Source organism: Treponema sp. OMZ 788, assembly GCF_024181245.1.
Lineage (GTDB): Bacteria > Spirochaetota > Spirochaetia > Treponematales > Treponemataceae > Treponema_B.
This window is the reverse complement of sequence record NZ_CP051199.1, coordinates 1-57,671: the sequence shown is the minus strand read 5'-3', so window position 1 is coordinate 57,671 and position 57,671 is coordinate 1. Positions and strand designations below refer to the sequence as shown.

41 protein-coding genes, 3 tRNA genes and 3 pseudogenes (1 of these 47 running past the window's edge) are annotated in these 57,671 nt (G+C 38.6%); 26 read left to right on the top strand and 21 right to left on the bottom strand.

Annotated elements, in window-relative coordinates:
• Positions 1–2,166: the 5' portion of a type I restriction endonuclease subunit R gene (locus E4O00_RS00235; protein ID WP_253677984.1), read on the bottom strand. It extends 639 nt beyond the left edge of the window; 2,166 of the gene's 2,805 nt are visible here — the first part of the coding sequence; its start codon is at positions 2,164–2,166; the stop codon falls past the left edge of the window.
• A gap of 217 nt (positions 2,167–2,383) precedes the next feature.
• Between E4O00_RS00235 and E4O00_RS00230 the strand changes: the two genes are divergently transcribed.
• From E4O00_RS00230 to E4O00_RS00200, 7 genes and pseudogenes are all read left to right on the top strand, one after another.
• Positions 2,384–2,842: a GNAT family N-acetyltransferase gene (locus E4O00_RS00230; protein WP_002691734.1), complete on the top strand. Its 459-nt coding sequence runs from the start codon at positions 2,384–2,386 to the stop codon at positions 2,840–2,842.
• A 96-nt stretch (positions 2,843–2,938) separates the two neighbouring features.
• Positions 2,939–3,250: a type II toxin-antitoxin system RelB/DinJ family antitoxin gene (locus E4O00_RS00225; RefSeq protein WP_002673438.1), complete on the top strand. Its 312-nt coding sequence runs from the start codon at positions 2,939–2,941 to the stop codon at positions 3,248–3,250.
• Positions 3,219–3,473, top strand: a complete 255-nt coding sequence (locus E4O00_RS00220) for a PIN domain-containing protein (RefSeq protein ID WP_253677982.1) — start codon at positions 3,219–3,221, stop codon at positions 3,471–3,473. The genes E4O00_RS00225 and E4O00_RS00220 overlap by 32 nt, the downstream gene beginning before the upstream one ends.
• Positions 3,474–3,490: 17 nt before the next feature.
• Positions 3,491–4,664 (top strand): annotated as a pseudogene (gene hflX, locus E4O00_RS00215) (GTPase HflX).
• 65 nt (positions 4,665–4,729) lie between these two features.
• Positions 4,730–4,802, top strand: a tRNA-Ala gene (locus E4O00_RS00210).
• Positions 4,803–4,855: 53 nt separating this feature from the next.
• On the top strand, positions 4,856–6,568 hold the full coding sequence (locus E4O00_RS00205) for a hypothetical protein (protein ID WP_253677981.1): 1,713 nt from the start codon (positions 4,856–4,858) through the stop codon (positions 6,566–6,568).
• A gap of 3 nt (positions 6,569–6,571) precedes the next feature.
• Positions 6,572–6,844, top strand: a complete 273-nt coding sequence (locus tag E4O00_RS00200; protein ID WP_253677980.1) for a glutaredoxin domain-containing protein — start codon at positions 6,572–6,574, stop codon at positions 6,842–6,844.
• Between the two features lie 122 nt (positions 6,845–6,966).
• Here E4O00_RS00200 and E4O00_RS00195 read toward each other — a convergent pair whose 3' ends face one another.
• Both E4O00_RS00195 and E4O00_RS00190 read right to left on the bottom strand, forming a co-directional pair.
• Positions 6,967–8,058: a M23 family metallopeptidase gene (locus E4O00_RS00195; protein WP_253677979.1), complete on the bottom strand. Its 1,092-nt coding sequence runs from the start codon at positions 8,056–8,058 to the stop codon at positions 6,967–6,969.
• Between the two features lie 45 nt (positions 8,059–8,103).
• Entirely contained in the window at positions 8,104–9,723 is a 1,620-nt protein-coding gene (locus tag E4O00_RS00190; protein WP_253677978.1) for a peptide ABC transporter substrate-binding protein, read from the bottom strand.
• 108 nt (positions 9,724–9,831) lie between these two features.
• Here E4O00_RS00190 and E4O00_RS00185 point away from each other — a divergent pair, with 108 nt between their 5' ends.
• The gene (locus E4O00_RS00185; protein ID WP_253677977.1) at positions 9,832–10,734 is read left to right on the top strand and encodes an Rpn family recombination-promoting nuclease/putative transposase; all 903 of its coding nucleotides are present in this window, start codon (positions 9,832–9,834) and stop codon (positions 10,732–10,734) included.
• Between the two features lie 255 nt (positions 10,735–10,989).
• Here the strand turns inward: E4O00_RS00185 and E4O00_RS00180 are convergent, their stop codons facing one another.
• Together E4O00_RS00180 and E4O00_RS00175 are read right to left on the bottom strand one after the other, a co-directional pair.
• Positions 10,990–17,637 (bottom strand): Ig-like domain-containing protein, encoded by a 6,648-nt coding sequence (locus tag E4O00_RS00180; protein ID WP_253677976.1) that lies wholly within the window; start codon positions 17,635–17,637, stop codon positions 10,990–10,992.
• Between the two features lie 15 nt (positions 17,638–17,652).
• A complete protein-coding gene (locus E4O00_RS00175) occupies positions 17,653–22,323 on the bottom strand; it encodes an Ig-like domain-containing protein (RefSeq protein WP_253677975.1) in 4,671 nt (1,556 codons plus the stop codon).
• A gap of 231 nt (positions 22,324–22,554) precedes the next feature.
• On the opposite strand from E4O00_RS00175, the gene E4O00_RS00170 reads away from it, so the two are divergent.
• A complete protein-coding gene (locus E4O00_RS00170) occupies positions 22,555–23,919 on the top strand; it encodes an MATE family efflux transporter (RefSeq protein WP_253677974.1) in 1,365 nt (454 codons plus the stop codon).
• Positions 23,920–24,018: 99 nt separating this feature from the next.
• Positions 24,019–24,168 (top strand): hypothetical protein, encoded by a 150-nt coding sequence (locus E4O00_RS14015; RefSeq protein ID WP_305880170.1) that lies wholly within the window; start codon positions 24,019–24,021, stop codon positions 24,166–24,168.
• 25 nt (positions 24,169–24,193) lie between these two features.
• Here E4O00_RS14015 and E4O00_RS00160 read toward each other — a convergent pair whose 3' ends face one another.
• Positions 24,194–25,264 carry a DUF2871 family protein gene (locus E4O00_RS00160; RefSeq protein ID WP_253677973.1) on the bottom strand — a complete coding sequence of 357 codons (1,071 nt, stop codon included), beginning with the start codon at positions 25,262–25,264 and terminating at the stop codon, positions 24,194–24,196.
• 242 nt (positions 25,265–25,506) lie between these two features.
• Between E4O00_RS00160 and E4O00_RS00155 the strand changes: the two genes are divergently transcribed.
• From E4O00_RS00155 to E4O00_RS00110, 10 genes are all read left to right on the top strand, one after another.
• On the top strand, positions 25,507–25,812 hold the full coding sequence (locus E4O00_RS00155; protein ID WP_253679754.1) for a nuclear transport factor 2 family protein: 306 nt from the start codon (positions 25,507–25,509) through the stop codon (positions 25,810–25,812).
• A 17-nt stretch (positions 25,813–25,829) separates the two neighbouring features.
• On the top strand, positions 25,830–26,636 hold the full coding sequence (locus E4O00_RS00150) for a DUF4300 family protein (protein ID WP_253677972.1): 807 nt from the start codon (positions 25,830–25,832) through the stop codon (positions 26,634–26,636).
• 167 nt (positions 26,637–26,803) lie between these two features.
• On the top strand, positions 26,804–28,300 hold the full coding sequence (hutH, locus tag E4O00_RS00145) for an HAL/PAL/TAL family ammonia-lyase (protein WP_253677971.1): 1,497 nt from the start codon (positions 26,804–26,806) through the stop codon (positions 28,298–28,300).
• A 10-nt stretch (positions 28,301–28,310) separates the two neighbouring features.
• Positions 28,311–29,855 carry a BCCT family transporter gene (locus E4O00_RS00140; protein WP_253677970.1) on the top strand — a complete coding sequence of 515 codons (1,545 nt, stop codon included), beginning with the start codon at positions 28,311–28,313 and terminating at the stop codon, positions 29,853–29,855.
• Between the two features lie 36 nt (positions 29,856–29,891).
• Positions 29,892–30,851 (top strand): XdhC family protein, encoded by a 960-nt coding sequence (locus E4O00_RS00135; protein WP_253677969.1) that lies wholly within the window; start codon positions 29,892–29,894, stop codon positions 30,849–30,851.
• A 42-nt stretch (positions 30,852–30,893) separates the two neighbouring features.
• Entirely contained in the window at positions 30,894–31,148 is a 255-nt protein-coding gene (locus tag E4O00_RS00130; protein WP_253677968.1) for an NTP transferase domain-containing protein, read from the top strand.
• A 25-nt stretch (positions 31,149–31,173) separates the two neighbouring features.
• A complete protein-coding gene (locus E4O00_RS00125; protein ID WP_253677967.1) occupies positions 31,174–31,470 on the top strand; it encodes an NTP transferase domain-containing protein in 297 nt (98 codons plus the stop codon).
• A gap of 78 nt (positions 31,471–31,548) precedes the next feature.
• A complete protein-coding gene (locus E4O00_RS00120; RefSeq protein ID WP_253677966.1) occupies positions 31,549–32,010 on the top strand; it encodes a (2Fe-2S)-binding protein in 462 nt (153 codons plus the stop codon).
• Positions 32,010–32,864, top strand: coding sequence for an FAD binding domain-containing protein (locus E4O00_RS00115; protein ID WP_253677965.1), 855 nt, complete (start codon positions 32,010–32,012; stop codon positions 32,862–32,864). Before E4O00_RS00120 ends, E4O00_RS00115 begins: the two co-directional genes overlap by 1 nt.
• Positions 32,857–35,109, top strand: coding sequence for a xanthine dehydrogenase family protein molybdopterin-binding subunit (locus tag E4O00_RS00110; protein ID WP_253677964.1), 2,253 nt, complete (start codon positions 32,857–32,859; stop codon positions 35,107–35,109). The genes E4O00_RS00115 and E4O00_RS00110 overlap by 8 nt, the downstream gene beginning before the upstream one ends.
• Here E4O00_RS00110 and E4O00_RS00105 read toward each other — a convergent pair.
• From E4O00_RS00105 to E4O00_RS00085, 5 genes are read right to left on the bottom strand one after another with little or no spacing between them, the layout of a single operon-like run.
• Entirely contained in the window at positions 35,101–35,910 is an 810-nt protein-coding gene (locus tag E4O00_RS00105; protein ID WP_253677963.1) for an ABC transporter ATP-binding protein, read from the bottom strand. The two genes, E4O00_RS00110 and E4O00_RS00105, sit on opposite strands and share 9 nt — an antisense overlap.
• Positions 35,894–36,898: a FecCD family ABC transporter permease gene (locus E4O00_RS00100; RefSeq protein WP_253677962.1), complete on the bottom strand. Its 1,005-nt coding sequence runs from the start codon at positions 36,896–36,898 to the stop codon at positions 35,894–35,896. Before E4O00_RS00100 ends, E4O00_RS00105 begins: the two co-directional genes overlap by 17 nt.
• Positions 36,895–37,101: a hypothetical protein gene (locus E4O00_RS00095; RefSeq protein ID WP_253677961.1), complete on the bottom strand. Its 207-nt coding sequence runs from the start codon at positions 37,099–37,101 to the stop codon at positions 36,895–36,897. The genes E4O00_RS00100 and E4O00_RS00095 overlap by 4 nt, the downstream gene beginning before the upstream one ends.
• A gap of 25 nt (positions 37,102–37,126) precedes the next feature.
• A complete protein-coding gene (locus E4O00_RS00090; protein ID WP_253677960.1) occupies positions 37,127–37,918 on the bottom strand; it encodes an ABC transporter substrate-binding protein in 792 nt (263 codons plus the stop codon).
• Positions 37,919–37,971: 53 nt separating this feature from the next.
• Positions 37,972–38,601, bottom strand: coding sequence for a TetR/AcrR family transcriptional regulator (locus E4O00_RS00085; RefSeq protein WP_253677959.1), 630 nt, complete (start codon positions 38,599–38,601; stop codon positions 37,972–37,974).
• A gap of 124 nt (positions 38,602–38,725) precedes the next feature.
• Between E4O00_RS00085 and pip the strand changes: the two genes are divergently transcribed.
• Positions 38,726–39,667, top strand: a complete 942-nt coding sequence (gene pip, locus E4O00_RS00080; protein WP_253677958.1) for a prolyl aminopeptidase — start codon at positions 38,726–38,728, stop codon at positions 39,665–39,667.
• A 60-nt stretch (positions 39,668–39,727) separates the two neighbouring features.
• On the opposite strand, the gene E4O00_RS00075 is transcribed toward pip, so the two are convergent.
• The 6 genes from E4O00_RS00075 to E4O00_RS00050 form a co-directional block, all read right to left on the bottom strand.
• A complete protein-coding gene (locus E4O00_RS00075; RefSeq protein ID WP_253677957.1) occupies positions 39,728–39,964 on the bottom strand; it encodes a PspC domain-containing protein in 237 nt (78 codons plus the stop codon).
• A 23-nt stretch (positions 39,965–39,987) separates the two neighbouring features.
• Positions 39,988–40,932, bottom strand: coding sequence for a hypothetical protein (locus E4O00_RS00070; protein WP_253677956.1), 945 nt, complete (start codon positions 40,930–40,932; stop codon positions 39,988–39,990).
• Positions 40,933–41,000: 68 nt separating this feature from the next.
• Positions 41,001–42,830 carry an ABC transporter ATP-binding protein gene (locus tag E4O00_RS00065; RefSeq protein WP_253677955.1) on the bottom strand — a complete coding sequence of 610 codons (1,830 nt, stop codon included), beginning with the start codon at positions 42,828–42,830 and terminating at the stop codon, positions 41,001–41,003.
• 45 nt (positions 42,831–42,875) lie between these two features.
• Positions 42,876–43,265, bottom strand: a complete 390-nt coding sequence (locus E4O00_RS00060; RefSeq protein ID WP_253679752.1) for a type II toxin-antitoxin system VapC family toxin — start codon at positions 43,263–43,265, stop codon at positions 42,876–42,878.
• A complete protein-coding gene (locus E4O00_RS00055; protein WP_253677954.1) occupies positions 43,265–43,477 on the bottom strand; it encodes a DUF2281 domain-containing protein in 213 nt (70 codons plus the stop codon). The genes E4O00_RS00060 and E4O00_RS00055 overlap by 1 nt, the downstream gene beginning before the upstream one ends.
• A gap of 86 nt (positions 43,478–43,563) precedes the next feature.
• Entirely contained in the window at positions 43,564–45,354 is a 1,791-nt protein-coding gene (locus E4O00_RS00050) for an ABC transporter ATP-binding protein (protein WP_253677953.1), read from the bottom strand.
• A gap of 176 nt (positions 45,355–45,530) precedes the next feature.
• On the opposite strand from E4O00_RS00050, the gene E4O00_RS00045 reads away from it, so the two are divergent.
• The 4 genes from E4O00_RS00045 to E4O00_RS00030 all read left to right on the top strand — a co-directional run bounded on the left by E4O00_RS00045 (position 45,531) and on the right by E4O00_RS00030 (position 49,652).
• On the top strand, positions 45,531–47,639 hold the full coding sequence (locus E4O00_RS00045; RefSeq protein ID WP_253677952.1) for a methyl-accepting chemotaxis protein: 2,109 nt from the start codon (positions 45,531–45,533) through the stop codon (positions 47,637–47,639).
• A 64-nt stretch (positions 47,640–47,703) separates the two neighbouring features.
• Positions 47,704–47,774 (top strand) — tRNA-Gln (locus tag E4O00_RS00040).
• Between the two features lie 16 nt (positions 47,775–47,790).
• Positions 47,791–47,862, top strand: a tRNA-Glu gene (locus E4O00_RS00035).
• Positions 47,863–47,942: 80 nt separating this feature from the next.
• On the top strand, positions 47,943–49,652 hold the full coding sequence (locus E4O00_RS00030; protein ID WP_253677951.1) for a DUF5312 domain-containing protein: 1,710 nt from the start codon (positions 47,943–47,945) through the stop codon (positions 49,650–49,652).
• Positions 49,653–49,655: 3 nt separating this feature from the next.
• Here E4O00_RS00030 and E4O00_RS00025 read toward each other — a convergent pair whose 3' ends face one another.
• Both E4O00_RS00025 and dnaE read right to left on the bottom strand, forming a co-directional pair.
• On the bottom strand, positions 49,656–50,237 hold the full coding sequence (locus tag E4O00_RS00025; RefSeq protein ID WP_253677950.1) for a YggT family protein: 582 nt from the start codon (positions 50,235–50,237) through the stop codon (positions 49,656–49,658).
• Positions 50,238–50,273: 36 nt separating this feature from the next.
• Positions 50,274–53,724 (bottom strand): annotated as a pseudogene (gene dnaE, locus E4O00_RS00020) (DNA polymerase III subunit alpha).
• A gap of 96 nt (positions 53,725–53,820) precedes the next feature.
• Here dnaE and E4O00_RS00015 point away from each other — a divergent pair.
• Positions 53,821–55,429: pseudogene (locus E4O00_RS00015) on the top strand (ATP-binding protein).
• Positions 55,430–55,524: 95 nt separating this feature from the next.
• Here E4O00_RS00015 and E4O00_RS00010 read toward each other — a convergent pair.
• Entirely contained in the window at positions 55,525–56,181 is a 657-nt protein-coding gene (locus tag E4O00_RS00010) for an ABC transporter transmembrane domain-containing protein (protein WP_253677949.1), read from the bottom strand.
• 80 nt (positions 56,182–56,261) lie between these two features.
• Positions 56,262–57,671 carry a chromosomal replication initiator protein DnaA gene (gene dnaA, locus E4O00_RS00005; RefSeq protein ID WP_253677948.1) on the bottom strand — a complete coding sequence of 470 codons (1,410 nt, stop codon included), beginning with the start codon at positions 57,669–57,671 and terminating at the stop codon, positions 56,262–56,264.

The following is a 57,671-nucleotide window of genomic DNA, read 5'->3' as shown; positions in this document are numbered from 1 at the left end:
AAGTTTTTTGCGGGCTTTTACGTTGTTTATGAGCGGGGAAATCAAAATCTTTCTTTCTGTGTTCGGCTCGTTAATATCTCTGTAGGGGGGTAAACTGCAAGACTCGGGTGCGATTGATTCAAAAATATTTACAGCCAATTGTTTTACGGTAATAGTACCGAGTAAGTCATTAAGTTCGATAATATCTTCCGATTCGGCTTTTTTATTTACGCGTGAAAGATAGTCTGCTAAAAGTTCCAAATTATTATCGGATAATTCTCCGTGTGCAAGATGTTCAAGAAGGTCCTTGAGCGGCAAGACTTTTTTTACATCGCCGTTTCCGCCCGGAGCCGGCATTGATTTTTCATGCTCCGTTACGCCTACAGCATCCACAAGATAGTAAAAATCTTTTGAGATCGCATTTGAGGTTACGTTTCTTAGTTTATCGTCGGCAAATGTTCTGCATCCGCGTCCTTTCATCTGAGTGTAGAGAACTTCGGAATGTATATCGCGCATAAAAACAAGAATTTCCAAAGGTCTGATATCGGTGCCTGTTGCAACAAGGGTAACGGTAATTGCAATCCGAAAATCTTTGTTATTTCTAAAATCGCTGATCAGTTGATTTGAATTTCCGGATTTACACGTAATCAACTGGGCATAATGTTCGGGTATTTCTCCGTTAGGAAATTCGTTTTTGAAAACCTTTTTGATTGCTTTCAATATGTCTTCTGCATGGTTTTCTGTTTTTGCAAAGAAAAGCGTTTTTGGAATCATTGTCCAATCTTTTTTTCTGTCCGGGTACAGAGACTCATAGATGGAATCTTTATATGCTTGAACAACCGTTTCGATTTGTGCTGGAATCACGACACTTCTGTCTATGTCCGTTTTGGTGAATTGGTGGTCTTCATGCTGCTTTTGCGTTTTTCTTTTACCGCTCCAGTTGGAAACTTTTTTGATTTTTTCACCGTCTTTAATGGTGCCGCCGCTTTCCGAGATTTCGGTTTTAATTCTATACACACGCGGAGGAATATTAACACCGTCGGCAATAGATTTTTCCAAAGTGTAATTTACTACTCGGTTTTTATTAAAAAACGCTTCAGCTTCCGGTGTCGGAGTTGCCGTCAGTCCGATGATTTTTGCATTATTAAAATAGGTAAGAACCTGCCGCCAATCTCCGTAAATCGAACGATGACATTCATCAATTATAATTACGTCAAAGAAATCCGGCGGTAAAAGTATGTTTCCGGTAAACTGAATTCGTTTTCCCGGTGCGTTTTCATCATTATCCGTTTCTTCGTCATCGTCGGCATCGTTTATTTCTTGCCCCGTGAGTACTGCAAAAAGCCGTTGGATCGTTGAAATGACGACACTTGCGTTTCCTATTTTTTCAACACTTTTAAGACGATGAACAATGTATTCATCTGAAAAAGGATTACCTGTTTCCGTAAGTTTATAGGTGCCGAACTCGCCTTCGGCTTGCTTCCCAAGATTGTTACGGTCTACAAGGAAAAGGACCCGCTTTGCGGATGTATAATTCAAAAGACGATATGCTGCGGTACAAGCAGTAAATGTTTTTCCGGCACCCGTAGCTAAAACGATAAGAGCCTTTTTGAATCCCTGCTTAAATGAAAGTTCCAGCTTCGTAATTGCTTCAAATTGACATTCTCTTAAACCTTTTGACCCTACAGACGGGACGGAAGGAAGTTTTGCATATTCCGAATCAATGTCGTCGCCGGCCAAATTAACAATATCTTTCGGGGTTAGCATTTTTTTTAGAACTTTATAACTCGGTTTTTCGTCGTGCATATCCTTAAAGAGCAAGGTCTCGCCGTTTGAAAGAAAAATAAACGGAAGCGGAGTTTTCCATGCCCGTATCCAATCGGGCAGAATATTTCCGTAATTTTGCGCTTGTTCTGCAACTTCAAGACCTAAATTATTCTCTTTTCTTTTTGCTTCAAGAACCCCTATAGCCTTTCCGTCAAGATAAAGAATGTAATCGGCTTCTTTATTGCCTTTTAAGATATTTTCACGGACGGCTTGCGCATTTATCGCTTCGGGAACAAACTCATCCCGGTTGACTACCGTCCAGCCGGCATCTTCAAGATATGCATCTATATAAACACGCGCTTTTTGCTCAGGCAATAGGCTGTCATATCTGAAATTATGATTGTTCTTGTATTCCGTCATAAATATATCCTAATGTGCTCATATCCCAAAACTATAGGAACAATTATAACACTATTTTAGTTATTTTAATAGTACCTTATAATGCTTAAAAGGCAACCGCTGAATGGCCGTAGCGTATTTTAGTTTTGGGGATATTTCAAAAGTTTGTTACTTTTTTACCACCTATTGCATAAACTGCACTTTAAGTAATATACTGGTAAAAAAATAGGAGTTGTTTATAATAAACATTATAAAAATAGAAAACAAAGACGAAAAAGCAAAAATTGTCGAAGAAGTTTTGACGGATTTACCGGAATGGTTCGGCTTGCCTGAAAGCACAAAAGAGTATATCAATGATTCAAAAGAATTGGATTTATGGGCAGCAAAGGAAAATGATAAAATTATCGGGTTTATAACATTAACCGAATCAAGCCCAGATTGTGCTGATGTGCATTGCATGGGAGTAAAAAAAATATATCACAATAAGGGAATCGGCACATTATTATTTAATGAGCTGAAAAAATTTGCTTCAACTAAATATGATTATATACAGGTAAAAACGGTAGATGAAGGACATTATAAAGAATATGACCAAACAATAGCCTTTTATAAAAAACAAGGATTTAAAAAATTAGAAGTTTTTCCCACACTCTGGGATGAATGGAATCCTTGCTTGGTAATGATCCAAAAATTATAAAACATCAAAAGTATTATCGGATAATTTTAGTATTTTATCATTACATTGTACTTGCAAAAAAATTATTTTATATTATAATATTATTAGGGGGTAAGTATGGCAAGTACATTAGTTCAAATTAGGGTTGATGAGAAACTGAAAGATGATGTGACTGCTGTTTATGAGCAGTTAGGATTAGACTTATCCACAGCTGTACGTATATTTTTTAAGCGTAGTGTTGCTGAAAATGGGATTCCTTTTAATATGAAACTGGAAAATACCAAACAAACTTTAATAAAAAAAGAAATCCCTCCGGACATTCTTTCAGCAATGCAATCTATGTCTAAAAGTGCAGCAATTTATGGCGTTTCCGAAATGAGCATTGAGGAAATTAATAATGAAATCGATGCAGCACGAAAAGGAAAATAGAGTGCCGCTGTACGCCGTAATTGATACAAATGTTCTTGTTTCTGCATTTTTAAAAGAAAATTCTATTCCTCGTTTTGTGATTAACTATATGTATGCAGGCAAAATCATCCCAATTTATGTTGAGACTTATTTGATCACAGGTAATACCAAGCACTTCCCTGCCAAAACCTTTGTTCTAACACCGCGTCAAATTTTAGATATAGTTGAACGGCTAAATTTATAAAAAAGGAGCTTCACGGCGTGTACATAACCGATAACGAAACAAAAAAGGCCTTGCTTATTTTTACGGATATCTTATCAAGTCCGGCAAAAAACAATATAAGCCGCTCATATTTACAGGAAAAGAGTGCAGAAGCTCTAAAAGAAATAGAAGAAAAAGAACTCGAAAGCCTTGTTAAGACCATCTTTTTAAAGCCCCTATCTTCTCTCCGCTTTAGAGTCGCAAGAGAAAATCCTGCAAGCCTTGTAGGTTCGGGGCAGCTTGAAAAAATTGCTCAAGCTATCGAAGATGAAGGTGCCGATCTTGTTGTCTTTAACAGTGCTATAAGCCCCCGCATTCAGCGGAACCTTGAAGCCGCTTTAAATACCTGCGTTATAGACCGCTCCGAAGTTATCATTCAAATATTTGCAGACAGAGCTCAAACGCGGGAAGCGGTATTGCAGGCGGATCTTGCCCGCTTGGAGTACTCTATGCCGCGCCTTACCAGAAGATGGACCAGCTTAGCCCAGCAAAGGGGCGGAGCAAAGGGAACAAGGGGAGCTTCCAGAGGTGCGGGCGAAAAAAAGCTTGAACTTGACAAAAGACGGCTAAAAACCGAAATTGCAAAACTCAAAAAAGAGGTCGAAAGAGTCAGGCTTCAAAGAAAAGAGCAAAGAAAAACCCGTTTACAGGGGGATAAAAAAATAGGGGCGATTGTAGGCTACACAAACGCCGGAAAATCCTCCCTTTTAAAAAAAACTTTCGGGAACCGAAATTTTTACCGAAGATAAGCTTTTTGCAACCCTTGATGCCGAAACCAGAAAAGTTTTTTTACAAACGGATGAAAAAAATATTCAAGTTTTGTTGACAGATACCGTAGGCTTTGTAAGCAATCTTCCCCATCAACTGATTGATGCCTTCCGCTCAACTCTTGAAGAAGCGGCCCTTGCAGATTTTTTGATAATAGTCTGCGATGCATCCCATCCCGCAATGGCCGAATGCCTTGAAGTAACAAAACAAGTTTTAGATGAGCTTGGCTCAACTAATAAACCGGCCATAATTGCGATAAACAAAATAGATGAAATTTTTGATGAAGGCGAGGTCTTGAAATTAAAGGAACGCCATCCCCAGGCCGTAGAAATTTCGGTTAAAACAGGCAGGGGGATTGAAATATTAAAGGAAAAAATGACCGAGATAATTATTTTTAATAAATAACAAGATAATGCGTAAAATACACTTGACACAGTATTATGTTACTGATATAATCAGTTCATATTTATGGGGATATAGCTCAATTGGTAGAGCGCTTGCATGGCATGCAAGAGGTCAGGGGTTCAATTCCCCTTATCTCCAATATTAAAAGTTGGTACATTTCTGACATATTGATTTGATAAGGCGGCTAATCGGTGGATTCGACAACTGAAATAGATCTTGATGAGCTTCTCAAAGATGTAGTAATGCCTTCCGGAGGCAGCACGGCACAAGCACCGCCGCCCCATGCTAATTTCGATTTCGACATAAATCAACCAAATCCTTTTCCAAACATAAAAGCCGGAGGCTTAAGCAGGGAGACTATGCTTTCGATAGCTCCTGAAGCCAGAGGAGAAGCAAAACGCGATCCCAGCGAACCGGATCTTACACTAACACATTTTGAAAAAGTTGAAAAATTTTTCGCAGATACAGCACACACATTATTTGACACAGCAGAATTTTACAAGATAGTTTTAAAGGGAGAAGGAGAAAATGCCCAACGTCTTCATGCATCTTTAACCAAATTTTTAACGGCTACAGATCCAAAAGATAGAAGCGTATTCAGGCAGCAGGTTGAGTCTTCATATTGGAACCTTGTTGCCGATATGGTCATGAAAATTGCATCCGGAAAATCATCAAAAGAAAAGCAATATGCAATCAGATACGGCCTTGTTCTACCTACTCTTTTAACTACCGCACAAAAAGATATGTTTGCAAAAATAATAGACGAAAACACATATTGCGAGGCCGTCTATTATTTGGATGAGTGGTTTAGAGAAATAGGGGCAGGAAAAATCAATCCTTCTGCTACGGATGAAGTCAGAGTTACAAAAAAAGACGATAATTCACGATTTAATCAGCTTTTAGAAAAAGCAAAAGGAAAACTTCAAACAGCAGATAATTTATTAAGAGCAAAATCAGAAGAAATCAGCAGATTTGAAGACTCTATAAGACAGCAAATCGATAATATGTTCTCCCATGATATGCTGGCTAATTTTTCAAATGTCAAATCTCCTTATACCGAATCACAAAAACAGCAAATCTTGCAAATAAACGACAGATTAAAAAAACTCCTCAATTTTGATAAAGAACTGCAAAACTGCATTTCAGACTATAAAGAGGCTGATGCAGATGTACGCAGTCTGAGAGAAAAGGCAGATGCTTCAGGCGGAGTTACGGCAAATATGTCGGGAGCCGAGGGCGAATTCGATACCGTAAAACAGATGGCAAAAATGACTTGCGGAAGGAAGGGAAATCATTTTCCTATTCTATCAAGAGAGTATTTTAGAAGCTCATCAAAAGAGTTGGGCACACGCGAAAACATTCTACGCGAAATGAAGTGGCTTGAAGACATAGATGTTCAGGCTTACTGCCGTCAATATAAAAATCAGCTAAACCGTATACCTCCCTTTGTTATTTTAGTTCCGACTTATGGAGATATAGGCTTTTGTTGGGAGCCATTTGACAGATACAACCGCGTAACAAGCCGAGGAAGAATCGTAATTCCCATGTACCCAAAAAGCTTAAGGGTGTCGCTCCTAATGGCCACAGCCGACTTACGCTGGCAGGTTGCTAAGGAAAAAGCTTCTTACTATTGGATGGAGGAAGGATTAACTGGTAACTATTACCAATGGTTCCAAAACCAAAAACTAAAAGGCGACATAAAAGAATATTTTATACAGGATTATATAACTTGGATGATCAAAGAAAGTGAAGGCATCCAAAAATTGGATAAGGAAGTCAGGGAAGTATTTTGGAGATACATGCCTTTTTCCGATTCAATTAAGGCAAAACTTAAAGACAGAGCCTTAGTATATCAAGAGCTTTGCCAAAGAGATATAAACCGGCAGATGTCGGATGGGTATTAGACTATGAAAAAACAATTATTTTTATTTGCCAGTAAATTATGCCCCGATTGCGGGCCTGCAAAGGAATATTTAGAAAGAAAAGGAGTAAACTTCCGTTATTTTGACATTACTGAAGACTTAGGTTATTTAAAGTTTTTGTTAAAATATCGGGATGAAAGAGCTGAATTTGCTCAGTTCAAAAAGGAGGGGAAAATCGGCATCCCATGCTTGATGATTGGAGACGGTGAAGAGTTTGTATTCGACATTGAAGGAGCAGACCTATCAAAATGGTCTTAGCTCTAACGCAATCTTTTTGCCCTAAGTCAGGTATTTTTAGGCCGATTGGTATTTAGGCGAACCCTAGATACAATCCAGCAGGATGTGAGAGGACACATCCTGCTTTTTTTATGCAAAATTGCTTACTTTAACACAGTTAAAGGATTAATGAGCTTTCCGTTTTTATATATGGAAAAATGAACATGAGGCCCTGTAGATCTTCCAGTATTACCTACAGTTCCGATGATACCGCCCTGATTTAAAACTTGCCCCCGCCTTACCTTTATTGTATGCATATGCCCGTACATTGACTGATAGCCGCCTGAATGGGTTACAATTACATAATTACCGTAAACGGCAGAATATCCAGTATAAGAAACCTTACCGTCGAGGGTCAATTTAATCGGTGTACCTGTGGGTGCCGCAATATCTATCCCAGTGTGAAAACTTTTTCTTCCGGTAAAAGGATCTCTTCTATAACCGAAAGGCGAAGTAAGCCTTCCAATTATAGGATAAATAAAAAGCTCTCCCAAGGCCTTTTTAAGCTCAAAAGAGCTCATCGCAGCACCTGGAATAAAAAGTTTTTGTCCTATACTTACCGTTTGATTTTCAAGGTCATTGGCATCCAAGATCGCATTGATAGGCAGATTAAATTTACCGGCGATTGAAGCAAGGGAATCTCCTTTTACGGCCGTATAAATAAGCCCGTCAATCGAAGGTATAAGAAGCTTTTGCCCTATCCTCAACTTTTTTGCACTGCTTATCTCGTTTACGGAAAGCAAGGTTCCCATATTTTTAAGGCCGAATTTTTGAATAATACCGCTTACGGTATCCCCTTTTGAAACCATATAATCTTCAAAATCAACTGCTGCGATAAAATCAGGAACATCAGCAAGAGAAGATGAAGCCCCTTCCACCGTCTCCGAATTGATAGGAGCCTCACCTTTTACGCCCTCTGAAGGAGACATGGTATATTGCCGCATTGCATTTACCGCAGAAGGTTCTTCCCAAAATGATATAGACCTTATCGATGAAAGCCCCAAATTCAGCCTTAAAATCGGAAAATAAAAAAATATAAATCCGAAAGTTATCATCAATAATGGGCCTAAAACAATGAAAGGTTCATATTTAGACCAAATAGCGGCTTTGTTTACATTTACCGCCTTTCTATATCTATTTCGATCATATAATCTATTGTTATGATGCAGAACATCAGCATAAGTTATAATATCCATATCTCCTATATCGGCATAAAAAAATAGCTTTTTAGGCTAAATTAATCAATCCGATATGAAGGCATACTTTAGGTTGTAAGTTCCAGGATAAAACTGTTTAACTCCTTTTAATTTCGGCTGCATAAAGATATTATAGGTCTGGTTTGCGTAAGGAGAAATACCGCATTCTTCAGCCAATAAAATCATTTCAGCTTTTTTAAAAAGTTCAAGTTTTTCGTTAAAATCGGAGCTTTTTTTTGCTCTTTGCACCAAGCCGGTGTACTCCTTATTTTCCCAGCCGATAGGAACAATTTTGTTCCCCGGTAAAAAAAGATCCAGATATCTGGCAGGCGTATCAATGCCGCCGCCCCATGATTTAAAGCCGACTTGATAATCCAAGCTCTTATTCCGCTTTTTAAAGACAGTTCCCTCGATTTTGTCAAGCTCTACATTTACACCCAAAACATTTGAAAGCCTGTTTTGCAAGTATTCGTCAAATTTGGAGCTTTCATTTGAAGGAAACATTATCGAAATCGTTATCTTTGACGGGTCATCCCCAAGTCCGAGCTCTTTTAAACCTTCAATAAAATGAGATTTAGGATCGGGAACTTTTTTTATCAGCTCCTGAATCGGATCGCCTGCAAGGGTTCGGTAATTTTTACCTTCAAGCTCGGTTGCAATCGAAACAAAGCCGTAGGCTGGTTTATAAATATCGTCAAACAAGTCCGTGCAAATTTCTTTGCGGTCAAGGCTTGCAGAAAGAGCCTGACGAATTTTTTTATTTGAAAAAAGCTTATCTTTTTGGTTCATAAAGATATATTGAACACGGCTGTCAACTCCGTTCATTTCGGCAAAGCGGTTTTCTTTTTTTAGCTTGTTTATCCAGCTGATGGAATACGCATTCGCAATATCGATGCTGCCGTTTAAAAGTTCTCCAAGGGCAGCATTTTCTTCATTTATTATTTTAAATGTAAGAGCATCTATTTTTACCTTTTCGGCATTCCAAAATTTTTCGTTTTTAACAAGTTCAATTTTGCTGTTATGTACCCAGCTTTTGACCTTAAAGGCTCCGCTGCAAATTATTTTTTCGGCATCACTTCCGTATGATAGGCCGAATTGGCTTATAACATCTTCCCTTTGCGGCGGAATTTTTGCTGCAAATTCATGAAGATTTTTTATGGGATTTTCGGTTACAATTTGCAGTGTTCTTTCGTCAAGGGCCTTGATACCTATCTCGGAATAATCCAATTTTCCTTTCAAAATTGCTTGAGCATTTTTAATATAGTCGTAGTACATTGCCATGGGAGAGGCAGATTCGGCATTGATGATACGGCGAATACTGTATACAAAGTCTTCAGCCCTTATCTTTACGCCGTCAGACCAGTAGGCTTCACGCAATTTGAAGGTCCATTCGGTATAATCGTCATTATGAGTCCATGACTCGGCAATGGCCGGAAGGATTTTTCTTTCCCCATTATCTTCGGTCAAAATATCGGTTAAATTCTCGTTTATATAGTCCAGCACTATAAAAGAATACCTATCCGAAGCCTTTGCAGCATCCAAAATACTCGGTTCTGCCCCCAATGAGGCCGTAACGGTTTTAGGCCCCTCAATATTTTTATTGCCTCCGCAGGCAAAAAAAAGCAGCACTAGTGCTGCAATAAAAAGAATTTTTATAGTTTTCATATAAACCTCGGCTTGTACTATAACAAATTTCAGACTATTCTTCCACCGGTCCATACCCTTTAAAATTTCTCTAATCTATGTTATAATATAAAAGATGGAGGTATGGTCATGAGTTCGGCTAACAGAAAATACAAGGATTCGGTCTTCGTCGACCTTTTCAGTGAAGATGAAAAGGCAAAAGAAAATTTCTTATCTCTATATAATGCTTTGCATGGTACGGAGCTGAAAGATACAGCTCAGCTGAAAAACATCAGGCTTGATCAGGTTTTATATATGTCATTTTACAATGATGTATCTTATCTCGTAGATAATAAAATTATAGTCCTTGCAGAACATCAATCGACAATAAACCCGAATATGCCTTTACGCTGTCTTGAATATGTCAGCCGCCTTTATGAAGCTCTCTTTGAATCAAAAGAAAAATACAGCCGTAAACTATTAAATATTCCGACACCTGAGTTCTATGTCTTTTACAATGGCGAAGAAACCTATCCTTCAAATAAAACTCTTAGACTCTCTGATGCTTTTATAGAAAAGACAGAGGTATCATCTCTTGAATTGACTGTTAAGGTAATAAATATAAATAAGCAAAACGGTCATCCGATACTTGAAAACTGCAAAATGATGTATGAATATACTGTCTTTGTAGAAACAGTAAGAAGATGGAAGAAAGCTGATCCTCAAAACAGTTTTCAAAAAGCCATTGAGGAGTGTATAGCAAACAATATTTTGAGAAACTATCTAACACGCAAGACCAAGGAGGTATTGAATATGTTACTAGCCGAATATGATTATGAAACCGATATAGCCGTACAACGGGCAGAAGAGCGTGAAACAGCCTTTGCCGAAGGTATCGAACGAGGAATTGAACAAGGTATCGAACAAGGTTTTACAAAAGGTTCTTACCAAAAAGCTCTTGAAACGGCCAAAAACTTAACCGAAATGGGCTTTGCCGTAGAAGCCATTGCAAAGGCTACCGGCCTAACCATTGAAGAAATAGAGGCCTTATAAAAACGTATTACAAAGACTACCCCCCAAACCTCTTTTCCGTCCTTCGCGCTCTTCGCGGTTAAACAAATACCTCGAAAATTAACCGCAAGGGGAACAAAGCGTTGAGCTAACGCTCAACTTCGATAAAGATAATTAAAGAATATCTTACAAAGACTACCTCAAATTTCTTTGAGCCCTTAGCGTGCCCTGCGGTTAAACAAAAAAAATCCCCCCGCCGGATAATTCGACGAGGGGATAAAAGCCTGTTAATACCGATTATTCGTCAAGCCAGCTTCCGAATTCGATATTACCTCCGAGGTAGCCTAATACCGGCCTTCCCGCCGTATCAAAGCCCAAATTTACCTTTTTAAACTTAGGAGTACCGCCCTGTGCGGGAGTAAGAGAAGGAACCGTCATACATTCCCAGCGGCCCGTAACAAAACCATCTGAATCAACACCGTTTTTAACCGTACCGACATTGTCTTTTGCAACGGCAAGTTTGATTGCACTGCGCTGACCGGTTTCGGAACTGTTATAATAAGCAATATAGGGTTTATTGTTGTTTACCTTAACTTGTGTCCAGTGACCTACGCTGAAAGCGGCATCCACTAATGCGGTTTTTAATTCGGCAGAATCATAGCCGGGAAGATAACAATACATCAAATCTCCATTGCTTGAATCAAAGGCTGCAATATGGATACCTCCGTTTGAATCAATATCCATGGAAACATATTGGCCCACATACTCGGGGAAAGAAACGGATGATTCCACCCACACTATGGTATCAAGAGGATTTGAGCCGTCAACAGCACCCGAAGAGTATTTAAGTTTAAGCTTCCCTTGATCCTCATCATAATACACAATCACAACACGCTTATCTTTTTGAGTATTGGTATCACTTGTAATTCCCATATCAAAAAATCGGGAGCCGCCATCAGCAACATTCTGCCTTCCATTGGCATTATCAGAATTTTCATACTGTTTCCAACTACGTGCACCACTAGTATTAGTCTCAACAGTAACTTTGTACCCTTCAAAATTCGATTTTATCGTACCGTGCATATTTCGGCTTCCTCCGTTAAGGGCGTTACCTACTTTAAAGGAGCGGAATTTTATTCCTTTCTTAGTATTGGTATTTTCAACAGTATCATAATACGCGATATAAACAGTTGCACCGTCAGAAGTATCGGACTGTCCTTTTGCAATTATTTTTGGATATACATATCTTTCGAGGATACTCGTACTCTTATGATGAAGAGGGTCAAGTGCTAATGCATTAATACCGGGCTCACCTGCATATTTCCCCTTATAATTACTATAACCTGAACCTGGTACCCATCCGCCTCTATTACCACTGGCTGATGTTTCAGTTTCTGCATAACGGTCATAAGCATACATCATACCTGCACGGGTATAATCATGGACAGATACATAATGATACTTATTACTTTCATCCTTTGCCATAGCAACCTGATCAATTGTAATAGCTCCCGCTATGTATTCTACTTTAGTCTCAGCAGTACCTTTATCGACTATATCTCCCGATCTGGAATCAAATTTAATCCGCTGAAGCTGATATTGAGATGTGGGACCAGAAAAAGTTAAGGTTTTTCCGTACGAAGATTGATATCCTGCCGGGTTTATAAGACCGAATACCGGATCATCTCCCTCCATTATCATCTCGGGATAATAGCCGTTTCTCACAGCCGTCTTTTTCATATCAAAAACACGCAGATACCGATTATCGTTTAAAGTCTTATTTTTAAGAACATAGAGGTCGGCTTCCTTATTATACACCTTGTCATTGTTATTGATATTATTTATTGCACGCACCTTAGATGTTCCTGCAAATACTTCAAGATAACCCGATTTTGAAAGATCGTTTTTTAATGTAAATCCGGATCCGCTTTCTGTAGCGGTAAGACCTTCACCGGCCGTTTCAGTTGCATTTGCTAAATCATTTTCTTTAACAAGCCGCACAACCGGACTTGACAGGTTAAAACCCTTTACCGTTATAAAGTCTGCCGTAGTGCCTTTTATGATCGAATACTTACCGTCTGATGAGCGGAGTGTATTTTTATTTAAACCGCTGTTTATACGTTTCGGAGTTTCTATCTCCGTAATATACGGCACCACATTCACACTCAACGTTGTCTTGTTGGAGGTTTCGTTATATAAGCGGTAAGTTGTAATACCTGTCGGAACGCTTGTGTCATTCCATGTAACCTTTTTTCCGTCGGCGGAAACGGTATTAACCTGCACCAAATAGGACTTTTCGCCCTCATACAGACGGATAAACTGATGTTTTTTCGCAGTATGACCGGTATCAAGCGTTATGCCGCGATCGCCGTTACGTGTACCGGTTCCTGCATTACCGTCGGTTTCCCCTGCTCCGCTCGTAAGATCCGGATCCGCGGCATCCTTTACCGTAAGCGTTACCGTTTGATTTAAAGCGGGTGCTCCCGTATTCCACTCATACTCCCATTCTACATAGTGGCCGGTATTGCTCAATCCGTTTTTTACAACTTTTAAATTACCCGACCATTGTCCCGAAGTAAATGCTGCGGTTGCATTGATACCGGGACCGCTTAATTTCAACTCTTTAAGCCGGATATTATCATAGGCTATACCGCGAAGCTTTACCTTGCCCGAAACGCTCGGATGATTATTTCCCAAAGCACTTACGGATGCCAATTCTATATGACCGAGCGGCTCTTTTACCTTTGTTATAACACCTTCAGACGTTTTCTCAACATCATAGACTGCACTCACAAGTGGTAAATCCGCAGGCTTTGTTATACGGCTTTCATCACTGTTGTAAAAGAAGGGCATGATAAAGCCCTTGGGTGGAACATCATCAACGGCATCTAAGCCTACGGTTATTTCGGCTTGAGCATACCAGGGCGCACTAACCGATCCGTCCGTTACTTTAAGATACAGTTTTTTAGCCGTATTGTCTTCTATATCTAGTTTACCGTTTAAATCAAGAATTACGGTATACTCGCCGGACGCTGATATAGTACCGTTTGCAGATACAATCTCAGCTCCGATTGTACCGTTTCCATTACCTTGTTCATCACTACCTTCTTTATGCAAAGATACCCGTGCGTTTGCACCGTAGCCGCCTTTAAGAGTAACTTCCAATTCCGATTTTGTCGGATTTTTAAAAGTAAAGTTTGAAGAAACTTCTGCTTCTCCACTAAAATCCTTTTCTGTATTAAGGCTTCCGAAATCCGCAATTTCAAATTCCTCGCCCCCATCGTAGCTGCCGTTATCCGATAAGTCTGTCCTAAAAACAAGCTTTTTAATTTCAACGGGCTTATTTTTTACCTTTACATTGGTTATCGTCTCGGAAACTTCATTATTCCGTTCATCATAAGCGGTAATAGTAAGGGTTCCTTCACCGTTTTTAACGGTTGCCGTATTAAGCGAACCTTGAAAACTCACCATATCGCCGCGCTCTTGGGTTATTTTATTTGTATTATCATTACGGGTCATTTCGACGGAGGTCTCTGTATCCGCAACTTTAAGGCTTGCCTTAACCCTTTGAACTCCCGTAACCGTATCGGCGGCAATACCCGTAATTTGATAATCCGAGCCGTCGTCATACACCATTTCAGGCCGCTCTACGATACCGTAATTAAAATTACCGATTAAGGATGCGGCATTTTTTAAAGTAACCCGTGTACCGGTGATGGAGTCTACCTCATACACCTTATCGTCAACCAATACGCGGTACAGTTCTTTTTTTGCCGGAGTAAGATTTGCGGTAAAATTTCCTCCCGTAAACAGTGCACTTGCACTCTTTACAATCCAAGTACCGCCTGCAACTGCAGGTTTTGTAACGTCAAAACGCATACGTACAGTTGTCTCCGAATACAGTGCTTTCGGCGTATTTTCAACTATTTTAATCTTTATACTCAAATTCCCTTTTCTTTTCAGCGATTCTTGTATCGTAAGAGGAATTTGCAGCTTATAGTTTTTAGCTCCCGTCGCAGGATTCGGAGCATGTGCCGTATCCTCGGCAATCCAGCCTTCACTGACGGCTCTTTGCAGATTATATGTTACAGAACCGAATAATTCGCTCGACGAGATGCTAAGGGCCTTGATTCCCGCCTCATCGTATAAAGAACCGGTCAGTTTTTTCCCTTCGGTTATCCACATATCCTGTGCATAGTTCTGAGGGGTGCTACCGTCAGTGTTGACGATTTTTAAAGGTTCCGGGCTTCCGACAGTGGGATACGCCTTGTCGATAGTAATTTTAACGGGGCTTGTCCATAAGCCTAATGCATTAGTATCTTTATTTTTCGCCCGTACTCTAAAATAAACATCCCAGTTTTGATGGTTCGGGTCCGTAGAAGGATTATTGAATTCCCCGTTTTCATTAATAGTTATCTGCCAATTACTTCCTCCAGACGCCGTACCCTGAATTGCTTGGCCGTTTCCGCCATTATACCAGTCTTTACCTCCAAAAGTTCCGTCATCCTGCGAGTTAAAGGTCCCGTTTTTTGAAAATTGAATATATACTTCTCCTACAACACCTGTGCGTGCAGTTCCGGTTCCGAATATTTGAATGGAACCTCCCAAAACCTGACTTTGCTGGGGAGACTGTATGGTCATAACGGGCTTTGAGCCGTCTTTATCAAATCGGATTATTTTTTCCGTGTGGCTTTTATTACCGATTTTATCCTCGGTTAAAATATATACAGGAATCCCATATACGGAACCGGAAATAAACGTTCCATATGTATCGGGAGAATCGGCAAAACTATCCAAGTTATATGTAAACTCCCATGAAACGGGGGTCGATTTATCCATCGGCTTCCAATCCGAAGAATTGTAAGCAGGCAGGGAATCTCTTTTACCGATAATATACTTGGTAGATTCGGAATTTACACCCGCTCCGTCATCGGAAACAGTTCCCATAATGCGGATAGTACCCATTTGGTCTTCCGTTGGCGGAGGAAAGGTCATTACGGGAACGGGAGCCGTTGTATCCTTTATAAATTCTTTTTTTGCCCTTACTTCCTGATTTTTATCGTCATTTGCCCAAAAATGAACAACATGGACACCTTCGCTTACGGAAGAGATGGGAATGGAAGCGGATTCATATTCGGTTCCGGAGAGATTTTTAAGATTAAGCTGAGTATCGCTTTCGCCTGCCTGTGCATCGATTTTATACCGCACATTAGGATTGCCCGAAAGATTAAATACATTGGCACGCACAACAAAATCCTTGTTTACATAGCCCGAAGGTTCTTCGGGATTTATGAGCAGGTTCTCCCCTATCCATCTGAAATGTACAACATATACACCGCCTGCCGAATTATTGTTATTATAAGCAAGAAAATCATTATCGCCGGTGTCCTTACCTTCAACTTTAACAAGATAATGCCCTTGTTTAAAATCCGCAGGCAGGTTCCATGATACGGTTAATTTATTGGAACCGTTCAATGCCACTACAGGCGGATTTCCGCCTTGCCCAGCTAAGTCCTGTGCCTGTAGATCTTCAAATTTAAAAGAGTACGCGGGTGAAACCTCAGGCTGCACATTCAATTTTTTTACGGAACCGGAAGCGGTATAAGAAACCTCCTCATTACATTTGTATAAGTTAATTACTATTTTGCTTTTTTTATAAGACTCAGCTTCAGAATAATTTTCAACCAAGGGTGTTTCATCTCTGTTTCCTATAAGATCGAGTATAAGAGTCGGCGGAGTACCGTCCTGAAAAAAAACCGAAGAAGGTTTCGGAAGATTTTGCTCCGGCAGAGAGGCGGAAACCTCCATCGGAAGATTTGAAGCATTAGCAACTTTAAAACCCGGAGATTTATCGGGATTCAATGTAAAAACCGAATATCTTGCCAAGGGACCGATTTCGATAAGAATACGAGAATTTTCCAATATAGCCTTTACACTTTGTGATTCCGTATTATTTGCATCGTACAAAGAAGCCAACAATCTTTCGGATTTTTTAAACGAAAAAGCCGATCCTTTTTTTCCTGCAAAATAATCGTTTATAATATCCGCAGTATATCCTTTAGCCAATACGCTGCGCATATTATTATCCCGCAGATAGTACCATTCTGAGGTGTTTCCCGTTCCTTCCGGGGCACTACCCTTATACGAGCGTGCATTATCGGTTAAAAACAAATGGGCTTTTATTTTCGGGGATGAGTTGTTATGAGTATTATGGTGATTATGTAAATACAATTTATCGGTATAGTTATCGTCGGCATCTTTTACAGCCTCGGCCATCTGTTCGTTTATATTTTTTCCGACAAACTTTTTCGATATTTCCACGCCGGAATTTTCATCTCCAACCTTTAAGGTAAGATCTTCTATTTTATTTTTGTCCTCAGCCTGTCCTACAACCAAAAAAACTGCACCGTAGGGTTCGGCAACAGGGGAAGTATCTTGACCGGATGCAATTGTAGAAGGACGAGATACAATAAATACCGGAGGCGTATTATCAATGGTATATTCGCGGCTCAGTTTTGTTTTTCTATCATTGCTGTCGACAATAGTTACAAGGGCGGTGTAGGTTCCATCAGGAAGAGGATATTCTTTAACCAGAGGATGATTATCCCTAAATCTGCCCCTAAATTCATTATCTATTTCTGCCACCCAGACAAAAGAACCGTCTCCTGTACCCTGAATAGAAGCAGGATAAGATTTTGAGATCCATCCTGTATCCACATTTTTGAAAGAAACAGAAATAGATTTTACTTCACCATCATCCTTTGCAGTTCCCTTTATAACAAAACTTCCCCGTATGGGTGTTTCGCCGGTATCAGGATAAGTAATTGCTCCTTCAGGACTATATATATCTACTTGACCACCCAAAGAAGGCTTACATGTCAATAATGTAACAACAGTAAATAAACTTAATAATAATAACCTTAAATATTTTTTATTTTTTTTCAATTTCTTCCCCTAACTCTAAAATATATCGAATCTTATACCAAACGATACGTTGGGCATCAAAGACTTTATACCTGATGTCGTTCCTGTCGACTGTACATCAGTCGGTATAAACCATAATTGTCCTTCAGTAAAAAACGATACCGCACTAAAATACTTTTGCTTATGAAACTTTACTTTAGGAAACTCAAGCTGCAAAAGCAAGGCAGACAATACCTGAGGTCTTCCGCTCTGTGTTTCAGTAAACAATCCAAATTGTGCTCCCAAAGCCACATCCAAATATAACCACCTCCAATCCGGACCAAAATAATAACCGAATGGAAGTTCGTATACATTTGCCAATAGTTTTAACGATATGATATGCCCTCCATACCTCATAGCACTATTGCCGAAAAATAACTTAAACTGGCTTTTAAGCATCTGACCATAATGAAGCTGAAGCTTTACATTGTCGTCAAAAAAGCTTAAGCCTAAGCCCGTACTCCAAAGGGCTGCACCCCAAAATGCTGCTTCGACATGCAAGCCTTGTATAAACTTAGGCACTCCGTAGCTTGCCTTATCCCCCTTTCTCAAAAGGGCTTCTACACTAGAAAGCTCTATATCATCAGAAGATAGGCCGCTAAACTCTATCGCTCCGTTATACCTGCCTCCTTCTCCGGGGGCTATCAATGTAACTTTAGGTGCGCTCTTGTCTATTTTAACTATTGTCCTTGAAACCGCTACCTCTTTATTTTCCATAACGGCTCTTAACAATAAAAAGTGATTTCCTTCAGCCATATCCTCAGTTTCAAGTCTATACTTCCAATTGGAAGAAGACTTAACAGGAACAAAGGTTTTGCCGTTATCAAAGCTTATTTCTACATACTTAACACGCTTTGCCTTAAAGGCTCTTTTATCTTCAGATGTAGAACCCTTTGCATACACCATTGCCTTTTCTTCTTCAGATACTGTATATCCTGCCCTTCCTCTAAGGTATGGCCTTTCTATCGCAAAGTCTCCCATAGCAAAGTTATCTATCGTAATCCAAGGGCCTTCTGCAGTATAGCTTATCTTATGCACCTCGGAAGAAACTAAACCTGAACCGGCTCTGTTAGCCCTTAGCTCAAGACTATGCTCTCCGTTTATAATCTTTTCGCTGTTTAATTTAAAACAAACATATCCTGTTTTAGATACAGGCACTCTTTCTACCTCTTTTCCGTCTATATATAAGGCAGCTTCTTCTCCGCTCTTATCAAGCATAAGCCTTCCGTATACATTAAACTCTCCTCTTACTACTTCTCCGTTCAAAGGGTATAATAACTCTATCTTGTTTTTGTCCTTTTTCCTATATACATCAAAGTTTACGGATGCCTCATTTGTGTTGTTTGCCTTATCCACTCCGCTTATCTCAAGGTTATATCTTCCTTCGGGCAAGCTGCTTATATCTATTTCTTTTGAAAGAATTATATCTTTTTCAAGTTTTATCTCGGATAGTTTTTGCGGTACGGTCTTTCCGTCAAGACTTTTTATCTTTAACATTACTCCTTCAAGAGATATATTATCATAAACCTGACCCGACACAAAAAGATTGTTATCCAATTTTGAACCCGCTAAGGGATACTCAAGTTTTAATACGGGAGGAGTATTATCTATATTTATAAGTGTCGAGTATAAAAACACTTGTTCATAGTTGTCCGTTGCTCTTAGAAAAACTACATGGGTGCCGTCATTTATGATATGAGTATTGATACGGTATTGCCACTTTTCTCCGCCTTCAGCCAAATGATAGGTCTGTCCGTTATCAAAAGATAATTCTACCTGTTTGATTCCGTTTTTATCCAAGGCTGTACCGGATATTACGGTTACCTCCTGAACGGTGTCGGTTATAAGAGGATAACTTACCCCAACCTGAGGTACTTCCAAAGACACTCTTATCTTCCGAGTTACAGGTTCGCTTGTAACTCCGTATATGTCTTCGGCATACATGGTAATCTCATGCTCATTATCAGTAAGATCGCTTAAAAGTATCGGTATCGAAAAACTGTTTTTTATCTCCATCGACTTATAAGCTCCCTTATCTATCCTGTAATGAATCTTGGAAGCCTCATCATCGTCATATACCATGCCCGAAACTTCAAAGTCGCTTATGATTATTTCGTTTTCGTTAGGTAAATGAAGCTCTACCTTCGGGGCATCTTCGCTGTTGTCTATATCAAAACTATATGTATTGAAATTTCTTGAGTTCCCGGCAAGATCGGTAAACTTAAACTGCATGTTCTTATTCAAAGGCTCTTTTGCACTGCCTATTATAAGATTAGGTAGAGAGCTTTCTTCAAAACTCTGCCACACGGCTCCCTTACTTGCTCCCTTGTATTCAGACTTTACTCCGGCAAACCTGTCGGTTACCTTAAATGCGGAATATATCGAGCCGTTTACTTTTTCGCCGCCCTCAGGCAATATCATAACTACCTCAGGGGCTTCATTATCTTTATAAAATAATCTTCTTTCATAGCTTTCTCTTCCGGCCTTGTCTATTGCCCTTACGGTAACCATTATCGGGCCGTCAGCCTGGCCTGCTATGTTGATCTTTTCGTTAAATGTTCCGGCAAGTTTTACATAAGGAGACTCTCCGCCAAGGGTGTATTCTACCTTTGTAAGGCCGTTGTCGTCTTCTGCCTTGCCTTTTAAGATTATGCTGTTTGTTACAAATGAGGCTTCTTCACTCATGTCAAGGCTTATAACAGGGCGGCTTTTATCAACAAGAATATCTACCAAGGGGCTTGTAAAGACTACTCCTTCACTGTCGGTTATCTTTACTCCTACTCCCTTATAGTTCCCTTCCTCCTTGAATGTAAGCTTTATTAAATCTCCTTCTTTTTCGGCTTCAATGTTTTTTCCGCCTACTACTTCCAAAGACTCTATTAACATCCCTTCCCTAGGCTGATAAACTCCTTCCAAAGCCTGATCTTCTTTCAAAACCAGCTGATTGTTTTCGTTTACCATACCCCTTGACCAGGCAAAGTTCTCTTCTCCGCCAGATCCCGATACATTTAATACCCTGATTACTAAAGTTTGTTTACTTACCTTATCGTTTATGTCGGCAGCTGTAACAGAAACAGTATATATACCGGGTGAAGATTTGGCGTTTATGTTTGTCTTTATAACATAATCGGTCTGTCCGGGCTTTAAGGGTAAAACGGATTCTTCTTCTCCGTTAAACCCTGCACTTATATATTTTAACCCCGATGAAGATTTTACATGAACAGAGGTTCCTACCTTAGTCTGTGAGGTATAAACGGGAATTACTGTCTCTCCGTTATCAAAAGATATTACGGGGGCGGCTCCTTCTATATTAAACTTTAAGCTCAAAGGAGTACCTTTAATTCCTTTTTTGTTTACGGCATAGATGGTTAATGTATGTGACCCAGCACTTAAACCTCTTTCTACAGCGAAAAAGCCTGCATTAAAGGCTTCAATTATTTTTTCTTCGCCCTTGTCTATTCTGTATCTTACCTCACCTGCTCCATACATGTCATAAATTGCTCCTGCAATATAAAGATCGCCTGAAGCTTTTCCGTCAGGTAAGGGGCTCAGCATTTCTATAACAGGGGAGCCCTTACTCCTATCTATATTAAATGTCTTTTTTGCCTTAACAATGTTGCCGGCTATGTCTTTTGCAGTAATCTCTACAACGGCACTTTTCCCGCCGCCCTTACTTACATCAAACTCTTTTATCCAATAGTGGTTCCCTGCAGTAAGTTCAAACTCTCCTTCTTCTCCGTTACACTTCCACGAAAGGCTCGATAAACCGGCCGAATCTAATGCCTTTCCTGCCACGGAAAATACTGGGGCCATTGGGCCGTCCTCTTGGGGATAGATAAACTCAACCTTAGGTGCCGTGTTATCTACAAACAATAAAAATGTGTGTATACCGACGCTCCCCTGCTTATCTATTGCCTTAAACCAGATTACCTTAGGTCCGTCATCTATTGTTTTTGTGTTTACCTTTAGCGAAAACTTTGACTGCTTTGTTTTTTTGTTATAAGATAGTTTTACTTCTTCAAAGTTCTCCCCGTTATTAAGAGAATAAAGCAGTCTTTCTATACCGTTACCGTCTTCTACAGTTCCTTCCATGACTATTGTCCCGGAAACCAACTCCCCTACGCTCCTATTTGATATATCAGTTATGGGGGATAAACGGTTTATGTAAAAACTGCGTTTTACGGATTTGCCCTTTACTCCGTTAATGTCTACTCCCCATGCCTCTATGGTGTGGGTTCCTTCAGCAAAACTTTCCGTGTTTATATAATATGACCAAAACTCTTTGCCCTTGGCCCTATATACATTTTCTCCGCTGTCGATGCGAAGCTCTACATACTCTACTGCATCATCATCTACGCAAGTTCCTATAACATTTAAATTGCCTGCTACTACGGCTTCACTTTTAGGATTACTTATGTTTACTATCGGTAGGTCAGAATTAGGATCCACATACATGTTAAAAGGGCCCACATAGCCTTCATTGCCGGCTATATCTGTCGCCTTTATCAATACATTGTACTTACCCTTTTTCTTACCGGATATATCTATCGACTGCTGCCAGCTTTCTTTGCTTGTCATCTGAACCCCGTCTATATCCTTTGAGCCGCCGGCATAGGCAATACCGAAAAAGCTTGTCATTATCAATAAATACATTGTTAGTTTTCTCATAAAACGCTCCTAAATTAATTTTACAATTTAACCGATAAGTTATCGGCTAAAAAATACGAAATCTTTAATATATTCAACTTAAGATAAAAATATTTATAGATATAAATATATTTGAAGTACAATATACATACAAAATGTCTATAATATCAAGCAATTTTGCCATTTTATATATATTTTTTTACAATGATATATCTTCCATATTTTTTAATAATAAGGTAGAATGTTAAGAGTATGCGGCTTAAATTTATAGGACAAACTACAGCACAAAGGCGGGAGCTTATTTTAACAGCTTCACCTATCAAAACCCTAATCATCCTTTCTTTACCGGCTCTTATGATGGCAATGCTTCAGGCAATGATGCCTTTTACGGACGGTCTTTTTATAAACAGGCTTACTGACCATATAACAGCCAGTGCAGTCAGCTTTTCTCAGCCTATTATCTTCATTGTTTTAGCCCTTGGACAAGGCCTCAGTGTCGGAGCTACAGCAATTATAGGACAACTTAATGGAAGAGGAAATATTGAGGAAAGCAAAAAGGTTGCTACACAAATTTTCGTATTTTCATTTTTGTTGGGAATTGCATCAATTCCTCTGTTATTCATAATAGGAACGGTAATAAGCTATACGCTTAAGAGCGAAATAGCTCCGCTGGTTTTTAGGTACATTTCGCTTTATTGTCTTGTAATGCCTTTAAGCTTTATGGAAGCTATATACAACGGTATAAAGAATGCCAACGGCAAGCCTGAAGCTCCGTTTATAAGAATGATAATTATGCTTATCATAAAAATCATAGGCAACTTTCTTTTTTTATATGTTTTTAGAATGAAAATAGACGGCTGTGTGCTAGCCTCTCTTTTAGCCAATATTGTAGTATCTGCATGGATGTTCTATGATCTTTTTTTAAAGAATAGCCCTGATAAACTCAGCTTAAAAAATTTTAGATTTTCTTCTCCTACCCTTGAAGAGCTTTTACGGGTAGGATTTCCTGCAATGCTCAATTATGCCTTTGTCTATCTGGGCTTTTTTCTTATAAACAACGAAATGGAGCCCTACGGGGCTGTGGTTTTAAACGGACAAAGCATTGCAAGCAATATTTCTACAATCTGTTTTAATATTCCCGGCTGTTTTAGTGCGGCAGTTACCACTATGGTAAGTATGAACATAGGATCCGGAAACCCTGAAAAGGCGAAAAAGGCCTGTCTTTTAGGCTGCATTACAAGTGCCATAAGCGGAGCTGTTCTTATTGCTGCAATTGTACCGTCTTCAGCTTATTTGGTCTCACTGTTTAAGCCTGAGCTTCCCGAAATCGGCGATATTGCCGTGAAGGCACTGCATATTTATACATACTCGGTCATAGGTTTCGGCGTTTGCATGACAATTCAAGGAGCCTTTATCGGACTCGGAAAAACCAAGATACCGCTGATGCTGGGCATTTTACGAATCTGGCTCTTACGCTACATCTTCATCCTTGCAACCGAAAAATACCTTTCCTACTACTCGATATATTGGGGCAACCTTTTTTCAAACATTACCGCAGGTCTTGTCGCAATTATCTTGATCTTGAATACCAAATGGGTATCCGTAATAAAAAAATAAATCTTTTTTAAAATTTTACTATTTATTCAAAGTAAAACCCTATAATTATATGAAGGCTAAGAAGGAAACAAGACCCTTATCAGTTTTCTCAACGCTTTTTTGGAAGATTCTTACGGTAAGATCACAAAGTCCGAAATCATAGATACCGAGCTCATCATAGAAACAGAAAAGTGCATTTATCGCGAAATAAACCGCAAGGTACGCGAAGCGTTGAGCTTACGCCCAACGCTTCGCGGCCTTTGCGGTTAAATTTAGTAAAATGACAGAAAATCTTTTAATCTTCTCTTGTCTTAAGAATCATTAAAAATGTATATATGAGGCCGAGAGCCAAAAGGATGTGGCCTATTCCGGCTATACCTGAAAGGGCTGCATCTTGGGCTTTTGAGGTATAATTATTTCCTAAAACGGTAATAATACCTCGCAAAAGCATGAGAACTACAGTAATAAGAAGCCCCGTATTCCAAAAATAATTAGCTCTTCTGACACAGGCAAGTTTTTTTTCGTCAATAGCCGGAACCTGTTTAAATGCAAGATAGGCAGCCAGGGAAAGGACAACCCCTAAAACCAAAACATGGGCATGCATCAAGCTTAGATATGAAACCCCGTTAAAGCCATTGAATTTTGTAAATTCCCTAAAAAAGACACCGGCAGCCAAACCTAAAATCAAGTACACAAAAGAATTTTCCAAGATACTTCTTAGGCTGAATTTGGGTATAAAATGCTTAAATCCTACATATACGATTCCCACATAGGCCACAGTCTTGGGCATCATAAGAGAGCCGACAACAGGCACGGTTTTTGAAAACAATACAACCGGTAAATAGAATAAAAAGCTTAAAGCGGTTAATAAGGCCATGTGCTCCAAGCCGGGGGTTTTTCTAGCCTTGTAAAAGAAATAAATCAAAACAGCACCGAGAGCAGCAAAGGGGATATTACGGATTATGCTCCAAGTATAGCTTGCATCGGCCATACCCCACTCATTTTGAGGCATAAGGGTGAGTATCAACCTTATGAGTGCCAAACCGTATATAAGAATATCCTTATGCTTGCTGCTTGTATTGGTTTTTATCTTATAGTAATGGTAGAACATAAGATAAAAAATAGTCATTGTAATGGAGGTTATTAAAACTCCGATTGAGAGGTAGAAGGCATTTGCCTCAAAACCGCCCTTGTGCCACATAGAAATTACACGGGGAAGAAGGTGAAATGAATCCCCGGCACCTAAAAGAAGAGCCATAAGCCCGAACAGCTTTGCTGTTCTATCCTTTTGTAACAAAAGCTTTATGCTTAGAGCCATAACCAGAGCCAAATAGCTTAAATCAAAAATAGATTCAACAATGTACATAAAAACTCCTTATATAGATGACACACTGTCATTATTTATAAACAATATAATGACAAACCGTCATTTTGTCAAGAGGTTTTTGAATTTATTTTGAAAAATATTAAGGCAATATACTAAAAACTAAAAATATTATATACTTGTAGATATAATAAACCAAAAATGGTTTTGAAAAATGTGCGAAATTTTGTTTAAAATTTCGTACAGAAGGAAAGCTTAAATGGAAACACAGCAAATTTTACAAAATTTTTTTTGAGGCGGAAAATAAGCGGGACTGGGCAACATATAAAAAATTTTTACATCCTGAAGTTGTATGGCAGTTATTCAATAACGGATCCCAAAATATTAAAGGGACTGATGAATATATGCAGTTTATAAAAAATGCCTATAAAAATACGGATATAAAATTTACCTGCAAGGACATGAAAATTTCTAACGAGGGCAACCGCATAGCTGCCTGTTTAATAAATGACAAAGGAAACATATCCATCGATATTTTTGATTTTAAAGATAATCTCATATATCGCGAATATGAATTTATATTGGATTAACAAAATCGGAGGCAAAAATGAAAAAGATATTAGCATTGGTTTTAGCGGTTTTTATTGTATTTGTATCATGTCAAAAAAATGAGCCCTTATTTTCAAACATAAGCGACGATGAAAGTTTAGAAGAAGTAAAAACCGCTTTAAATGCAAATTTGGACAGCAAAAATGTAGAAGCCTTTATAAATGGAGTTATCGACTATAACGAAACCATAGAAAAAGTTAGTTTAAGAGACAAATTTGAAAAAGACAAGCCGGAGTATGATCTGGAAAAAATCTATGAATTGTGGCCGGCAAAAAAGGGGGACTTTATAGGCACAAATTGCAGAATAAATACCTTTATGCTTTTAAAAAATAATATTGAAGTCAAAGAAGGAAAAATTGATGATTCTTTACTGTTTATGGACAAAGATGCCGTCAGTACAGGAAAAATCTTTAATGATCAAGACACTCAAAAATTTAAAAGACTTTTTTCAAAGGTAAAAACCGAAAACACTAAGGATATCCGCATTCATGCTCAAAAGATGAAAGAGCATTTTTCAAATATAAAATTCGATAAAAATGCAAAAATGCTTTCGGTTGTCCTGCACGATAATTTTGACGGTGATTTTCTTTTTATAGGCCATGCAGGTGTATTAGTCAAAAACAAGGGCAAATTTTTGTTTGTAGAAAAACTTTCTTTTGATGAACCTTTTCAAGCAATAAAATTCAGTACAAAGGAAGATTGCTATAATTATTTGTTTTTAAAATATAAACACTACCATGACGAAACTACGGCAAAACCTTTTATCATGGAAAATGATGAGCTTGTAGAATTGGCTCTGTATTAAGGAACTTTTTTAGTAAAATTTCATACATTTTTCTTGCAATATCGGAATTTCTAGTATATAATCTTAGAGTACCCAATAGATAAAAAAAGATTGATTTGTCTTTTACTCATAGACAAATGCGGAACCAATCCGGTAATTATTTAGGTGCATTTAAGGAGGTTTGATTTATGGATGCTTTAATTTTAACAGGCAGCCCATTATCCTTGGAAGATGTATACTCTGTCGCTTACAATAAGCGGCAGGTAAAAATTTCCGATGATGCGGAAGAAAGAGTAAAAAAAGCCCGCCAAATCTTATTTGATATGGCAGCTGAGGGAAAGCCCGTATACGGTCTTAACCGAGGAGTAGGCTGGAACAAGGATAAAGAATTTGATGAGGATTTTTTTGCTGCCTATAACCGCAACCTTTTAAACAGCCATTGTTTAGGAGTAAAACCCTATCACCCTGATGAACAGGTAAGAGCTATCTTGCTATTAAGATTAAACAAAGCACTAACAGGACACACAGGAATTTCGGCAGAGCTTTTACACCATTACAGAGATTTTCTGAATTTTGGAATTCATCCGAGAATCCCCATGAGGTCTTCAATCGGGGAAGGAGATATAACGACCCTCTCCCACATAGGCCTTGCCTTTATCGGGGAGGAAGATGTTTCTTTTAACGGAGAAATAATGAATTCCAAGATTGCAATGGAAAAAGTAGGACTTACGCCCGCAAAACTAGGCCCCAAAGACGGTTTGAGCATAGTCTCCTGCAATGCACAAGGTGAAGCAATGACCGCCATTGTCTTAAAAGAAATAGAAGATTTGGTTTATATGTCCAACCTGATATTTTGTTTAAGCCTTGAAGGACTTAACGGAGTTGTTCAATCATTAAGAGAAGATGTAAATGCCGTCAGAGGAATCAAGGGGCAAATAAAAGCAGCCAAAATGTGCAGAGACTTTTTAAAGGGCAGTTTTTTACATGATCCCGATCCTGAAAGAGCCTTACAAGACCCCTTGAGCTTTAGGTGTGCTCATTCGGTCAACGGAACAATGTATGATGCAATGGATTATGTCAAAGAACAATTACTTACTACAATGAACACAACAGACGATAATCCATGTATAATAATCGATGAACATTCCTCCTTTGTAAGTGCAAACTTTGAGATCACATCCCTAGCAATCGGAGTCGAAATGCTTGCCACAGCTTTAAGCCACTTATCCAAGACTTCTTGTTACAGAATGATAAAGCTTGCAGATCCGAATTTTACCAAACTAAACAGGTTTTTAACACCTCAAGATGTAAAAACTATTGCTTTCGGTACAATTCAAAAAACCTTTACAATGTTGGACACACAAAACAGAGGTTTGGCAAATCCGTCATCGATGGATTTTTATTCTCTGGCAGGAACCATTGAAGACCACGCAAGTAATTTACCCTTGGCATGTTATAAAATATTTCAAATGCTTGATAATATACGTTATATTATCGGAATTGAAGCTATGCATGCAGCACAGGCAATCGACTTGCGAGGAAATAAAAAGTTGGGCGAAGGAACAAAAAAAGCATATTCTCTTATACGAGAAGTCTTACCCTTCTACAATGAAGACAGAAATATAAGCCGTGACATCGAAACAATGTACGAGTTTATAAAATCAAAAAAACTATTAAATATCTAAGGAGCATTTTATGAATGATAACGCAAAAAAAGAAATAAGATGGTCGGTTTTTATTCCGGCATTTTCGTTTGTACTCATTGCCGCTATTATCGGTATAGTAAACAATGAAGCACTTACCAGCCTTTCAAATAAATTCTTTGCATGGTCTCTGGAAAGTTTCGGCTGGTTATATCAAATTACGGTAATGGCCGTATTTATCATTACCTGTGTAATAATGTTTTCAAAACTCGGAAGCGTCAGAATCGGCGGTAAAGATGCAAAACCGAAATATTCTTTCGGCACATGGTTTGCTATGACCCTTACGGGAGGTGTTGCAACAGGAATCGTAACATGGGGTGTAAACGAGCCCATTATCTATTTGGGAAATGTATGGGGAGAACTAGATGCAATAGGTATTCAGCCGGGAACCGCAGAAGCAGCCCGCTTTGCAATGGGAAGATGTTTTTATAACTGGACCTTTATACCCTATGCTATTTATGCCCTTGCTGGTGTTGTTGTAGCTTACATATATTTTAACAAAAAAGAACAATTAAACGTAACCTCAACCTTACAGCCCTTGTTCGGAGACAAAATTAAAAAAGGAGTTGCATCAAGCATAATCGATACCCTTTCAATGCTTGCAATCGCAATCGGTCTTTGTACGGCTCTTACAATGTGTATAACATTGATAATAACCGGTCTAAATGCTTCATACGGCGTATCAAACAGTTTGACAATGTTCATAGTAGTAGGAGTTTTAATTGTTGCAATGTTTACACTTTCTTCCTATGTAGGTCTTGATAAGGGATTAAAGAAACTTGCCGGCATTAACGCATACTTCTATTACGGCTTGCTCATCCTCTTACTTGTAACAGGCCCGACCCTTTACATTTTGCGGAATACTACAGCAGGTATGGCAGAATGGCTCCACAACTTCTGGAGATGGGGCTTGGATCCTATCGATATCGGAGGAGCACCTCTTACACGATCTTGGACTCTTTTTGACTTTGCATTCTGGGTAGCTTATGCACCGGTAACGGGAATCTTCTTAGGACAGATTTCTTACGGAAGAACTATCAGAGAATGTTTAATTGTAAACCTTGTTCTTCCCGCAGTATTCGGTATTGTTTGGTTCGGAGTATGGGGAAGCACAGCCTTAAATATGCAGTTAACAGGTCAGGTTGACTTGGTAGGCGTAATTCAAAATTCAAATGCGGTTATGGGATTATTTGAATTTATAAAGAACATTCCTCTTGCAGCCATACTTGTTCCGGTAAACCTCTTTGTAATTTTGATATCGTTTGTAACAGCAGCCGATGCAACAGCAAACAATGTTGCATCTATGTGTATCAAAAATATCCCTATCGGTTCCGAAGCTCCCAGATATTTAAAAGTTCTTTGGGGCGTTATAATCGGTGTAGTTGCCATCGTTATGGCAGCCTTCGGCGGTGGCGAACAAGGTGTTGCAGGCGTTAAGTCTTTAGCGGCAGCAGGCGGTTTTGTCGTATTATTCATTTTCATTCTACAGGTAATATCGGCAATCAAGATGTTCTTTGTGGACAAAATCGTAGAATAAGATAATCAGCGGGTCTTTACTGACCCGCTTTTTCATATGATAAAGATAATAGAAGAAGCACGATCCTTAGTTCTAAAAAAGATTCCATTTGTAGCGGCAACAATAATTTTTAAACACGGTTCAGCCCCCAGAGAAGTCGGAGCTACAATGCTCGTTACCGAAGACGGCAGATATGCAGGAACAATAGGCGGAGGAAGTCAAGAGTATGAGGTTTCAAATCATGCGGTTGAGTTATTAAAAAATAAAAAATCGGAAAATGTCAAGTATGAAATTTCAAAAATGACAGCTGCAAATCTTGGAATGGTATGCGGAGGCTATAACACCATTCATTATCAATACATTGATGTAAACAATAAAAAAATACTTGAATACTTAGATAAAATAATTGAATCGGTTGAAGATAATGATGTATATTTAGTATACAATCTAAAAGAGGATTTAGGAATTTCGATTGAAATAAACGGAAAGCTATATCCTTTTACCGGCGGAAATGATACATACAAAGAAGAAGACTTATTTAAAACCAAAATAAAAAATCCGATGAAGGTTTTTGTTTTCGGAGGGGGACATATAGCAAAAGCGGCTGCAAATTTGTTTAAATTTTTAAACCTTGATGTAACTGTTATCGATGACAGAAAAGACTTTATAAGCGAAAAAGATTTTCCAGGCATAAAAAAAATTATTATGGACTTTTCCGAAATTGACTGCATCGATATAAGAAAAAGCGACTATGTTTGCATAATGACCCGCGGCCATCAGCATGACATTACGGTATTGGAAAGCGTTTTAAAAAAAGAGCCTTATTATATAGGCGTTGTCGGAAACAAATACAAGGCAGTTTCTTACAAAGAGCATTTTGCAAATACCTCTCTGGAAAATATCTACAACGAAAAAGTTCACCTGCCTGTAGGCATAAAAATTTCTGCCCTAACTCCTGAAGAAATTGCAGTCAGCATTGCAGGCGAAATAATTCAAAGCTACAGGAATAACAAATAAAATTTTGTTTTAACAAGCTCACAAAATCGGGAGAACGATACAATGAAAATTTCTGCAATAATATTGGCAAGCGGATTTTCAAAAAGAATGCCACAAAATAAATTAAAACTGCCCATAAACGGAAAACAAATATTCCAATACATAGTAGACAGTATTTCTCAAATAGAATTTACAAAAAAAATGATTATAACCAATGATGCAGAAATTTCATTTTATGCTTCACAAAAAAATATTTTAGCTGTTCCGAATGCAAGAGCGGAGGAAGGCAAATCCGCAGCCATAAAAAAAAGGAGTTGAAAATTCGGAAGATGCGGAGGCTTATATGTTCTTTACGGCAGACCAGCCTTTTTTAAAAATTTCTACAATAAAAAATCTTTTAGAACTATACAGCAAAAACAAGGAGTACATTATCTACCCTAAGTACGGAGATGACAGGGGCTCTCCGGTAATCATCCCTTCAAAATACAGGCAAGACTTATTAAAACTTGAAAAAGATAAGGGAGGCGCCTCTTTAATAAATGAAGATAATTCAAAGTTCTTAATAGTTGAAAACACAATCGAAGGCTTTGATATTGATGATATGGAAACTTATGAAAAAATTATTAAAATGAGGCTTTAATAAATTTCAGATTTTACGGATTTTTTAAGATATTATAATAATTTAAAAATTAGTGTATAATGGAAGGTGAGGTTTTAAATGAAGATAAACACAATTATTAACGGCCGTCCTATTGAGGCGGAGGTAGATGAAAAAATGAGGCTCATCGATTTTTTACGGGATGAGGTAAATCTAACCGGAACAAAAGAAGGCTGCTCTGAAGGAGAATGCGGTGCCTGCACCGTAATTATGGATAAAAGAGCCGTTACATCCTGTACCGTTTTAGCCGGACAAATTGACGGCTGTGAAATCTTAACTATTGAAGGCCTTGCACAAAACGGAGAACTTGATATTCTACAAAAAAAATTTATTGAATACGGTGCCGTACAATGCGGATTTTGCACTCCGGGTTTTATTATGAGTGCAAAAGCTCTTATGATGAATAATAAAAATCCAAGCCTCCATGAAATAAAACGAGCCATAGAAGGAAACATCTGCCGATGTACCGGCTATATTAAAATTATTGAAGCCATAGAAGCGGCAATAAAGGAGGCAAACTAATGTTCTATTCTCCTAAAGAAGAAAAAGAATTGTTAAACATTTTAAAAAATATAGACGATTCCACTTTTATAATTGCAGGCGGAACCGACTTGGTCATTCACTTAAAAAACAATAAGATTACAGATTACAGCATTATCGATATAACAAAGATAAAAGAATTTAAAACTGTTTATGAAACAAAGTACTTCTTACATATCGGAGCTCTTTTAACCATGAGCGAAATTTGTGAAAACACTATGATAAAAGAAAAATGTAAGGCCCTATATCAGGCTGCTTATGAATTAGGCTCCACCATAATTAGAAACCGTGCAACACTAGGCGGAAATATTTGTAACGCCTCCCAATCAGCAGATTGCAGTTTAGCACTGTTCTGTTATGGAGCTTCCGTAAAAATTCTTCATTGCAGCGGAGAAGAAAGAATAATTCCCATCGATAAATTTATAATAGGAAGAGAAAAAACAATTCTAACAAAAAATGAGGTTGTTACCGAAATTCTAATTCCTCAAAAAAACAGAGTGAGTGCGTTTAAAAAAGTCGGGGCACGGAAAGCCGTCACGATTTCTAAGGTGAGCTGTGCAGTAGAATACACACCCGATATTGATTTACTGACAAATGTAAGAGCCTACTTAGGAGCTGTAGGAATAAAACCCGTAGAAGCCGTTAACATTGAAACATACCTTGAAGGAAAAAACATTTCAAATATTAATCTTCAAGAATTACAAAATATTGCACATAACGAAATAGAAAATGCAATCCCTACCCGCTCTTCAAGATTTTACAAAAAGACGGCGGTTGAAGGATTGATTGAAGACCTGATTAAAAGTTTAAAAGAAGATGAGGTTTGTTATGAATAAATATAAATACATCGGTAAAAGATTTCAGCGGGAAGACAGCCTTGAAAGGGTAACAGGCACAACAAAATTTTTAGCGGATATAAAGCGCCATAATATGCTTTACGGTAAATTAATCCTAAGCGAAAAACCCCATGCAGAAATAAGTTTTGATTTTGATGAAGCATTAAAGGTAAAAGGAATTTATCGAATTCTTACTTACAAAGATATTCCGAAAGTTCCTTATAACTGTATGGAATGGTTTACAGGAATAGCTGCACACCGTGACGAATATATTTTAAATGACAAGGCCCGCTTTGTAGGCGACAGAATAGCCTTAGTTTTAGGAGAAACAAAAAGCTCAGTTGAAGAAGCCGTAAAAAAAGTAGCCGTACACTATAAGGAACTGCCTGTTGTAACAAGCATTGAAGAAGCCGCTCAAGACAAAATAATCCTTAAAAGAGAATCCAACCTGGCCTACGAAAAGAAAATATCCTGCGGTGATTTTGAAAAGGCAGCAGCTGAAGCTGATTACATAGTAGAAGACATCGGTTCTACACCCCGCACTCACCACCTTGCAATAGAACCTCACATCGCCTTGGCAGAATTTGACGACTTCGGAAATTTGATAATACACAGTCCGGGTCAAATCGTTTTTGCAGTACAAATGCATATGGCCCGTATCTTACAAATTCCTTATTCTAAGATAAGGGTAATTAAGACAAACATGGGAGGCTCTTTCGGTGGAAAACAACAGCCCCTATTGGAATTTACGGCGGGAGCAGCAGCATGGATTTGTAAACGCCCCGTGCTTGTCTACATGGACAGGGAACAAAGCATAATAGGAACATTTTCGCGGAATCCTACTCAGGTAAAAATCAGAACAGCCGTAAAAAAAGACGGCACTATATTGGGTAGAAAGGTTGAAACCCTAATCGACGGCGGAGCCTATGACACAAATAATACAAGCATAACAAATGCCTATGCAAAAAAACTTTTTAGGCTTTATAAAATTTATAATCAGGAATTCCACGGCAGAGCATATTATACAAACGGAATCCCCGGAGGAGCTTGCCGCGCTTACGGGGGGCCGCAATCCCATGCCGTTTCAGAAATCAATATAACAAATACCGCAAAAAAATTAGGAATAGACCCTTGCGAATTCCGTCTTAAAAATTTAGTTGACCCCTATGACGATGATCCCGTAGGAGGACCGAATTTAGGAAAGGCAGCCGTCAAAGAATGTATCATTAAAGGAATGGAAGTCTTTGATTGGAAAAATAAATACAACAACATACACAAACAAAATACCGAGCGTTATGCTTACGGAGTAGGAGTTGCCTGTGCCACACACGGAAACGGCTATCTGGGTGCATTCCCCGATTTTATAAATACCGAAATGATATTAAACCCCGACGGTTCCGTTTTTGTAAAAATTGCGGTACACGAGCAGGGCTGCGGAACAATCGACTCCTTAAAGCTTATAGCGGCAGAAGCCCTTGATATCGATCCGTCTGCAATTACAATGCCCGAAGCGGACACCTCAATAACTCCTTATGATGCAGCAGGAACACAGGCAAGCCGCGTAACCTTTGTTGCAGGCGGAGCCCTAATTGAAGCCGGAGAATTATTAAAGGCAAAACTTTTCGATACTTTAAATAAGGTAGAAAACATTCCCCTTGAAGATATGTACACTGATTCCGGTATCGTAAAAATTAAAAACTCAGAGAAAAGCTACACTTACGGCGAAATTGCAACGATGCGCGAAAAAAAATTATCCGATCAAACTTCTGTTTATGTGCACCACGAACAAAAAACAAACCCCGCAGCCTTTGCGGTCTGCTTTGCCGAAGTTAAGGTCGACAAAAAAACGGGGCTCGTAGAAATAACAGATTTGCTCGCAATTCACGACATAGGAAAAGCCATTAACCCCTTATTGGCAGAAGGACAGATTCACGGCGGCTGTCAATTTATTTTGGGCATGGCTCTTTCCGAAGAAATTATCAGAGATAAAGAAGGCTATATCAAAAACAGCACTCTTTCAAAATACCATGTTTTAAATGTTCAGGATATGCCGAACGTAAAAACGCTTCTTATTGAGAGCGAAGACGAAAAGGCTCCCTACGGCTTAAAAAGTGTAGGCGAAATTTCGGCGGTAGCACCGGCACCAGCTGTTCTTAATGCAATTAATCATGCATTGGGAACAAACATCACCGACTACCCGGCAACCCCTGAAAGAATAATTGAAGAGATTACGAAATTATCTTAAAAGATGAGGCTTTATATAGACAAAGGGTTTATCATCGACATATTTTAAATGGATTTGCGAAGCCTCATCTTTTTTATAAATAAGATTGAGCAACTCGGTTATTTTCTCATCAAAAGAACTATCGGCCCGTTCTATTACCTCAAAAATTGTATTTTGATGAATACAGTAAACAATATCGGAATATTGAATTGCAAGAGCCGGATTATGAATAGAAATGATTATGGTCTTTTTTTCTTCCTTGCATAGTTTACATATAATTTCCATGAGTTTATGCTCATTATAAAAATCAAGATTTGACGTAGGCTCATCTAAGAGCATGATAGGAGCATTTTGAATTATACCGCGAGCAAGCAAGATCAGACGGGCTTCACCCGAACTTAAATGGGTATAAGGCCGATCTGCAAAATCTTTTAATCGTAATTTTTCAAGCACATAGTCCGTAAATTCCCAATCTTCTTTTGAAGGAGCTTTTATTTCCGATTGATAAGGGTTTCTTCCCATCACCGCAAAATCTCTTACAGTGTAAGCAAAGACAGGACGGTGCTCTTGCGGAATATACGAAACATAGCGTGCAAATTCTTTCCGTGTTAATGATTTTGAATCTTTTTGCAATACCGACAGTGTTCCGCTTACAGGTTTTTCCAAACCGGCTAATAATCGTAAAAGGGTGGTTTTTCCCGCACCGTTTGCTCCTATCAAACTTATAATCTTATGCTGCGGAATTTTTTGAGATATGTTTTTAAGGACTTGAGTTTTTCCTCTTGAGGCAAAAACATTATTAAACTCAAAAGCCGTATTCATAGCCTACCCTTTTTTTAGCCGACATAAAACTTGCAAGCCCAACAGCTCCAATAAATGCCGTTATAATGCTTATAGGAATTTCGCCTCCTGTAATGGAACGGGCAAAGGTATCTGCAGCAAGCAAAAGAGATGCTCCGCATATAAACGAAAAAGGAACAAGCTTATCGTTATTATTCCCAAAAAGAAGTCTTACGATATGAGGAGCGATTAAGCCTATCCAACTTATTATTCCGGCAGCAGAAACAACAACGGCAACCAATAAGGTAGCAGCCCCTATAAAAAGCAGCCGCATTTTTTTTACCGATACGCCGAGGCTTGCAGCTTCTTCATCTCCCAAGGATAGAATATTTAACTGTCTTCGGTATAAAAAAATAAAGCCGCATCCTAAAAATACAATCGGCAAAAACACAATAAAATTCCGCCATGTAATAATATTAAAACAGCCCATCAGCCAAAACTCAAGAGCGGGCAATTCATTCATCGGGTCAGCCGTATATTTAATAATCGAAACACAAGAACCTGCTATTGCATTTATAATAATACCTGCAAGAATAAGCCTTATAAGAGAATGTTCTCCTCCTATATGGGAAATTTGTAAAACCAAAATAACTGCAATTATGCCTCCTGCAAAGGCAAATGTTTGAACAATAAAAGGACTTGCATGAAAAACAACTATTGCAAGGGCAGCACCAAGCGACGCACCGGAAGAAACACCTATAATATCGGGAGAGGCAAGAGGATTTCTAAAAAGGCTTTGCAAACTTGTACCGCTTAAAGCCAAAGCTCCTCCTGCAATAAATACAAATATAGTTCTGGGAAGCCGTATATTTATAAAAACATTATAGGCAGAATTAGAATACTTTCCGCCTAACGGGATAAGTATTTTAAATATTTCTGAAAACGAAATAAAATACCTCCCCCAACTAAGCGAAAAGAATACCGCAGCAATCGGAATAATAATTAAAAATATCTTATATTTTTGTTTCACTCTACATTCAAGGATTTTAAATCTTTTTCTTTACCGAAAAATTCCTTATAAAATGCTTTTACCTTTGTTTCAAGATAATTTTCAGGTATCTTACCGGGATGCAATTTATCTGCAAGCCAAATGATACCTAAGCACGAACTCGGAATAGGAGAATCCCACTCATCAACTGATGAAGGAAAAGTGTAGATTTTTCCTGCGTCCACAGCAGGGATTCCCTTCCATTCAGTTTTAGAAGTCAGCGCCACTGCTTTTTTTTGCACCGGCGGCCATAACAACAACTTGAGGTGCATATTTATGTACTTGCTCAAGAGAAACCTTTGTCCAGTAGGTGTCCCTTATATCTTCCGTAACCAATTTACCGCCTGCTGCTTTGATAAGCTCAGCTTGAAACATTTTAGGGCTTAACGCATTTAAAGCATCGGAGCGGCTGTTCATATAAACGGAAACAGGGGCTTCACCTTTTATAAAACCTGCTACATCATTTAAAATTTCATTATAAAATTTAAGAAGTTTATCGGCTTCGCTATTTTTACCTGTTGCTTTGCCCAGCATTTTTACATAGCTGAAAAAGTTTTCCATAGTTTCAGGTTCTACAACCAAGGCAGGCACGCCCAATACTTCTATTTGAGGCAATTGATCAGCCGCCTTAAACGGCACAAGGATGAGATCGGGATTTCCCGAAGCAAGAGCTTCAAGGTTTAAAGTCTTTGCAGAACCGTAAACGGGTTTTTCCGCTAATTCGGGGGCAAATTCTTTTATAAAGGGTCTTACCCCGCCCTTACCGCCGTCACCCGAAACGATGATATCCCTGCATCCGATTGCAAGAGCTGTGTTACTTAAAATATAAAAAGGAGTAACAAGACGAGAGGGCTTTTTTTGTATCAGAACCTTACGGCCTCGATGATCGGTAACTTTTGCAAAGACCTCTGTGCCTGAGTTTTCACGGTTTCCTCCGGCCCATAACTGAAAGCCGAAAACTGCAAGCATTAAAATAGCAGCAAATTTAAATTTTTGTTTCATAAATATTTCTCCTAAAATTTAATTTATATCTTTAGCAAATATTATCAATCTAATCACTCCCCACCTTTAAGCCCATTTTTCATCCACATTATTTGTTTTTGAAAGAGCTTCATAAATTCTTCCGCTTCCCAGTTTTCGATAAAGGAACGGGATATAAGGTTATGAACAATGGCCTTGGTGAATTCTATAAGTTCCTTTATATCTTCATGGGTCGAAAGGGAAAGAGATGTCTTTTTAAGATTTGAAAAATATATCTTTTCCATCTCGGCAACTTTTTCGGTTTGGAGGTTTTCCTTCCTGTATTCAAGCCAAGCCTTATCCAAGTCGGGAGTCCAATAAAGAAAACGGTTCCTGTATAAATTGCGTTTGGACGGCTTATAAAGCTCCTTTGAAAGAATTTCCCCATATCTTAAAAGGGCATTAAAAAAATCGTTATCGTTTTCTCTCAAGGCTCCTTGAAAAAGAGCATGGACATCCATGTTTTCGGAGCTCAAAATCGTAAAAAAACATTCTTCCAAATTTTCAAAATACTGATAAAAACTCCCTCTGGCTATGCCCAGAGTATTTACGATATCCGAAACGCTTGCCCGGAAAAGAGGTTTTTCTTCAAACTCTCTTTTACAAATTTCAAGGATTCTTTGCTGTTTTTCTTGAGGTAAATTTAAAAAAGTTTTTTTCGGCATTGCCAATCAGTGTAATATAAAAGTAAAAATTATTCAAGGCAGAGAAAAATCACAGAGTGTATTCATCATCTTGAATTTCCGCAGCAAAAGGTCTATCATACATTTTAATTACGAGAGGACATCTATGAAAATTTTATACGAAAAAACACCGCTTTTTGATGAAGGCTTTTTAAAAGTCTCGGATATACACAGTATTTATTATGCACAATACGGCAATCCCAAGGGAAGGCCTGTAGTGTTTTTACACGGAGGGCCGGGAGGCGGATGTATTCCCGTTGCAAGCCAATACTTCGATCCCGAATTTTACCGAATAGTTTTATTTGATCAGAGGGGAGCAGGAAAAAGTTTACCGCCTTGCGAGATGAAAGAAAATAAATCCGAAAATCTGATTGAAGATATAGAAAAACTTCGCCGACACTTGGGCATCGGCAAATGGATGGTCTTCGGAGGAAGCTGGGGAAGCACCCTCGCCCTAATCTACGCAATTGCCCATCCCGATAAGGTAGTATCCTTAATTTTAAGAGGAATCTTTTTAGGAACTCAACAAGAAATAGACTGGATATACGAAGAAGGCGGAGCATCCAAATTCTTCCCTGAAGATTTTGAAGCCTATCAAAATTTTATTCCGCAAGAAGAAAGATGCTCCATGGTAAGAGCTTATTCAAAACGCCTCTTCGGCGAAGATAAAAAACTTTCCCTTGAAGCCGCCCATAGGTGGAGCCGCTGGGAGTCGGCCCTCGTTCGCCTCTTCCCCGGTGTCTATGATATGAGCGATGAAGAAGCCTTAGCTATGGCCAAGGCCGAATGTCATTACTTTTTGCACAAGTGCTTTTTTAAGGACGATAACTACATCTTAAATAATTGCGATAAGATTAAAGACATTCCCTGTACTATCGTACAAGGAAGATACGATATGGACTGTCCGCCCTTTTCCGCTTATAAACTGCATAAAAAATTACCTAAGTCGAATTTGAACATAGTTTTATTCGGAGGGCACTCTAGTATGGAACCTGGTTTGGTTGACGGCCTTGTAAGGGCAGCAGAAGACCACAAAAAATTCTTTTAATTTATTACAAAAAAAGCTGCCTATAAAGGCAGCTTTTTACTTTAATCGTTATCGGACCAATCAATCACGAGGAGCATACTCATAGCTCTCATCATTATCATCATTCTTAACCTCCGTATCATAGGGCATTATGATAGCTGCGATGATATAAACAATAACTCCGGAGCCCACAAATAAGGCAAATATAATCCATAGTAGTCTTATTAAAACAGGATCAACACCCAGATACTCGGCAAGCCCCGCACAAACTCCTAAAATTTTTTTATCTCGTGATGATTTGCATAATCTCTTTTTCATTTTTTCCTCTTAAAATTCCAAATTTATTTAACCTCTGCCTTAGCACTTACAGTTCTGTTTCTCTCTTCCCAAGGAGAAGAAACCCTGTTTGTATCGGAAACAACAAAGAAACAGGCCTCTATCTTATCAAACCACTCCGAGTTGGAATCATCCTTGCGTAAGATATAGCGGCATTCTTTTCCGTCTTTTGAAAAGACCCTGCATCCGTTTACGGGCTTTCCCGAAGCATCTATCATAGAGCCGGAATCTTTATAGTATTTTTCTCCCGGCACATCAAACCAAAAATATCCGTTTTTAACGCGTTCATCATTTACCGAAAAGAAAATTTCAATCGAATCCGAATCTTTTGAAACCGATTTTATTACGGGAACGGCAAGAGCGGCAATTTCATTTTTTGACGCAGCTTGCGGAACAATCATTTTGATTTCTTCCGGAGCGGTTTGGGCAGAGCTAAGACTTTCTTCTTCTGCCTTGGCTTCATCGGTCTTATCTTGAGCCTTCTTTTCAAAACCGGTTATATCCAGAACCTGCTCGTACTTATTGCCGTTCTTATCAGTAAGAGTAAACTTCCACTTACCGAGAGCAACGGAACCGGTTCCTTCTCCGCATTGCAGGCGTTTTACCGATGCGATCTTAGCCTTATCGTCTATTTCGGTTATCTTTTCAAGCTGAGAAGAATTCAGAACCCACATATCGACCGGGGATTCAACCAATAGTTTTTGGACATCACTTGTATTAAAAGATCCTTCATAATTGATAAAAAAGCTTATAAACATCTCGCCGCTGCCTTTAAGCGTTCCGTTCCATATTGAAGTATCCAATCTTTCTATCATCCATGTAACCGAATTAACGGATATCTGTCCCGGGCCTGACGGAGTATCAACTGTCTGTTTAGGAGCCGATTTACAGCCAAAAACAAAAGCAGTGCATAAAATAGCGATAAATATTTTCGAGTAGAGTCTTTGCATTTTCCATTCCTCCTTTTCCTATTATACACTTATAATTGTAAAAAGACAACAGCAAGGATAGGATAATTTTAACTCTTTATATTGAGCGACCTTTGTTCTTCACTGATAAATTGATGGGTATAAAGCTCGTAATAATGGCCCTTTTTCTCCATCAGCTCATCGTGGCTGCCGCATTCAATCATCTTTCCCCCTTCAACAACTATTATCTTATCTGCATTTCTTATTGTCGATAATCTGTGGGCAACAACAAAGGATGTACGCCCCGACAAAACTGTAGTGATGGCCTTTTGAATTTTTTGCTCGGTTTCGGTATCGATAGAAGAGGTCGCCTCATCCAAAACGAAGAGACGCGGATTTCTTACCAAGGTGCGGGCAAAAGAAATAAGCTGCTTTTGGCCTGTGGAAAGAAGACTTCCGCCTTCGCCTACCTCTGTGTCATAACCTTTTTCCATTTTTACTATAAAGTCATGGGCATCTACCAGTTTTGCAGCTTCAATAATTTCTTCATCGCTTGCATCCAATTTTCCGTACCTGATATTTTCTGCAATCGTTCCGGAAAAAAGATGGGGAGACTGAAGCACATAGCCCAGGTTTTCGTGAATCCAGCTTTCAGGCATATCGGTATAGTCTATGCCGTCCACAAGGATACGGCCGCTCTTAGGCTCGTAAAACCGGCAAAAAAGATTGACGATTGTCGATTTTCCGGCTCCCGTAGCTCCGACCAAGGCTATGGTCTGCCCGGCTTCAACCTTTAGGTCAAAACCGCTTAATACCGGCTCCCCTTCCTTGTACCAAAAAGCAACATCTTCAAATTTTACACAGCCTTTAATAAGAGGCTTTTTTTCGGCGGCGGGACAAAGGGCGGTTCCGTATTTTTTTATAACCTCTTCCTTGTCCTTAATCTCGGACTCTTCTTCAAGAAGCCCGAAGATGCGTTCGGCAGCTGCCTGAGCCGAAATAAATTCTGCAAAGAGATCGGCAGCTTCTGCCAAGGGAGCGTTAAACTGCGTAACATAAGAAAAAAAGGCAACGAGTAAGCCTATTGTAATAGCACCCGAAACAACAGACATTCCTCCATAAATTACCATGAGGGCTGTGCCTACAGCTCCGATTAGCTGAACGGTAGGCATAAGAACAGAAGAAATTAAGATACCTCTGATAGATGCGGTTTTCATCTCTTCGGTTTTAGACACAAACTCCTTTGCATTTAACTCTTCCCTCACCAAGGTCTTAGTAGTCTTAGCACCCTGAATGTCTTCATTGTAGGAGGCCGTCAATTGAGAATTTATCTTACGCACCCGCCTTTGAGCCTTTAAAATTTTTCCCCGCAGATAAATACTAAAAAGCACAATTATGGGAAGGGTAATCAAGCCTATGAGGGCAAGCCTCGGGCTGTCTCCCAACATAGCAATTATGACAGCCATCATCATACAAAAGCCCCAAAAGAGGTCCGTTACTCCCCATGAAACAATGCCTGACAATTTGTTTATATCGGAGGACATTCTAGACATAAGCCAGCCGACGGCATTCTTATCGTAAAATGAAAGGGAAAGAGACTGCAATTTTGTAAAACACTTTGTTCTCAGGCGGTGGCACATTTTTATTTCCAGATGGCCTACAAATTTTACAAAGAAAAAGGTAGCGGCAGCCGAAATCAGCAAGAATACTCCCGTAAAAATAATTACGGCATTAAAATTACTTAAATCCCGCCCCTTTACAAAGGTGTCTATTACATATTTGGTCATCTTGGGCTGGACCACATCCAAGGCACCTGTCAAACCGCCCAAAAGAATCCCCGGAACCAGCAGTTCCTTAAAATAGCCGAATTCTTTTACAACCTTCTTCCAAACTCCGCTTTTAAATTTTTCGTCATAATTTTCTACATCAAAATCTTCCATAAACGGTTTTTACCCTATAATATTTAGTCTTTTTATCTTAAAATTTTACCAAACAGTTTTTACATCATACAACGGAATATTTCCGTCAGCAGTTATTATTGTTAAATCATTTTCAATTGCTTGTGCGATTAAAATTCTATCAAATGGATCATTATGTCTTACATTTTCTTGAAAAGGCAGATTTCGAATTCTGTTGAAATCATCAAGTGTAACAGGAAGTTTTATAAACCCAGCCCGTCTACACATGTCATCTATTTCATATACAGTACGAGTAAATTCCAATTTCTTTTTACTTTGTTTTATTGAAATTTCCCAGAATGAAGCATAACTGTAAAAACAAACATTAGATTCAATTATATCTTTAGCACTTTTAGGCAATCGGGCATCCCCGAATAAATACCAAAGAATTGTATGGGTATCGAGCAAATACTTCATCACATATACTCCGAAAAATCTTCGAGAGGATCATCAAAATCCGGCGACATATAAAAAGGTTCATTTTTCCAAACGCCGAAAAGAGATTTTTTTTCAGAAACTGCATTTTCTTCAGGAAATTTTAATTTTATCAAGCGGATAAAATCCACAACCTCACTTATTGCGGCATGAGGAAGCGTTGCTATTTCTTTTTCTAAAACCGAATTAGTCATATATGCCCTCCGATGCAATTCTATTATATAATAAATTCATAAAATTTTCTACGTCAAAATCTTCCATAAATTTTACTTACCTTAAATTACGCTCCGGTTTGAACAGAGCTTTGAATATCGTAAATCCTCTTGTATAAACCTTCTTGAGCTATCAGCTGTTCATGGGTTCCTTCTTGGCTTATCTTTCCGTCTTCTAAAACTATTATATTGTCTGCATCGCAAATAGTTGAAATTCTATGAGAAATTATAATCATAGTCTTGTTGCCCTTTTCTTCTTTCAAAGCGGAACGGATGGCTATATCCGTTTGGGTATCTACAGCCGAAAGGGAGTCATCAAAGATTAGAACGGGAGAATCTTTAATGAGGGTTCGGGCGATTGCAAGCCTTTGTTTTTGGCCTCCTGATAAGGAAACGCCCCGCTCGCCGACCAAGGTTTCATAGCCTTTTTCAAACTTATTTATTTCATCGTCCAACGAAGCTACCTTTGAGTAGTGACGGGCCGAAGAATCGGAAACATCCGGTACTGCCAATTTGAGGTTTTCCATAATCGTTCTGCCGTACAAAAAAGGCTCCTGCAAGATGAGCCCTACCTGCGACCTTATCCAGCCCTTGTCGATGGTGTTTAATTCTTTTCCGTCCATTTTGATGGAACCCGAATCATACTCATAAAGGCGGGCAAGCAAGTGCACAAGGGAGCTTTTTCCCGAGCCTGTCGGTCCCAGAATAGCAAGGGTCTGTCCGCTTTTGACACTAAAAGAAACATTATCGAGTATCTTGTGGTTTTGTGTTTCAGGATATGAAAATGAAACGGAATCAAAAACTATGTTTCCCTTAATTTCGGGTTTTTCGTTTGTCGGAAAAATATCTTCAGCCTTTTCATTTAAAATAGTTTCAATACGGTTTGCCGAAACAAAGGATTTTCCTATATTGCTGATGATTCGGCCTAAGCGGCGGACAGGCCAGATTAACATTCCCGTATAAGAAATAAAGGCGACTAAATCGCCGGCTGTTATCTCATTACGGTAGGCAAGCATACTTCCATAAATGATTATTCCGAAAACTTGGGCTATCGAAAGAAAATCGGAAAAGGCCCAAAAGGCGGCAAAGCTGTTGTTTATCTTTAAATTTTGATTTCGGTACCTTTCACTCCGCTTAATAAATTTTTCTATTTCGTATTGATGTCGGGTAAAAGCCTTTACAACACGGATGCCTGTTAAATTTTCTTGTACGGCTGTAGTCATTGAGGCTTCATACTCGGTAGCCTTTTTAAACTGCCTTTGAATTCTTTTAAAGAATATAACCGACGAAAAAAATGTTAAAGGCATAATGCAAAAAGAGATAAGCATCAACTTTGTGTTTAATTGGGCCATCAGGTAAATAGTATAAATTATCAAAAACACCGAACTTATGGTATCCATTATTTGTGAATAAAGAGCCAAGCGGATGGTTTCAACATCGGATGTACAGCGCTGAATCAAGTCTCCCGTTTCCGCCTTTGAATGATAAGAATAAGGAAGAAGCTGGATATGATTGTACAGCCTGTTTCTAAGAGTCTTTATTGAACGTTCGGTTGCGACGCTGGCTATATTTATTCGGCCGAATGTAAAAAGCCCTCTAACCAGAGAAAAGGTAACTACCAGTGAGGCCATTACAACGAGCCCGCTTGTTCCGTTTAAATACTCCTTAAACAAGGCAGCCAATCGGGATATTAAGCCCGCGGGCAGAGGAGCACCTCCTATTACCGAGTCTATTGTAATTCGGATTAATTGAGGCTGCATGGCAACAATTACTTGCGAAAAAAGCGTAAAAATAAGGGCAAGCACATAAAGCCGGCTTTGTCCTTTTGCATATGATAAAAGTCTTTTTAAATTTTGCATAGCTTGATACCCTAATTCCTAAATTTTAATTTTAGCATAAAAAAAATATTTATTCTACATAAATTTAAGCTTAAATTTTCTCAAGTTTTTGTTAAAAATAGGGTAAAATTAAAACTCCATTATTGATAATATATCGTTTTTATTATATACTTGTTTCTATAAATAGGAGAAAGTATATGAATAAAAATGCAGCAAAAAAAAGGTTTTCAATACGAAATAAGTTAGTCATCATTTTTGGTGTGTTAATTCTTACAGCAGGCGTGATTTTATCTTCAACGGCAATTATCATTGCAGAAAAGGCAGTTACCGAAAAAGTTGCCGATCAGCTTTCCGAAAAGGCTCAAGATACGGCATCGATTATAGATGAAAGGATTCACGGTTTCTTTATATTTTTGGAAGGTATAGCTAAAATACCGGTTTTAAAGGAAGCCACGGTTCCCTATTCGGAAAAATTAGATGCCATTGCTTCAGAAATATCCGATAATAAATATATAAATGTTTTCGGATTATGTACGGCAGATGGGACGGTTTATGACTCATTTGGAAACAGTGCAAAAGTTTCTGACCGAAAATGGTATCAAAATGCAATTGCAGGGAAAAATTTTATTTCCGAGCCTGAAATTTCAAGAGGAACAAATACCTTGGCAATGACCTTTGCCGTACCCGTATTCGATAAAGACAAGACGATCATAGCAATCCTATTGGCAGATGTAGACGGCTTTTGGCTTTCAGACATTATTGATGACATTAAAATCGGCCAATCAGGCTATTGCTACATTGTAGGTCACACAGGAAATACAATAGCTTCCCATGACAGAAAATATGTCACGGATGAGTGGAATTCGGTTAAAGAAGCAGAAAAAAACAAGATATTTCAGGATATAGCCGATATTGAAACAAAATCCCTTAAGAACGATAAGCCGGGTTTTGCAAAATACCGATGGCCGGAGGGAATGAAGGTTGCGGGTTACGCCAATATGATGGGAACCGGTTGGGGAGTCATAACCCATGCTCCCATAGAAGAATTTATGGGAAAGGTAACTGCATTAAAGCGTACAATGTATGCACTTTTAACAGGCGTTTTGCTTACCACCCTTGCCATTATATTCTTTATCTCGATAAGTTTGGTAAAACCGGTAGCAGCAGTTGTTAAGGCATTAAAAGAAATCGCTCAAGGAGACGGAGACCTTACAGTAAAACTCCCCGTTACAGGAAACGACGAAGTAACCGACCTATCCGAATATTTTAACCAAACAATAGCTAAAATAGGAGCATCTTTAAAGTCTGTCGGCGGCAGCTCTTCAATCATGGAAAATATAGGCGATGAGCTTGCAAATAATATGGAAGAAACAGCAAGTGCAATCCATGAAATTAGTGCCAACATCACAAGCGTAAAACAGCAGACTGTAGCCCAAGCTGCAAGCGTCAGCGAAACAACAGCAACCGTAGAACAAATTATACGCACAATCAAACAGCTGAATTCGAATATCGAAAATCAGGCAGCAAGCGTTGCACAGTCATCTTCAGCGATTGAAGAAATGGTTGCCAACATAGCATCCATCACTCAAACCTTGGAAAAAACCGATGAAGTAATCAAAACCCTTGCTTCTGCAACAGAAGACGGAAGAGAAACAATCCAAAGAGCTAATACGGTAACAAAACAAGTTGCCGAAGAATCCGGAAGCCTTATGGAAGCCTCAAGCGTTATTCAGCACATAGCAAGCCAAACCAATCTTTTAGCCATGAACGCAGCAATCGAGGCCGCTCATGCAGGCGAGTCGGGCAAAGGATTTGCCGTAGTTGCAGATGAAATACGTAAGCTTGCAGAAGAATCCAGTATGCAGGGTAAGAATATTACTTCAACACTTAAGGTGCTAAGCGGAGAAATTGAAATGCTGGCAGGATCTGCAAAAACGGCCGAAGAAAAATTTAATACAATCTTCGAAATATCAAATCAGGTAAAACACATGAGTACGCGTTTAACCGAGGCCATGAAAGAACAAGAAAACGGAAGCCGTGAAGTCCTCCTTGCAATTCAAGAAATAAATAGAATTACAACAGAGGTTACAAGCGGTTCGGAAGAAATGCTTGAAGGCGGCCAAAATGTTACAAAGGAAGTTGAACGGCTTGACGGGCTTACCCGTATCATAACGGACAGCATGAATGAAATGGCAGTCGGAGCCGTAGAAATAAATAATGCAGTCCAAGGCGTAAATGAAATTACCCAACGGAATAAGCAAAGCATAGAAGTATTGGCAAATGAGGTTCGAAAATTTAAAGTTTAAGCAAGTTGCTCAAAAAACCTTATTGACATTTTTTTGATTTGATGATATATTTTCATCCTGTTATTCCCCGGTTGTGTAATGGTAGCACCGCAGATTCTGGTTCTGCTTGTGGGGGTTCGAATCCTCCCTGGGGAATTTTTTTTATATATTTGGTCCCTTCGTCTATCGGTTAGGACATGAGATTCTCAATCTTAAAAGACGGGTTCGATTCCCGTAGGGACCGATTTTCCCGCATAAAAATATCTTACAAGTCTTGACCGCCCCCTATAGAATTTTTCCAAATTTACGATAATATATAAAGATATGGAAAGAAGTCTATCAACATTTGATCAATTAGTAAAGTCATTATCCACTGAAGAAACGCAAAGCTTACTTGAAAGTATTCACCGAAGTATGGAAGAATTTAGCGGTGAAGTACAACCGGAAGAAAGAGATAGCCTTTCAGAAAGAATAAGAGATCACCAGTGTGCAGGAATAGCAAGCGAACCCTTTTTGATTCGTTTATGGCTTTCTATAAGATCTTTTTTAAGATCCATTCCTCTAAAAGTAATATATAACGAAGAGTTATTAAAAAGAATGGCAAAAAACCTTAAAAGATCTGCCGGTGCATATATAAATATTCATCAAAATATTTATACGGGTGTATTTTACACGGAATTAAAAAATTTAAGAAAAACCCAGTTGTTTTTTACCTCTCTTCTTTCTGCATATGACTCAGGAAAAGGCTCTTTCTATATGCTGGTAAGCTCCTTTGTTGCTCCCGCAACATACGAAAAGCTTATGAAAGAGACAAATCCTTTTTCAATTAAAATTGGGTCGGAAGTTTCAGCAAACATAAGGACAGGCTTTTTAAGAAAAATAGATTCGGTTTTTTCTAATTTAACTGATGATGAAAAAAGCGAAATGTACCAATGTGCACAAGCAATCGAATGGATGAAGTCTTTCTGCTCTCTCGCATTGGATAAGACCCTGCTAAGATTTAATGTTATCTCGGATTCAAATGCCACCTGCCAAGCCCTTACAATTCAGCCTGAAATGGAGGTTCTTTCATCAATTCTTTATTCCAAAAAAAATATACCGCATAATCTTCTGCAAGCCTTATTTTTAATGCACGCACAAGAAACTATAATCGATGATGACAGCCGAATGGTAAAAGAGGCAGACGAATTTATCAAAGAAGCTATTGATGCCCTAGGTTCAATAAGAATCTTTTTAAAACAAGTTCCCCTCCTCGACATTACAAGATACATAAAAAAAGACATTAACTGGATGCCGTATAAACTGACCGGCGGAGAAGACTGGTTTATTTATTTTAAACAGGCTTGGTATGAACGCTTTAATCAAAAATGGTCTACTTGGTCATATGAGCAAAAGAAATTTAATATTAAGATTCAGATGATTAATCTTTTAAAGGTAGGCGATTTGGAATCCATGAAGTTTTGTCCTTGGCGAAACTTATGGGTAGAATGTAAATTCAAAAAAGAGCTTCCGTTCCTATTTTTAAAAACATTTTTTTATGCCTTTTATAACGAAAAGCTGTCAGAAACTCTCAAAACAATCTTGGTAGAAGGCAATTTCTATAGGCATGAAAATTTAAACGAGTATACGACCTCATACAATGTGCTGGAACACCGTAAAGGCGAATTTGAAAAGTTTGAAAACCGATTATCTCCTACCGGAGATGTAGGCTCGACATTTGCAAAGATACGGGCAGAAAAAACCGCAACATTAAAAAATAAAAACCAAATTGAGGGCTTGATGCACTCTGTAGAGGCTGAAGCAAAACAGCTTATAACTTCCAGTATTGACGCTCTAAAATCCATTGAGCTGATTTTAACGGGAATCCTTGGAGGCGGAAAAACCAGTACATATGCAACAATTACTAACTGGGCAATTATAGCTGGAGTTAATAATGCTCATTTCCGAGAGGAAGTCGCTGCCGTAAAAGAACAAATACACACAAGCATAAACCTCCTCTCCATGGCGGAAAAACTTGAGGCCGAAGCCAGATAGGTTTTAAACAAACCTAAAATAAGTAAACATTACTCCTAATGAGCCTATCAAGGCACCGAATAAAAAGCGTAAAAGAACTAAGATGATTAAACAAACTATTATCTGTTTTCTTAAGCTCATAAATCTCCCGCCGGATAATTTATGCACTCTTACAAAGACGGGAGATAAAAACCTATCAAGCATATCGGCAAAATTACCTTGACGGTAGTTCTCGGAAAAATCAAGAACAAGCCTGATTATCAATATGATAATAAAGAAATTGAGTAAGAAAGAAAAAAATGACCAAACTATCCCCACAAGGTTCAAAGCAATTCTTAACAGCGAAAATGTTCTTGTTTCTGCAATCTGAAAAAGCATATTAGAAAAAAGAGATAAAATCCCTATGGCCAAAATAGGCGAAAAATCTACCATCCCGATTTGAGTAAATTTAAATCTTCTAAACCAGCTTAGATAAGGATTACAAATTTCATAAATAAAACCGCCCCGCGAGTTAGAGCCGAACCACGAAAGGAAGATATAAATAATACAAAGATAAGAATATAACTTTACCGCAAAACCCAATGTGTTAAAAAGTGATGCTATCATATAAACCTCTCTATAAAGATAATTTAATAATTTTTTTTATTCAAGCCAAATTTGTGCAACCCCGAACTGCATACTTAACTCTTCAATAAATTCCGGAGCCGAAGGAATTCTAATTTGAGGAGAGGCCTTAATTATATAAGCCTTATCCTCATCTTTTGCGTGAATATAAACATCGCAATTGCCTGAACGTTCATACAAAAAATCCTTCAAGCCTGTCAGTTCCTTTGCCGATGTTACATTTTCATCAAGCTCAATATGAACCTCGCTTAAGGCCTTTTGCTGTAATTTATCAATTTCCAAAACCTCATCGACCAAGAAAGAATGGGACTCCCCGTCACTGTTATCGATGGATCCTGCAAAACCGCAAACGGTTTCAGGTAAAAGAACAGCTCGATACTTTTCCCAAGTTTTCGGAAAGAATACCAAATCGATTGTTCCGTTCAAATCCTCAAAAGCTCCGAAACCCATGGCCGCACCTTTTTTTGTTTGATGCTGCCTGACCCCTGTAAGCATACCCACAAGAACATATCTCTTTTTTGAGGTAGCACGGGCAAGGTGAGAAATATCCAATGTAGCGGAATTATCTATAACCTTGCGGTATTCATCCAAGGGATGCCCTGAAATATAAAAGCCCATAAGCTCTTTTTCGAGTCTGAGTTTTTCCTTTTTGGGAAACTCTTCGATTTTTTCAAAGACAAAGTCCGAAAACTCTTTTATGCCGGAACCTTCAAACAGACTACCCTGCCCCATGCTTGCATTTTCTTTTTTTTTGGGAAGCGTAGGCGGCAGCCCCATCCAAGTTTACCATCAAGGTAGAACGCTCCTGCCCTAAGCCGTCAAAGCAGCCCGTTTTAATCATAACTTCAAGATTCCGCTTGTTTTGAGTGTGAAGATCGTTCCTCTCCAAAAAATCGATAAAAGATTTATACTTTCCGTTTTTTTCGCGTTCTTCTGCAAGCTCATGAGCAGCCTGCATTCCGACACCCTTTATACCCAAAAGACCGAAAATAATATTCCCGTCGGGTGAAACGCTAAAATAAGGATCGGAAGAATTGACATGGGGCGGAAGAATTTTAAGCCCCATCTTTTCGGCTTCGGCAATGTATTCTGGAAGTTTATCTGTCGAGGTAATTTCATTGGTCAAGTTAGCGGCCATAAATTCTGCCGGAAAATGAGCCTTTAGATAGGCCGTCTGAAAGGCCAAAACCGAATAGGCTGCTGCATGACTCTTGTTAAAACCATAGCCTGCAAAGGGAATAAGAATTTCAAAGATTCTATCTGCATCTTCTTTGCTAAAACCCTTCGCTTCTGCACCCTTGATAAATTTCTCTTTTTCGGTTTTCATAACCTCGATTTTTTTCTTTCCCATAGCACGGCGGAGAATATCGGCTTGGCCGAGGGAGTAGCCAGCTATTCTTTGGGCGACCTGCATAACCTGTTCTTGATAAACGATAACCCCGTAGGTTTCGGCCAATATGTCTTCAAGGCAGGGATCAGGATATTTTATTTTTGAATTATCGAATTTTGATTCGATAAACTGATTGATATAATCCATAGGCCCCGGACGGTACAAGGCGTTTAAAGCGATTAAGTCTTCCATTTTTGAAGGCTTTGCCCGCTTTAAAATATTTTGCATTCCCTGACTTTCAAATTGAAATACGGCAGCGGCCTTTCCTTCACTCAACATTTTAAAAGTTTCCGGATCGGAATAATCAATATCGTCTATCGAAAATTTTTTCCATTCCCCGCCCCTCTTATGAATGAGGTCTTCAGTGTGCTTTATGAGGGTTAAGGTTTTTAAGCCCAAAAAGTCCATCTTTACAAGGCCGCAGTTTTCGATTAGGTCCATCGTAAACTGAGTGGCAACCTTTCCGGTCTTTGAATCCTTGTACAGGGGAACATAGTCGGTTAAAGCCGTCTTACCTATAACTATCCCAGCAGCATGAAGGCTTGTGTTTCTGTTACGCCCTTCAAGAGCTATGCTTATTTCAAAAAGCTCCTTGTATTGCGTGTCTTCTGCCATTTCTTTTAATTCGGGAACCACATCAACGGCGTATTTTAAGGTAACCTCTTTTACTCCGTCAGTTAGGGGCTTGGGCGGTATGAGCTTTGTAATGGCGTTTACATCGGCAAGCGGAATATTTAAAACCCGCCCCACATCTTTTACTACAGCCTTAGGCTTTAAGGTTCCGAAGGTAATGATTTGGCCGACATTTTCATCCCCGTATTTTTGGCGAACATAGTCTATTACCTCCTGCCGTCTTTCGAAGCAAAAGTCTACATCGAAGTCGGGCATCGAAACCCGTTCTGGATTTAAAAAGCGCTCAAAAAGTAGATTGTATTTTAGGGGATCTATATCGGTAATCCTCATAGAGTATGCGAGGATTGAGCCGGCTCCCGAACCGCGCCCCGGGCCTACGGGTACACCGTTATTTTTTGCCCAGTTTATAAAATCCCAAACAATTAAAAAATAACCGACAAAGTCCATCTTTATGACTATATCGAGTTCATAGTTAAGTCTTTCCTTGATTTCATCGGTAATAACGGGATAACGCTTTTTTAAGCCTTCTTCGGCCAGATGCCTGATATAGTCTTCTTTTGAACTGAAGTCTTCAGGGATTTGGTATATAGGGAGAATGGGGCCTGGAAGAGGAATTTCCAGATTACACATTTCGGCAATGCGGACAGTGTTCAAAATTGCCTCAGGATATTCTGGAAAGAGCTTAGCCATTTCTTCTCCCGACTTAAAATAAAATTCGCTTCCCTCAAACTGCATACGGTTGGTATCGGTTCTAAGTTTTTTCATTCCGATACACATCAAGATATCTTGAGCTATATAATCTTTTTGTTCTATATAGTGAATGTCGTTTGTAAGAACTAAGGGAACACCGACCTTGCGGGCCATTTCGATTAAGAGCTTGGAAGCCTTTTTTTCTTCTTTTAGCCCATGGTCTTGAAGCTCTATAAAATAATTTTCCGCACCGAAAATTTCACGGTATTTGCGTACATGAGCCTCAGCCTTTTCCTTTTCTCCGTTTAGTAAAAGAACAGGAAGCTCTCCTGCAAGACAGGCCGACAAGCATATAAGCCCTTCGGAGTGCTGTGCTAAAATTTCATCATCTATGCGGGGCTTATAATACATCCCCTCAGTATATCCCTTAGAACAAAGCACCATTAAGTTGCGGTATCCTGTTTCGTTCTTTGCCAACAGGATAAGGTGATAGTATTTTTTTCCGCCCGGAGTTTCTTTTTTTTCAAACCGGCTTTCGGGAGCAACATAGACCTCGCAGCCGATTATGGGCTTTATATTTTTTTCTTTACAGGCATTATAAAAATTTATAACGCCGAACATATTGCCGTGGTCAGTCAAGGCAAGAGCAGTCTGCCCCAGCTGCTCGGCCTTTGCCGCGAGCCCCTTAACCGAAGCGGCTCCGTCCAAAAGAGAAAAATCGGAATGAACATGAAGATGAACAAAATCGACAGCCATAAGGCTTTAAGACTACCACAAAAGGCCCTTTTTTGCAAGGCTTGAAGAAAATTTTATTTAATTGTCAAGTTAATTGTTTTATGCTATACTCTTTTTATGAGTGATAACAGAAAAATGCCCATCGGCATTCAAAGTTTTGAAAAACTTATAACAAACGGCTTTGTTTATGTCGATAAAACCCAATATGTATGGAATTTGGTTAAGGATCCCATTCCATACTTTTTAAGCCGGCCGCGCCGTTTCGGGAAAAGTCTTCTTCTTTCTACATTAAAAGCTTACTTCCTCGGTCAAAAAGAGCTGTTTAAGGGCTTGGTTATCGAAAAACTTGAAGAGAGAGAAAAAACTAACAGAGAAATCTGGCAGAAATATCCGGTACTTCACTTAGACTTTAATCTTTCAAAATATGAAACAAGGGAAGATTTGGAAAGTATTTTAAACACACATCTTTCTTTATGGGAAAAGGAATATGGAACTGAGACTTCAGAGACCTCATTTGTAACACGTTTTGCAGGACTTATCCGCCGTGCCTATGAAAAAACAGGCAAACAGACTGTTATTCTAATTGATGAGTACGATAAACCCCTCCTTCAAACTATGTGGAAGGATGAAGCTTTAAACGAAACATATAAAACAATTTTAAAGGGATTTTTCGGGGTAATAAAAAGCTCAGACCAATATCTACGTTTTGCCTTTTTAACCGGAGTTACAAAATTCAGTAAGGTAAGCATATTCAGCGATTTAAATAATCTGAGGGATATAAGCCTACTGTCGGATTACTCAGGCCTTTGCGGTATTTCTCAGGAAGAACTTGAAGCCGGTTTCCAGCCTGAAATTAAAAATCTTGCAGAAAATAACAAAATGAGCTATGAAGAAACTCTTGCAAAGTTAAAACAAAGATATGACGGCTACCTTTTTGCAAGAAATGGAAAAGCAATGTACAATCCCTTTAGCCTTTTAAATGTTTTTGCTTCCCGGGAATTTTCAAGTTATTGGTTTTCAACCGGAACACCAACCTTCTTGGTTGAATACTTAAAAAAAGCCTATTACAATATTCCGGACCTCGATGGAAATATCAAGATGAATGAAGCCGGTTTAGAAACTTATAGAGCCGAGACCGGAAATCCCTTACCCATCTTGTTTCAATCTGGGTATTTAAGCATTAAAGAGTATCACGATTTTTCAAGATTGTACCGTTTGGGCTTTCCGAATGATGAGGTACGCTTCGGATTTTTAGATAACCTGCTTCCGGCCTACACTTCGATAAGAACCGACAAAACAGGTCTTTCTATTTGGGAATTTTACGAGCAAATTGAAGCCGGAGATATAGATAGCTTCATGCAAAAAATGAAAGGAATAATATCCGGAATTCCTTATGATAACCTAACCGAAAAAAATTTAACCTTGCGTGAGCAAAATTATCAGACAGCCGTTTATCTTGTATTCGCATTGATGAACCAGTTTGTGCATACGGAAGTGCATTGTTCAACAGGACGAGCTGACTGTATTGTTGAATTCAAAGATAAGGTTTATATTTTTGAGTTTAAGCTCTCATCAAGCGGCTCAGCCGAAGATGCATTAAAACAAATCAAAGATAAAAACTATTCCGGCAAATCTTTAGGCAGCGGTAAACAGACAATAGCCGTAGGAGCAAGCTTTGATGAAGAAAAAAAGGACGATTAAGGACTGGGCGGTAGATAGCTTGTAATGATTATCAGGGCAGATTAACAGCTTCCGTTTCCTGCACATATTATATTTATTTTTTTATGTTCAAATTTAAATTCCGCTTTTTTGCCGTCAGCTTTAATTATATAAGCTTTCAACTGTATAAGCTATATTTATCGAATGAGTATTTACTCTTTTATTTACAATATCAAAATCGGAAACTGTTTTATTTTGAAGCGAATTGGCATAAATATACTTAAAACCCTTAAACATATTTAAAATAAAACTTTCCTTTTCGATGTAGCTTTCCCTCTGAAAACGGCTTTGAGCCTTTAATACCTCATCAAATTTTTTAGAAGTTATAAATAAAGTCAAAAATACACAAGCCGATAATAAAATGAAAAAATAATTTTGCACACTGAGGTATATTGTATAGATAATTATAAAAATAAAGCTTACTGCCAAGTTAGGATAAAAGCCGAAAAGGATGGGCATTAAAATATTTATATCGTTATTGATAAGCTTATGAGTGTCGGCAGCATTACTCGTATAAACATCATACCACTTTAAACTTAAAAAACGCTTTACAATTTTGTTTGAAAGATCCTCATAAATTTTTTTATTTAAAACCTTTATTAAAAGAATACGAAAATAATTGGTAAATAGACCTGCAATAATTATTAAAATATATGTTAAAAGAAAGTTTAAATTTTTATAAGACTGATTATATCCGAAGTAAGCATCTATTACATATTTTAAATAAAGAGTTTCATAAAATTTTAAAAGTGCAATCAAGCCAAAGGTTATAAAGTAAAAGGTTTGAACTATCCAAAACTTTTTTTACCTAAAACATTGATTACACTTTTCATAGACGGCTACTTATTCGTAGTTTCTTTTATATTGTTTCTAAGCTCATGGATGGTTTTTTCTAAACTCGGATCGGCGGCAATTTGATCTTCAATCTTGTTACAGCCGTGCAAGATGGTCGTATGATCCCGGCCTCCGAATTCGTTGCCCAGTTCGGTTGTAGAACACTCGGTCATTTCCCTGCAAAGAAACATGGCGATTTGACGCGGAAACGAAAAACTCTTGGTGCGTTTTTTGCTTTTAATATCCGAAATCGAAATGCTAAAATAATCGGCTACCGTTTTTTGAATAAGGTCGATGGTAACATTCCTTTGGCGGGCTGATCCGAAAAAATCCCTTAAAATATTCTTTGCCGTAGCCTCGTCCATTGTTTTTTTTATAAGTTCCGTATAGGCAATGAGTTTTGTTAAGGCTGCTTCCAAATCACGGACATTCGAAGAAATGTTTTTTGCAACCATGTCGATAACTTCATTCGGAATTTTTATGCTGCTCTTTTCCATTTTCTTTAAAAGAATAGCATAACGCGTTTCATAGGCCGGGGTCTGTAAGTCTACATTTAAGCCCCTTTCAAATCTCGATTTTAAACGCTGTGAAAGATTTTTTAATTCTGATGGAGGACGGTCGCATGTAAATACAATCTGTTTATTTTTTTCATAGAGCTCATTAAAGGTGTGAAAAAGCTCCTCTTGAGTTTCCACCTTTCCTTGAAAAAAGTGAATATCGTCTATAAGAAGAACATCGGCTTTTCGGTACTTGTTTTTAAATGAGGTCATCATCTTTTTTTGCACGCATTCTACAAATTCGTTTGTAAATGTTTCTGCCGTAACATAAATAACCTTAAGTTTTGTCGTGTTCCAGACTTTATTTCCTATAGCCTGCATAAGGTGGGTTTTACCCAAGCCGACCCCTCCGTATATCAAAAACGGGTTATAAGCACTTCCCGGGTTTGCGGACACTGCTATAGCCGCATTTACGCCAAAGTTGTTATTTTGCCCAATTACAAAGTCATCAAAATTATAGTCAGACCGTAAATCCGGATGCTGTCCCCTTCCGCTTTCAGGTTTTAAAGATTGTTTTGCGGGTTCGGGTGATGACGGAGTTTCCGAATCTGCTTTTTTATCGGATTTTTCCTCATTTTCTGCTTCAGCAATATCCTCTTCAGTCTTTGCTTTTATAATAAAATCTACAGATAATTTTTTACCTGACAATTCAAACAATTTTTTTTCAATATCGGTCTTATAATTATTAACCATCTGATCTCTGAAAAAAGATGAAGGCACACTCACATATATAGAATCTTCCGTGGATTTTTCATATTTAGAATTTAAAAACCACATAGAAAACACGGGCACTGATAACTCATCCTTAAGCTGCTTAACCGCTTCATCCCAAAAAATTTTATAATCCCATTCACTCAT

Excerpts from the sequence above, each read along its gene's own strand:
- E4O00_RS00170 (WP_253677974.1), top strand. The coding sequence starts at position 22,555 with ATGCGGCTTAAATTTATAGGACAAACTACAGCACAAAGGCGGGAGCTT.
- E4O00_RS00075 (WP_253677957.1), bottom strand. The coding sequence starts at position 39,964 with ATGAAAAAGAGATTATGCAAATCATCACGAGATAAAAAAATTTTAGGA.
- E4O00_RS00140 (WP_253677970.1), top strand. The coding sequence starts at position 28,311 with ATGAATGATAACGCAAAAAAAGAAATAAGATGGTCGGTTTTTATTCCG.
- E4O00_RS00130 (WP_253677968.1), top strand. The coding sequence starts at position 30,894 with ATGAAAATTTCTGCAATAATATTGGCAAGCGGATTTTCAAAAAGAATG.
- E4O00_RS00220 (WP_253677982.1), top strand. The coding sequence starts at position 3,219 with ATGAAATCGATGCAGCACGAAAAGGAAAATAGAGTGCCGCTGTACGCC.
- E4O00_RS00200 (WP_253677980.1), top strand. The coding sequence starts at position 6,572 with ATGAAAAAACAATTATTTTTATTTGCCAGTAAATTATGCCCCGATTGC.
- E4O00_RS00160 (WP_253677973.1), bottom strand. The coding sequence starts at position 25,264 with ATGTACATTGTTGAATCTATTTTTGATTTAAGCTATTTGGCTCTGGTT.
- E4O00_RS00135 (WP_253677969.1), top strand. The coding sequence starts at position 29,892 with ATGATAAAGATAATAGAAGAAGCACGATCCTTAGTTCTAAAAAAGATT.
- E4O00_RS00070 (WP_253677956.1), bottom strand. The coding sequence starts at position 40,932 with ATGCAAAGACTCTACTCGAAAATATTTATCGCTATTTTATGCACTGCT.
- E4O00_RS00110 (WP_253677964.1), top strand. The coding sequence starts at position 32,857 with ATGAATAAATATAAATACATCGGTAAAAGATTTCAGCGGGAAGACAGC.
- E4O00_RS00120 (WP_253677966.1), top strand. The coding sequence starts at position 31,549 with ATGAAGATAAACACAATTATTAACGGCCGTCCTATTGAGGCGGAGGTA.
- E4O00_RS00050 (WP_253677953.1), bottom strand. The coding sequence starts at position 45,354 with ATGCAAAATTTAAAAAGACTTTTATCATATGCAAAAGGACAAAGCCGG.
- E4O00_RS00125 (WP_253677967.1), top strand. The coding sequence starts at position 31,174 with ATGTTCTTTACGGCAGACCAGCCTTTTTTAAAAATTTCTACAATAAAA.
- E4O00_RS00025 (WP_253677950.1), bottom strand. The coding sequence starts at position 50,237 with ATGATAGCATCACTTTTTAACACATTGGGTTTTGCGGTAAAGTTATAT.
- E4O00_RS00225 (WP_002673438.1), top strand. The coding sequence starts at position 2,939 with ATGGCAAGTACATTAGTTCAAATTAGGGTTGATGAGAAACTGAAAGAT.
- E4O00_RS00055 (WP_253677954.1), bottom strand. The coding sequence starts at position 43,477 with ATGACTAATTCGGTTTTAGAAAAAGAAATAGCAACGCTTCCTCATGCC.
- E4O00_RS00175 (WP_253677975.1), bottom strand. The coding sequence starts at position 22,323 with ATGAGAAAACTAACAATGTATTTATTGATAATGACAAGCTTTTTCGGT.
- E4O00_RS00085 (WP_253677959.1), bottom strand. The coding sequence starts at position 38,601 with ATGCCGAAAAAAACTTTTTTAAATTTACCTCAAGAAAAACAGCAAAGA.
- E4O00_RS00060 (WP_253679752.1), bottom strand. The coding sequence starts at position 43,265 with ATGAAGTATTTGCTCGATACCCATACAATTCTTTGGTATTTATTCGGG.
- E4O00_RS00185 (WP_253677977.1), top strand. The coding sequence starts at position 9,832 with ATGAGTTCGGCTAACAGAAAATACAAGGATTCGGTCTTCGTCGACCTT.
- dnaA (WP_253677948.1), bottom strand. The coding sequence starts at position 57,671 with ATGAGTGAATGGGATTATAAAATTTTTTGGGATGAAGCGGTTAAGCAG.
- hutH (WP_253677971.1), top strand. The coding sequence starts at position 26,804 with ATGGATGCTTTAATTTTAACAGGCAGCCCATTATCCTTGGAAGATGTA.
- E4O00_RS00090 (WP_253677960.1), bottom strand. The coding sequence starts at position 37,918 with ATGAAACAAAAATTTAAATTTGCTGCTATTTTAATGCTTGCAGTTTTC.
- E4O00_RS00195 (WP_253677979.1), bottom strand. The coding sequence starts at position 8,058 with ATGGATATTATAACTTATGCTGATGTTCTGCATCATAACAATAGATTA.
- E4O00_RS00030 (WP_253677951.1), top strand. The coding sequence starts at position 47,943 with ATGGAAAGAAGTCTATCAACATTTGATCAATTAGTAAAGTCATTATCC.
- E4O00_RS00065 (WP_253677955.1), bottom strand. The coding sequence starts at position 42,830 with ATGGAAGATTTTGATGTAGAAAATTATGACGAAAAATTTAAAAGCGGA.
- E4O00_RS00150 (WP_253677972.1), top strand. The coding sequence starts at position 25,830 with ATGAAAAAGATATTAGCATTGGTTTTAGCGGTTTTTATTGTATTTGTA.
- E4O00_RS00190 (WP_253677978.1), bottom strand. The coding sequence starts at position 9,723 with ATGAAAACTATAAAAATTCTTTTTATTGCAGCACTAGTGCTGCTTTTT.
- E4O00_RS00045 (WP_253677952.1), top strand. The coding sequence starts at position 45,531 with ATGAATAAAAATGCAGCAAAAAAAAGGTTTTCAATACGAAATAAGTTA.
- E4O00_RS00105 (WP_253677963.1), bottom strand. The coding sequence starts at position 35,910 with ATGAATACGGCTTTTGAGTTTAATAATGTTTTTGCCTCAAGAGGAAAA.
- pip (WP_253677958.1), top strand. The coding sequence starts at position 38,726 with ATGAAAATTTTATACGAAAAAACACCGCTTTTTGATGAAGGCTTTTTA.
- E4O00_RS00115 (WP_253677965.1), top strand. The coding sequence starts at position 32,010 with ATGTTCTATTCTCCTAAAGAAGAAAAAGAATTGTTAAACATTTTAAAA.